Source organism: Sinorhizobium chiapasense, from assembly GCF_036488675.1.
Taxonomy (GTDB): domain Bacteria; phylum Pseudomonadota; class Alphaproteobacteria; order Rhizobiales; family Rhizobiaceae; genus Sinorhizobium; species Sinorhizobium chiapasense.
On sequence record NZ_CP133148.1, the window covers coordinates 3,605,343 to 3,661,415 of the forward strand.

At 63.0% G+C, this 56,073-nt stretch carries 55 protein-coding genes (1 of these 55 cut by a window edge); 15 read left to right on the forward strand and 40 right to left on the reverse strand.

Annotated features, from left to right (window positions below):
* Positions 1-1,098 carry the 5' portion of an aldehyde dehydrogenase gene (locus tag RB548_RS17230; protein WP_331372448.1) on the reverse strand. 402 nt of this gene lie to the left of the window's left edge, so 1,098 of the gene's 1,500 nt are visible here — the first part of the coding sequence; its start codon is at positions 1,096-1,098; its stop codon lies beyond the left edge, outside the window.
* A gap of 1 nt (position 1,099) precedes the next feature.
* A complete protein-coding gene (locus RB548_RS17235) occupies positions 1,100-2,242 on the reverse strand; it encodes an iron-containing alcohol dehydrogenase (protein WP_331372450.1) in 1,143 nt (380 codons plus the stop codon).
* Between the two features lie 102 nt (positions 2,243-2,344).
* On the opposite strand from RB548_RS17235, the gene RB548_RS17240 reads away from it, so the two are divergent.
* Both RB548_RS17240 and RB548_RS17245 read left to right on the forward strand, forming a co-directional pair.
* The gene (locus RB548_RS17240; RefSeq protein ID WP_331372451.1) at positions 2,345-3,256 is read left to right on the forward strand and encodes a LysR substrate-binding domain-containing protein; all 912 of its coding nucleotides are present in this window, start codon (positions 2,345-2,347) and stop codon (positions 3,254-3,256) included.
* 128 nt (positions 3,257-3,384) lie between these two features.
* Positions 3,385-4,266, forward strand: a complete 882-nt coding sequence (locus tag RB548_RS17245) for a DUF6030 family protein (protein ID WP_331372452.1) — start codon at positions 3,385-3,387, stop codon at positions 4,264-4,266.
* A 12-nt stretch (positions 4,267-4,278) separates the two neighbouring features.
* Here RB548_RS17245 and RB548_RS17250 read toward each other — a convergent pair whose 3' ends face one another.
* Positions 4,279-4,710 (reverse strand): Lrp/AsnC family transcriptional regulator, encoded by a 432-nt coding sequence (locus RB548_RS17250; RefSeq protein WP_331372453.1) that lies wholly within the window; start codon positions 4,708-4,710, stop codon positions 4,279-4,281.
* A 123-nt stretch (positions 4,711-4,833) separates the two neighbouring features.
* On the opposite strand from RB548_RS17250, the gene RB548_RS17255 reads away from it, so the two are divergent.
* A complete protein-coding gene (locus RB548_RS17255; RefSeq protein ID WP_331372454.1) occupies positions 4,834-5,937 on the forward strand; it encodes a saccharopine dehydrogenase family protein in 1,104 nt (367 codons plus the stop codon).
* 438 nt (positions 5,938-6,375) lie between these two features.
* Here RB548_RS17255 and RB548_RS17260 read toward each other — a convergent pair whose 3' ends face one another.
* The 7 genes from RB548_RS17260 to RB548_RS17290 all read right to left on the reverse strand — a co-directional run bounded on the left by RB548_RS17260 (position 6,376) and on the right by RB548_RS17290 (position 14,417).
* Positions 6,376-6,780, reverse strand: coding sequence for a F0F1 ATP synthase subunit epsilon (locus tag RB548_RS17260; protein ID WP_331372455.1), 405 nt, complete (start codon positions 6,778-6,780; stop codon positions 6,376-6,378).
* Positions 6,781-6,903: 123 nt separating this feature from the next.
* Positions 6,904-8,418: a F0F1 ATP synthase subunit beta gene (atpD, locus tag RB548_RS17265; protein WP_180939292.1), complete on the reverse strand. Its 1,515-nt coding sequence runs from the start codon at positions 8,416-8,418 to the stop codon at positions 6,904-6,906.
* A gap of 23 nt (positions 8,419-8,441) precedes the next feature.
* Positions 8,442-9,323, reverse strand: a complete 882-nt coding sequence (locus tag RB548_RS17270) for a F0F1 ATP synthase subunit gamma (RefSeq protein WP_331372456.1) — start codon at positions 9,321-9,323, stop codon at positions 8,442-8,444.
* A gap of 27 nt (positions 9,324-9,350) precedes the next feature.
* A complete protein-coding gene (gene atpA, locus RB548_RS17275; protein ID WP_331372457.1) occupies positions 9,351-10,880 on the reverse strand; it encodes a F0F1 ATP synthase subunit alpha in 1,530 nt (509 codons plus the stop codon).
* Entirely contained in the window at positions 10,880-11,446 is a 567-nt protein-coding gene (locus RB548_RS17280; protein WP_331372458.1) for a F0F1 ATP synthase subunit delta, read from the reverse strand. Before RB548_RS17280 ends, atpA begins: the two co-directional genes overlap by 1 nt.
* 249 nt (positions 11,447-11,695) lie before the next feature.
* Positions 11,696-12,082, reverse strand: a complete 387-nt coding sequence (locus RB548_RS17285) for an AGROH133_08824 family phage infection protein (protein ID WP_331372459.1) — start codon at positions 12,080-12,082, stop codon at positions 11,696-11,698.
* Between the two features lie 130 nt (positions 12,083-12,212).
* Entirely contained in the window at positions 12,213-14,417 is a 2,205-nt protein-coding gene (locus RB548_RS17290) for a primosomal protein N' (protein ID WP_331372460.1), read from the reverse strand.
* Between the two features lie 179 nt (positions 14,418-14,596).
* Here RB548_RS17290 and fsa point away from each other — a divergent pair, with 179 nt between their 5' ends.
* Positions 14,597-15,250, forward strand: a complete 654-nt coding sequence (fsa, locus tag RB548_RS17295; RefSeq protein ID WP_136508991.1) for a fructose-6-phosphate aldolase — start codon at positions 14,597-14,599, stop codon at positions 15,248-15,250.
* Between the two features lie 209 nt (positions 15,251-15,459).
* On the opposite strand, the gene RB548_RS17300 is transcribed toward fsa, so the two are convergent.
* Positions 15,460-16,374 carry a GNAT family N-acetyltransferase gene (locus RB548_RS17300; RefSeq protein WP_331372461.1) on the reverse strand — a complete coding sequence of 305 codons (915 nt, stop codon included), beginning with the start codon at positions 16,372-16,374 and terminating at the stop codon, positions 15,460-15,462.
* A 152-nt stretch (positions 16,375-16,526) separates the two neighbouring features.
* Between RB548_RS17300 and RB548_RS17305 the strand changes: the two genes are divergently transcribed.
* Positions 16,527-17,462 carry a tyrosine recombinase XerC gene (locus tag RB548_RS17305; RefSeq protein WP_331372462.1) on the forward strand — a complete coding sequence of 312 codons (936 nt, stop codon included), beginning with the start codon at positions 16,527-16,529 and terminating at the stop codon, positions 17,460-17,462.
* Positions 17,463-17,620: 158 nt separating this feature from the next.
* Positions 17,621-18,706 carry a TraB/GumN family protein gene (locus tag RB548_RS17310; RefSeq protein WP_331372463.1) on the forward strand — a complete coding sequence of 362 codons (1,086 nt, stop codon included), beginning with the start codon at positions 17,621-17,623 and terminating at the stop codon, positions 18,704-18,706.
* Between the two features lie 76 nt (positions 18,707-18,782).
* On the opposite strand, the gene RB548_RS17315 is transcribed toward RB548_RS17310, so the two are convergent.
* From RB548_RS17315 to sdhC, 19 genes are all read right to left on the reverse strand, one after another.
* Positions 18,783-19,256: a DUF2867 domain-containing protein gene (locus RB548_RS17315; RefSeq protein WP_331372464.1), complete on the reverse strand. Its 474-nt coding sequence runs from the start codon at positions 19,254-19,256 to the stop codon at positions 18,783-18,785.
* Positions 19,257-19,343: 87 nt separating this feature from the next.
* Positions 19,344-20,750, reverse strand: coding sequence for a dihydrolipoyl dehydrogenase (lpdA, locus tag RB548_RS17320; RefSeq protein ID WP_331372465.1), 1,407 nt, complete (start codon positions 20,748-20,750; stop codon positions 19,344-19,346).
* Positions 20,751-20,774: 24 nt separating this feature from the next.
* Complete coding sequence (locus RB548_RS17325; protein ID WP_331372466.1) at positions 20,775-21,527, reverse strand: SDR family oxidoreductase; 753 nt, start codon at positions 21,525-21,527, stop codon at positions 20,775-20,777.
* Complete coding sequence (locus RB548_RS17330; RefSeq protein WP_331372467.1) at positions 21,524-22,030, reverse strand: hypothetical protein; 507 nt, start codon at positions 22,028-22,030, stop codon at positions 21,524-21,526. Before RB548_RS17330 ends, RB548_RS17325 begins: the two co-directional genes overlap by 4 nt.
* Positions 22,030-22,668: a LysE family translocator gene (locus RB548_RS17335; protein WP_331372468.1), complete on the reverse strand. Its 639-nt coding sequence runs from the start codon at positions 22,666-22,668 to the stop codon at positions 22,030-22,032. The genes RB548_RS17330 and RB548_RS17335 overlap by 1 nt, the downstream gene beginning before the upstream one ends.
* On the reverse strand, positions 22,665-23,090 hold the full coding sequence (locus tag RB548_RS17340; RefSeq protein ID WP_331372469.1) for a VOC family protein: 426 nt from the start codon (positions 23,088-23,090) through the stop codon (positions 22,665-22,667). Before RB548_RS17340 ends, RB548_RS17335 begins: the two co-directional genes overlap by 4 nt.
* Positions 23,091-23,170: 80 nt before the next feature.
* Positions 23,171-23,575 carry an MAPEG family protein gene (locus tag RB548_RS17345; protein ID WP_331372470.1) on the reverse strand — a complete coding sequence of 135 codons (405 nt, stop codon included), beginning with the start codon at positions 23,573-23,575 and terminating at the stop codon, positions 23,171-23,173.
* Positions 23,576-23,621: 46 nt separating this feature from the next.
* Positions 23,622-24,860, reverse strand: coding sequence for a 2-oxoglutarate dehydrogenase complex dihydrolipoyllysine-residue succinyltransferase (odhB, locus tag RB548_RS17350; protein ID WP_331372471.1), 1,239 nt, complete (start codon positions 24,858-24,860; stop codon positions 23,622-23,624).
* Positions 24,861-24,982: 122 nt separating this feature from the next.
* Positions 24,983-27,979: a 2-oxoglutarate dehydrogenase E1 component gene (locus tag RB548_RS17355; protein WP_331372472.1), complete on the reverse strand. Its 2,997-nt coding sequence runs from the start codon at positions 27,977-27,979 to the stop codon at positions 24,983-24,985.
* 165 nt (positions 27,980-28,144) lie between these two features.
* Positions 28,145-29,047, reverse strand: a complete 903-nt coding sequence (sucD, locus tag RB548_RS17360) for a succinate--CoA ligase subunit alpha (RefSeq protein ID WP_331372473.1) — start codon at positions 29,045-29,047, stop codon at positions 28,145-28,147.
* 5 nt (positions 29,048-29,052) lie between these two features.
* Positions 29,053-30,249 (reverse strand): ADP-forming succinate--CoA ligase subunit beta, encoded by a 1,197-nt coding sequence (sucC, locus tag RB548_RS17365; protein WP_331372474.1) that lies wholly within the window; start codon positions 30,247-30,249, stop codon positions 29,053-29,055.
* 33 nt (positions 30,250-30,282) lie between these two features.
* Complete coding sequence (mdh, locus tag RB548_RS17370) at positions 30,283-31,245, reverse strand: malate dehydrogenase (protein WP_331372475.1); 963 nt, start codon at positions 31,243-31,245, stop codon at positions 30,283-30,285.
* Between the two features lie 186 nt (positions 31,246-31,431).
* Positions 31,432-32,583, reverse strand: coding sequence for a cell division protein ZapE (gene zapE, locus RB548_RS17375; protein ID WP_331372476.1), 1,152 nt, complete (start codon positions 32,581-32,583; stop codon positions 31,432-31,434).
* A gap of 114 nt (positions 32,584-32,697) precedes the next feature.
* Positions 32,698-33,237 carry a protease inhibitor Inh/omp19 family protein gene (locus RB548_RS17380; protein ID WP_331372477.1) on the reverse strand — a complete coding sequence of 180 codons (540 nt, stop codon included), beginning with the start codon at positions 33,235-33,237 and terminating at the stop codon, positions 32,698-32,700.
* A 197-nt stretch (positions 33,238-33,434) separates the two neighbouring features.
* On the reverse strand, positions 33,435-34,031 hold the full coding sequence (gene msrA, locus RB548_RS17385) for a peptide-methionine (S)-S-oxide reductase MsrA (protein ID WP_331372478.1): 597 nt from the start codon (positions 34,029-34,031) through the stop codon (positions 33,435-33,437).
* Between the two features lie 259 nt (positions 34,032-34,290).
* Positions 34,291-35,070: a succinate dehydrogenase iron-sulfur subunit gene (locus tag RB548_RS17390; protein ID WP_283962062.1), complete on the reverse strand. Its 780-nt coding sequence runs from the start codon at positions 35,068-35,070 to the stop codon at positions 34,291-34,293.
* An 18-nt stretch (positions 35,071-35,088) separates the two neighbouring features.
* Positions 35,089-36,930 (reverse strand): succinate dehydrogenase flavoprotein subunit, encoded by a 1,842-nt coding sequence (sdhA, locus tag RB548_RS17395; RefSeq protein ID WP_331372479.1) that lies wholly within the window; start codon positions 36,928-36,930, stop codon positions 35,089-35,091.
* A 7-nt stretch (positions 36,931-36,937) separates the two neighbouring features.
* Complete coding sequence (gene sdhD / locus RB548_RS17400) at positions 36,938-37,318, reverse strand: succinate dehydrogenase, hydrophobic membrane anchor protein (protein ID WP_331372480.1); 381 nt, start codon at positions 37,316-37,318, stop codon at positions 36,938-36,940.
* A gap of 11 nt (positions 37,319-37,329) precedes the next feature.
* Positions 37,330-37,725: a succinate dehydrogenase, cytochrome b556 subunit gene (gene sdhC / locus RB548_RS17405; protein WP_331372481.1), complete on the reverse strand. Its 396-nt coding sequence runs from the start codon at positions 37,723-37,725 to the stop codon at positions 37,330-37,332.
* Between the two features lie 306 nt (positions 37,726-38,031).
* Between sdhC and RB548_RS17410 the strand changes: the two genes are divergently transcribed.
* The gene (locus RB548_RS17410) at positions 38,032-38,685 is read left to right on the forward strand and encodes a hypothetical protein (RefSeq protein WP_331372482.1); all 654 of its coding nucleotides are present in this window, start codon (positions 38,032-38,034) and stop codon (positions 38,683-38,685) included.
* A gap of 59 nt (positions 38,686-38,744) precedes the next feature.
* Here RB548_RS17410 and RB548_RS17415 read toward each other — a convergent pair whose 3' ends face one another.
* From RB548_RS17415 to tsaD, 5 genes are all read right to left on the reverse strand, one after another.
* Positions 38,745-39,413 carry a class I SAM-dependent methyltransferase gene (locus RB548_RS17415; protein WP_331375002.1) on the reverse strand — a complete coding sequence of 223 codons (669 nt, stop codon included), beginning with the start codon at positions 39,411-39,413 and terminating at the stop codon, positions 38,745-38,747.
* A 66-nt stretch (positions 39,414-39,479) separates the two neighbouring features.
* Complete coding sequence (locus RB548_RS17420) at positions 39,480-39,911, reverse strand: EVE domain-containing protein (protein WP_331372483.1); 432 nt, start codon at positions 39,909-39,911, stop codon at positions 39,480-39,482.
* Between the two features lie 5 nt (positions 39,912-39,916).
* Positions 39,917-40,210: a YciI-like protein gene (locus tag RB548_RS17425; protein ID WP_331372484.1), complete on the reverse strand. Its 294-nt coding sequence runs from the start codon at positions 40,208-40,210 to the stop codon at positions 39,917-39,919.
* Positions 40,211-40,276: 66 nt separating this feature from the next.
* A complete protein-coding gene (locus RB548_RS17430; protein ID WP_331372485.1) occupies positions 40,277-41,266 on the reverse strand; it encodes an NAD(P)H-dependent glycerol-3-phosphate dehydrogenase in 990 nt (329 codons plus the stop codon).
* A gap of 8 nt (positions 41,267-41,274) precedes the next feature.
* Positions 41,275-42,369: a tRNA (adenosine(37)-N6)-threonylcarbamoyltransferase complex transferase subunit TsaD gene (gene tsaD, locus RB548_RS17435; protein WP_331372486.1), complete on the reverse strand. Its 1,095-nt coding sequence runs from the start codon at positions 42,367-42,369 to the stop codon at positions 41,275-41,277.
* 176 nt (positions 42,370-42,545) lie between these two features.
* On the opposite strand from tsaD, the gene hemC reads away from it, so the two are divergent.
* The 6 genes from hemC to RB548_RS17465 all read left to right on the forward strand — a co-directional run bounded on the left by hemC (position 42,546) and on the right by RB548_RS17465 (position 48,551).
* Positions 42,546-43,475, forward strand: coding sequence for a hydroxymethylbilane synthase (gene hemC / locus RB548_RS17440; protein WP_331372487.1), 930 nt, complete (start codon positions 42,546-42,548; stop codon positions 43,473-43,475).
* Positions 43,476-43,479: 4 nt separating this feature from the next.
* Positions 43,480-44,193, forward strand: a complete 714-nt coding sequence (locus tag RB548_RS17445; RefSeq protein ID WP_331372488.1) for a uroporphyrinogen-III synthase — start codon at positions 43,480-43,482, stop codon at positions 44,191-44,193.
* Between the two features lie 210 nt (positions 44,194-44,403).
* Positions 44,404-45,654: a COG4223 family protein gene (locus RB548_RS17450; protein ID WP_331372489.1), complete on the forward strand. Its 1,251-nt coding sequence runs from the start codon at positions 44,404-44,406 to the stop codon at positions 45,652-45,654.
* 19 nt (positions 45,655-45,673) lie between these two features.
* Positions 45,674-47,293, forward strand: a complete 1,620-nt coding sequence (locus RB548_RS17455; RefSeq protein WP_331372490.1) for a heme biosynthesis protein HemY — start codon at positions 45,674-45,676, stop codon at positions 47,291-47,293.
* A gap of 24 nt (positions 47,294-47,317) precedes the next feature.
* Positions 47,318-47,800: a tellurite resistance TerB family protein gene (locus tag RB548_RS17460; protein WP_331372491.1), complete on the forward strand. Its 483-nt coding sequence runs from the start codon at positions 47,318-47,320 to the stop codon at positions 47,798-47,800.
* Position 47,801: 1 nt separating this feature from the next.
* Positions 47,802-48,551 (forward strand): glutamine amidotransferase, encoded by a 750-nt coding sequence (locus RB548_RS17465; RefSeq protein WP_331372492.1) that lies wholly within the window; start codon positions 47,802-47,804, stop codon positions 48,549-48,551.
* A gap of 40 nt (positions 48,552-48,591) precedes the next feature.
* On the opposite strand, the gene RB548_RS17470 is transcribed toward RB548_RS17465, so the two are convergent.
* Positions 48,592-49,839 carry an MFS transporter gene (locus RB548_RS17470; protein ID WP_331372493.1) on the reverse strand — a complete coding sequence of 416 codons (1,248 nt, stop codon included), beginning with the start codon at positions 49,837-49,839 and terminating at the stop codon, positions 48,592-48,594.
* A gap of 228 nt (positions 49,840-50,067) precedes the next feature.
* Here RB548_RS17470 and RB548_RS17475 point away from each other — a divergent pair, with 228 nt between their 5' ends.
* Positions 50,068-50,364: a YggT family protein gene (locus tag RB548_RS17475; RefSeq protein ID WP_136505441.1), complete on the forward strand. Its 297-nt coding sequence runs from the start codon at positions 50,068-50,070 to the stop codon at positions 50,362-50,364.
* Entirely contained in the window at positions 50,365-50,700 is a 336-nt protein-coding gene (locus RB548_RS17480; protein WP_331372494.1) for a DUF167 domain-containing protein, read from the forward strand.
* A 46-nt stretch (positions 50,701-50,746) separates the two neighbouring features.
* Here the strand turns inward: RB548_RS17480 and ppa are convergent, their stop codons facing one another.
* The 4 genes from ppa to RB548_RS17500 form a co-directional block, all read right to left on the reverse strand.
* Complete coding sequence (gene ppa, locus RB548_RS17485; protein WP_331372495.1) at positions 50,747-51,280, reverse strand: inorganic diphosphatase; 534 nt, start codon at positions 51,278-51,280, stop codon at positions 50,747-50,749.
* A gap of 261 nt (positions 51,281-51,541) precedes the next feature.
* Positions 51,542-52,048, reverse strand: coding sequence for a GNAT family N-acetyltransferase (locus RB548_RS17490; RefSeq protein ID WP_331372496.1), 507 nt, complete (start codon positions 52,046-52,048; stop codon positions 51,542-51,544).
* Positions 52,049-52,394: 346 nt separating this feature from the next.
* The gene (gene typA / locus RB548_RS17495; RefSeq protein WP_331372497.1) at positions 52,395-54,221 is read right to left on the reverse strand and encodes a translational GTPase TypA; all 1,827 of its coding nucleotides are present in this window, start codon (positions 54,219-54,221) and stop codon (positions 52,395-52,397) included.
* A gap of 123 nt (positions 54,222-54,344) precedes the next feature.
* Positions 54,345-55,907, reverse strand: a complete 1,563-nt coding sequence (locus RB548_RS17500; protein ID WP_331372498.1) for an alkaline phosphatase D family protein — start codon at positions 55,905-55,907, stop codon at positions 54,345-54,347.
* Positions 55,908-56,073: the final 166 nt, after the last annotated feature.

The following is a 56,073-nucleotide window of genomic DNA, read 5'->3' on the forward strand; positions in this document are numbered from 1 at the left end:
ACCGCCCTCCTTCTCGCCGGTGCCGATCATCGAGAGCACCTTGTTCATATGGTCCTCCTCGATCAAGGCGCCGATCTGCGCCGAAGGATCGAGCGGATGGCCGAGCGTGATCTCGCGTCTGGTTACCGCCTCGATCTTTTCGATCAACGTCTCCTGTATCGAGCGCTGGACGATCAGCCGCGTCGATGCGTGGCAGGTTTCGCCGGAATTGTAGAAGCAGCCCCAGGCGACGGCGCTCGCTGCCGCATCGAGATCGCCATCTTCGAAGACCACGAGCGGCGACTTGCCGCCGAGTTCCAACGCCACCCGCTTGACGTTCGACTGCGCCGCATAGCCCATGATCAGCTTGCCGACCTCGGTCGAGCCGGTGAAGGCGATCATGTCGACATCCATATGCAGCGCCAGCGGCTTGCCGGCCTCCTCGCCGTATCCGGTGACGACGTTGAACACACCGGCCGGAAGCCCGGCCTCTAGTGCGAGTTCCGCGAGCCGGATGGCCGAGAGCGACGACTGTTCGGCCGGCTTCAGCACGACCGAATTGCCGGCGGCAAGCGCCGGTCCGAGCTTCCAGGCGTCGATGATCAGCGGATAGTTCCACGGCGTGATCGCACCGATGACGCCGAGCGGCACTTTCCGCACCAAGGCTCGCGCACTCGGCCCGGTCGGCGCGATCTCGTCATAGAGCTTGTCGATCATCTCGCCGTAGTACTGGATGCCATCGGCCGCGAGGCGGACATCGACGTTAAGAGACGCCATGATCGGCTTGCCGACATCGAGCGTTTCCAGCAAAGCGAGCTCCTCGCCATGCTGCCGGATGAGATCCGCCCATTTGAGCATGATCTTCTTTTTTTCCAGCGGCTCCTTTTTGCGCCAGACGCCGCTGTCGAAGGCGGAGCGGGCAGCCGCGACCGCGTTATCGACATCGGTGGCATCGCCGCGGGCGAGCTTGGCGCCCGGCTTTCCGTCCATCGGCCGGATGCGCGTGAACGTCGCGCCGGATGCGGCCGCCCTGTGTACGCCATCGATGAAATGCCGACCCTCAGGCGTCAGTTCGGCAAGCAGGCTTTCCCAATAGGCGCGCGTGTATTCCTTCGTCATCTTATTGTCCTTTCACGAGCGCCATCATCCTCGCCGCAAAATGATCGATATCGCCGTCCGTCACGTCGCGGATCGTCGACCGGCGCATAGGCAGATTCTCCGGAGCCTTCATCTCGCGGCCGAGATCGGCCGCCGAGAACGCGCCAAAAGTCTTCGGCAAAGCGCGCACGACACCGCAGCGGTCCATCAGATCGGAAACGAAGGCAGGAAGATCGCCGGCCCTGTCGACGCCGCATGCCCTTGCCGCACCGTCGAGATCGGCCGTGTCGGCCTCGACGAGCCAGCCGATCGTCGCCTCGAACCCAAGCGCGGTGGCAAGCCCGTGCTGCACCGGCGCAAGTCCGGCCAAAGCATGGCTGATGTTATGTGCGATCGCGGTACCGCAATTGTCGATGGCGACCCCGGCATAGCAGGAGCCGAGCAGCACCTTGCCCCGCGCTTCCAGATTGCCGGGCTCCTTCACCGCCGTCTCCAGCGCGCCGGTGATCAGCCGCAATGCCTCATGAGCGTAGAGCTGGGCGCCGCGATGCGTGTTGCGATTGGTCGCCGCTTCGAAAGCGTGGACGAACGCATCAAGCCCGCACCAGGCCGTGAGATTGGCGGGCAACGTCACGGTCAACGACGGATCGAGCAGCACCAGATCGGCCTTGGTCTCGGCGCCCCAGATCCAAAGCTTCTTGCCTTCGAGCCCCGAGAAGATGTTGGTGGCGGAGGTCTCCGATCCGGTGCCGGCCGTCGTCGGCACCAGGATCCTGTTCAAGGGGTTTTTCGGCAACGGATTGGCGGCAAGCGCGTAGTGCATCGGATCCCGGCCCGAGGCGGCGCAACAGGCGACGATCTTGGCGATATCGAGCGCCGAACCGCCGCCGATGCCGATCACGAGATCGCAGCCCATCGCCGTTTCGAGCGCTGCATGCAGGTGGGCAAGTTTCGGCTCCCCGGCGAAATCGGAGAAGATGCGGGCGCGGATACCCTCCCGTTCAAGATCCTTCACGATGCTTTCGGCGAGCCCCGACTGCGCGAGGAAGCCATCGATGACAATGGCCGCGCGCCGCGCTTCGAGCTCCTTTGCAGCCTTGCCGATCATCAAATGAATATTGTCTCCGAAGCGGATTTCCGGAATGAAGGACGTGGAGAACTGCAAGGGGTCGTGCTCCCGGCTGGCCTGTGTTGCAGCTTTACCCTGCAACACGATCTGATATTTTCAAATCCGGTGAATTTTCGGCCTTTTTGATAACCTGAAGTCATGGAAAACAGTCTGCTCGATCGCATTCCGCTGGAGGCCTTCCGCGTCTTCGACGCCGCGAGCCGGCACATGAACTTTTCCCGCGCCGGTCGCGAGCTCAACATCACCCAGGCGGCCGTCAGCCGCCGCATCAAGACGCTTGAGGATCACCTCGGGAGTCCGCTCTTCAGCCGTCGCGGCAAGAACCTGGAACTGACACCGCAAGGCGAGCGGCTTTTCCAGCGGATACGCGCCTCGCTCGACTATCTCGAGGAGAGCCTCGAACCTTTCCGCGGCGCCTCCGGCCAGACGATCTCGATCGCCGCGAGCGGCTCGGTCTCGCATCTCTGGCTCGGTACGCGGCTGCGCGAGTTCGGCAAGGAGAACCCGGGCATCTCGATCCGTCTCCTGACGACCGACAGCCCCTCCGAGCTTGCCTCGGAAAACAACGACATCGTCATTCTCTATTCGACCGGAGACCACCCGCGCTGGTCGCTCACCCTGTTGATGGCCGAGGAACTGGCGCCGGTCGCCTCGCCCGACTATCTCGCTGCCAGGGGTCTCGATGCCGCCGAACTGCCGCCCGAGGCCATCGCAAGGCTCGACCTCATCGACTACGACCGCTTCAATGCCCACTGGATTTCGTTCCAGAAATGGTTCGAGCGGATCGGGCCCTCCCGGACCGGCGTAAAGCCGCGCCCCAAATACACCTTTTCGACCTATGTGATGGCGATCGATGCGGCGGTGCGCGGCGACGGCGTGGCGCTCGGCAGCCTTGGACTGGTGCGGGAACATCTCAATGATGGCCGCCTGACGATGCTCGGCCAACGCAGCCTTGCCTCCGGCTACGGCTATTATCTCGGGCTGCCACGCAACCGGCCATCGACGGACGAGGTGCTTCGCCTCCATGCAGCGCTGAGCAGGCCGGCATGAACGGCGACCCGATCCAGGATAGCGGGCCTCTGTGGCGTTGCGTTTTGGCTGCGTACACCGCGATCTCCGTAGCGTGCGAGACACGTTGCGTCGCTCGGGCACCTTTCAAGGCGGGGCGTTGACGTCCGATGGAAAAGAAGCAGAAAGGCCGGCCCGGCATCGCCTTTTTCTTCCTTGCCGTGGGGCTCGTCTTCACCGCGATCCTGGCGACCGCTCTTCTTGCCAACGAGCAGCGCAACCTGAAAAAACTCCTCACGGCCGCCGGTGTGCCAACAACATTCCTGGAGCAGGCGAAGCCGGAGACGAAACAAGCCGAGCCGCTCCACGAAGTCAGCAAAAAACCGGAAGCGCCCCGGATCTTGCTGCCGGCGCGGATTTTCGAAGACCTGCGCACGCCGGAGCAACAGTTCCTGCGCGAGATCCGCAGCGACCCGCGCGCGCTTTGCGAAGGCTTGCGCGACGCGGGCTTTCGTGAACTTGAGTGGAAGTCCGCCGAAAGCGGCCGGTGGGAATGCTCGTCGCTCATTCCGCTTGCCCGGCCTGGCGAAGACAACCCCTCGTCCATCTTCATTTTCGTCAAAGGCAGCGGCGAAGACGAAATCACTTCGTTCCGCGTGAAGCTGAACATAGAACGGCCCGAGGACACGCAGGCCGTCACCAGCGCTGCCGCCAAAGCCGCCTCGGTATTCCTCACGCAGGTCCGCTGGGCGGATAGCGAAAGCATCGCCCTTCGGATCCACGCGCTTCGCGAATTCGATCTCAAGCGCTTCGGCAGCCGCATCCAGTTCAAGCAGGAATCGGGCGACGTTCCCCGCTATAATTTTCTCGCCAACCAGGCGGCACGAACACGGCCGAAAAGTATAGCCGAACTCTTTTTCGACCGCGGCAAGTGGCTCACCCCTGGCGACGGCTCGGCTGTATCCTTCGTGCGCGGTCCGGCGGCCTGGAACGCGCCAGACGCCGTGCCCGACAACGCCTCTCCATCAGCGAATGAGCAATTGGAGCGCTGAAACCACCACCGCTCAGCGGTCGATGCGAGTCGAGAGAATGATCGACGACAGCGTCTTTTCGACCCCGTCGATTTCGCCGATGCGATCGATCAGCAGGTCGAGTTCGCTGATCGAGGCCGCCGCCACGACCGCGATGAGATCGAAGCTGCCGCTGACGGAATGGAGCGTGCGGATCTCCCGGATTGCACCGAGCTCGGGTGTAACGCGGCTCAGCGCCCGCGGCGCAATGGTGACCAGCACATGCGCCTTCACCAACCCCTTCTCGTAGCTTTCCGAAAGCCGCACGCCATAGCCGGCAATGACGCCCTCTCGCTCCAGTCGTTCGATTCGCGCCTGCACAGTCGTGCGCGAAAGGCCGAGCCGGCGCGCGATCGTCGCCGTCGGCATGCGCGCATTCTCGCTCAGGATGGCGAGGAGCTCACGGTCCTTGTCGGTGACCTGCATATCGTCGATCCATTTTGGCGAATTGCCGAATATTGACCGGCGATTTAGCCGGATCGCCGCTTCAAATCAACAGGTCATCGCGACAGAATGGAATACGAAGCAGCTCATACCTTGGGGAAAAGAATGAAAGACATCGTTGTCATCGGCGCCGGCAAGATCGGCTCCACCATCGCACGCATGCTGGCGCATACCGGCGACTATCGCGTCTGTGTCGCCGACCGCAGCGCCGAGCAACTGCAGCAGGTCGAAAAGCACGACGCCATTTCGACCGCGACCATCGACATCGCCGACAAGAAAGCTCTCGTCGCCCTGCTGACCGGCAAGTTCGCCGTGTTGAGCGCCGCGCCGTTCCACCTGACGGTCGCCATTGCCGATGCCGCCGCCGAAGCCGAGATCCACTATCTCGACCTGACCGAGGACGTCGAGTCGACCCGCCAGGTCAAGGCGATCGCGGCACAAGCGAAGACCGCCTTCATTCCGCAGTGCGGCCTTGCACCGGGCTTCATCTCGATCGTCGCCAACGATCTGGCGAAGCGCTTCGACACGTTGGAGAGCGTGCGCATGCGCGTCGGCGCCCTGCCGCAATATCCGTCCAACGCCCTCAACTACAACCTGACCTGGAGCACGGACGGCGTCATCAACGAATATATAGAACCCTGCGAAGCGATCGTCGAAGGTTCGCTGATCGACGTTCCGGCGATGGAAGAGCGCGAGGAATTCTCGCTCGACGGCGTCACCTACGAAGCCTTCAACACCTCCGGCGGCCTCGGCACGCTCTGCGAGTCGCTGAAGGGCAAGGTCCGCACGCTGAACTACAAGACGATCCGCTATCCGGGTCACGCCGCGATCTTCAAGGCGCTCCTGAACGACCTCGGCCTGCGCCATCGCCGCGAGGTGCTGAAGGATATTCTGGAGAACGCGCTGCCCACCACCACGCAGGACGTCGTCGTCATCTTCGTCACCGTCTCCGGCTTCCGCGAAGGCCGCCTGGTTCAGGAAACCTACGCCAACAAGGTCTATAGCGGCGTCGTCGCCGGACGCATGCAAAGCGGCATCCAGATCACCACGGCGGGCAGCATTTGCGCCGTCCTCGACCTGCTCGCCGACGGGAAGATCGCGACGAAGGGCTTCGTTCGCCAGGAAGACATCGCGCTCGACACCTTCCTCGCCAACCGCTTCGGTCACTACTACGCACAGAAAAGCGACATTGAGCGCGCTGCGGGCTGAGACGCCAATCCTGAACGGCTTCCCCTCCGCACCAAAAAAGTGAAAACGCGCAAAATGCCCGGACGATGTCCGGGCATTTTGCGTTCAAGGCCGTCCGGAAACCGAGCATCGCCCCTCATCCGGCCTGCCGGCCGCCTTCTCCCAGCAAGCGGGGCGAAGGAGACTTGCAGCGTACGTCCAGATTCCCTTTCCCGGCCGGCGGGAGAACGAACTGCACCGTTCAACCCATTGCCCGGAGGAAGTATGAGCGGTCGACGAATTCCTTGTCCCCTCTCCCGCCCGCGGGGAGAGGGTCAGGGTGAGGGGCATTTCACTCACACCGCCTCCCCGGAGACGTTCGCCCGGCTCCCGAACATCAAACGTGCGGTATCAGCGGACATGAAAAACCCCGCTCGAGGCGGGGTTCGATAGGCATTATCCCTTATCGGGATGTCCCTTTCAGGCCGGGATGACGATCTCCCCGAGCTTCGTCAGTTCGGCGATGAATTGCTCGAGACGAGTCTTCTTCTCGTCGCCCGCACCTTCCAGTTCGGCGCGAACTGAGTCGATGCGGTTCTCCAGGACGGTGCGGTCGAGTTCGTCGACGTGGACGGCGGACTCGGCAAGCAGCGTGCAACCGGTCGGCAGGATATCGGCGAAACCGCCGAAGACCGCAAAACGCTCGGTCTTGCCGTCAGCCGTCTTCACGGTAACCACGCCCGGCTTGACGGTCGTCATCGTCGGCGCGTGATTGGCCATCACGGTCATCTCGCCCTCGGTTGCCGGAATGACGACTTCCGTCACCTTTTCCGAAAGCAGCAGGCGCTCGGGGGAAACAAGCTCAAAATTGAAACTGTCGGCCATGACCATTCACTTCTGGTGCGCGCGCCGCCCGTTGGCAGCGGCTGTGGCATGTTCTCTGCCGCTCGTCGCGGCAGAATGAAAACCGTGGCGCGAAATGGATCGCGCCACGGTTCACGATGCTGATTAAGCGGCTTCGGCAGCCAGCTTCTTGGCCTTCTCGATCGCTTCGTCGATCGAACCGACCATGTAGAAGGCAGCTTCCGGCAGGTGGTCGTATTCGCCGTTGACCAGGCCCTTGAAGCCCTTGATCGTGTCTTCAAGCGCAACCAGCTTGCCCGGCGAGCCGGTGAAGACTTCGGCGACGAAGAACGGCTGCGACAGGAAGCGCTCGATCTTGCGGGCGCGGGCAACCGCCAGCTTGTCCTCTTCGGAAAGTTCGTCCATGCCGAGGATGGCGATGATGTCCTGGAGCGCCTTGTAGCGCTGCAGCGTCGACTGCACCTTGCGCGACACTTCGTAGTGCTCTTCGCCGACGATCATCGGGTCGAGCATGCGCGAGGTCGAGTCAAGCGGGTCCACGGCCGGGTAGATGCCCTTTTCCGCGATCGAGCGCGACAGAACGGTCGTTGCGTCGAGGTGGGCGAACGAGGTCGCCGGCGCCGGGTCGGTCAAGTCGTCGGCCGGAACGTAGATGGCCTGAACCGAGGTGATCGAGCCCTTGGTCGTCGTGGTGATGCGCTCCTGCATCGCGCCCATGTCGGTGGCGAGCGTCGGCTGATAGCCCACGGCCGACGGAATACGGCCGAGCAGAGCCGACACTTCCGAACCCGCCTGGGTGAAGCGGAAGATGTTGTCGACGAAGAAGAGAACGTCCTGACCTTCGTCGCGGAACTGTTCAGCGACCGTCAGGCCGGTGAGCGCGACGCGAGCGCGGGCGCCCGGCGGTTCGTTCATCTGGCCGTAAACGAGAGCGGCTTTGGACCCTTCGCCGCCGCCGTGCTTGTTCACACCCGATTCGATCATTTCGTGATAGAGGTCGTTGCCTTCGCGGGTGCGTTCACCGACGCCTGCGAACACCGAGTAACCACCGTGCGCCTTGGCGACGTTGTTGATCAGTTCCATGATCAGAACGGTCTTGCCGACGCCTGCACCGCCGAAGAGACCGATCTTGCCACCCTTCGCATAAGGAGCGAGCAGGTCGACGACCTTGATGCCGGTGACGAGAATCTGCGCTTCAGTCGACTGCTCGACATAGGCGGGAGCGTCCTGGTGGATCGCACGGCGGGCCGAAGTCTTCAGCGGACCAGCTTCATCGACCGGCTCGCCGATGACGTTCATGATGCGGCCAAGCGTTTCCTTGCCGACCGGAACCGAGATCGGGCCGCCGGTGTCGGTGACCGATTGGCCGCGAACCACACCTTCGGTCGAGTCCATGGCGATCGTGCGGACGGAGTTTTCGCCGAGATGCTGCGCGACTTCGAGAACGAGGCGGTTGCCCTTGTTGTCGGTTTCCAGCGCGTTCAGGATCTGCGGGAGTTGACCTTCCTCGAAAGCGACGTCGACAACGGCGCCGATAACCTGCGTGACGCGACCGACAGCGCCGGTAGCCGTAACGACCGTCTTGGCGGAAGCTGCCTTACGCGGTGCAGCGGGCTTCTTCGCCGCTGCGGTTTCTTTCGGGGTAGCTGCCTTAGCCATAATTCTTACCCTCTTTCGTAACCTTAGAGCGCTTCCGCGCCAGAGATGATTTCAATGAGTTCCTTGGTGATCTGCGCCTGCCGCTGACGGTTGTAGTTGAGCGTCAGCTTGTTGATCATCTCACCGGCGTTGCGCGTCGCATTGTCCATGGCGCTCATCTTGGCACCCATTTCGCCAGCGACGTTCTCGAGCAGAGCCCGGAAGATCTGCACCGAGATGTTGCGCGGGATGAGATCGGTCAGGATGGCGGCTGCGTCCGGCTCGTATTCGTAGATCGCCGAAGCATCCGTGGTCTCCACGGAAACATCGCCGGCCGAGGCCGGGATGAGCTGCTGCGCGGTCGGAACCTGCGAAATGACGGACTTGAACTCGGAGTAGAACAGCGTGCAGACATCGAACTCGCCCTTCTCAAAGAGCGCGATGACCTTGTGTCCGATCTGATCGGCGTTTTCGAAACCGATCTTCTTGACTTCACGCAGGTCGACACGGTCGATGATCAGCGACGCGAATTCACGTCGCAGGATATCGAACCCCTTCTTCCCGACGCAGATGATCTTCACGGTCTTGCCGGCTGCGAGCAGCTTGCGCACATGATCGCGGGCGAAGCGCGCGATCTGCGAGTTGAAGCCACCGCAAAGGCCGCGTTCCGCCGTGCAGACGATCAGGAGATGCGTGTCGTCCCTGCCGGTTCCCGTCATCAGCTGCGGTACGCTTTCGTCCGCGCCGACCGCCTGGGCGATGTTGGCGAGAACGGCAGCCATGCGCTGCGAGTAAGGCCGGGCGGCCTCGGCCGCCTCCTGCGCGCGCCGAAGCTTCGCCGCGGCGACCATCTTCATCGCCTTGGTGATCTTCTGCGTCGCCTTGACGGAGGCGATCCGGTTTTTCAGATCCTTAAGTGAAGGCATCCGTTGTCCGTCCTAAATGAAACCCGCTCAGGCGAAAGACTTGGCGAAGGTGTCGATTGCAGCCTTCAGCTTGCCCTTGGTGTCGTCGGAAATCGCCTTTTCCGTGCGGATCACTTCCAGCACGTCCTTGCCTTCCGAACGCAGGTAGGAGAGCAGGCCCTGCTCGAACTTGCCGACCTGGTTGACCGGCAGCTTGTCGAGGTAGCCGTTGACGCCTGCGAAGATCACCGCCACCTGCTCTTCCGTCTTCAGCGGCGAGAACTGCGGCTGCTTCAGGAGCTCGGTCAGGCGGGCGCCGCGGTTCAAGAGGCGCTGCGTTGCGGCATCGAGGTCCGAGCCGAACTGTGCGAACGCCGCCATTTCGCGGTACTGCGCGAGTTCACCCTTGATCGAGCCTGCGACCTGCTTCATCGCCTTGATCTGCGCCGAGGAGCCGACGCGCGAAACCGACAGGCCGACGTTAACGGCCGGACGGATGCCCTGGTAGAACAGGTCTGTTTCAAGGAAGATCTGGCCGTCGGTGATCGAGATCACGTTGGTCGGAATGAACGCGGAAACGTCGTTGCCCTGCGTTTCGATGACCGGCAGAGCCGTCAGCGAGCCAGCACCCTTGTCGTCGTTGAGCTTTGCAGCACGCTCCAGGAGGCGGGAATGCAGGTAGAAGACGTCGCCCGGATAAGCTTCGCGGCCCGGCGGGCGGCGCAGCAGCAGCGACATCTGACGGTAAGCGACGGCCTGCTTGGAAAGGTCGTCATAGCCGATCAGCGCGTGCTTGCCGTTGTCGCGGAAGTATTCGCCCATCGCGCAGCCGGCGAACGGAGCGAGATACTGCATCGGAGCCGGATCGGAGGCGGTCGCAGCAACGATGATCGAGTACTGCAGCGCGCCGCGCTCTTCGAGAACCTTCACGAACTGAGCGACGGTCGAGCGCTTCTGGCCGATAGCGACGTAGACGCAGTAGAGCTTGTCCTGTTCCGGGCCGTTGTCGTGGATCGGCTTCTGGTTCAGGAAGGTGTCGAGAATGATCGCGGTCTTGCCGGTCTGGCGGTCGCCGATGACGAGCTCGCGCTGGCCGCGGCCGACCGGGATGAGCGCGTCGATCGCCTTGAGGCCGGTCGACATCGGCTCGTGAACCGACTTGCGCGGAATGATGCCGGGAGCCTTGACGTCAACGCGGGCGCGCTGCTTGGCGTTGATCGGGCCCTTGCCGTCGATCGGGTTGCCGAGCGCGTCGACGACGCGGCCGAGCAGTTCCGGACCAACCGGGACGTCCACGATGGCGCCGGTCCGCTTGACGGTGTCGCCTTCCTTGATGTCACGGTCGGAACCGAAGATAACCACACCGACGTTGTCGGCTTCGAGGTTCAGCGCCATGCCGCGAATTCCGCCGGGGAATTCGACCATCTCGCCTGCCTGTACGTTGTCCAGGCCGTAGACGCGGGCGATACCGTCACCGACGGAAAGCACCTGGCCGACTTCGGAGACTTCTGCTTCCTGGCCGAAATTTTTGATCTGATCTTTGAGAATTGCGGAAATTTCCGCGGCGCGGATATCCATCAGCCGACCTCTTTCAGTGCAAGCTTAAGGGTAGAGAGTTTGGTGCGAAGGGAGGTGTCAATCTGGCGGGACCCGACCTTGACGATCAGACCTCCAAGAATAGACGAGTCGACGGTGACGTTGATCGCCACGTCTTTGCCGGTGACGCCCTTGAGCGTCGCCTTCAATTCAGTTTCCTGCGCTTGAGTGAGCGCATGGGCCGACGTGACGTCGGCGGAAATTTCGCCGCGATGGCGCGCGGCAATCAGGCGAAACGCCTTGATGATGCCCGGCAGCGCAAAGAGACGGCGGTTACGAGCAACGACCTTGAGGAAGTTGCCGACCAGCCCGGAGATGCCAGCCTTTTCGGCGACCGCGGAAATGGCCTTGAACTGGTCGTCGGCAGAAAAGACGGGGCTTACGATCAGTCGCTTCAGATCATCGCTTCCGTCGATCAGCGCCTGGACGCGATTAAGATCGGCACCGACCGCCTCGAGCGAACCAGCATCGAGAGCGAGCTCGAAGAGCGAGGACGCATATCTTTCTGCAACACCGGAAATAAGCTGGGATGTGTCTGCCACGGGCACAAGCTTCTCTCTAAATCATCCAAGAACGTCAGCTGCGGCGAACCGCTGACTTAACATCTTGAATTTGCTGCAATAACTCGCAGGATATCGAGGCCGCTCGACCCACTTCCCCCGCAATTCGCGGTTCGTCTAGCATAGGATGTTTGGACTCGCAACACGCCAACGGCAGGAATGCGGCATAAGTCGACCCACATCGGTCGAATTTTGCCGTTAATCCGGAACGGAGCGTCGAAATCGTGTCGATCGTCGTCAGATCAGCCCGAAAACGTAAGCAAGCGGCAGGATCGCAAGCGCCGCCTGAACGGCAAGGGCGATCCAGTTGAAGAGCGTCGCGCCATTGTCGCTCATCATCGACAGGATGCGGCCGAAGGCGGCGAGTGCAAAGGCTGCACCGACGGCAAGATAGACCATCGGCTGGCCGAGCAGGATGGCGCCGAGCCCGAGACCGACATGCATGCCGCCCATGGTGGAGCGGACCTCCGCAAGCCCGCCGCGGCGCCCCTCGGCAACGCCGATGCCGGCGGCACGAAAGGCAAGGCGGGGTGCAAAGAGCATGACAAGGCCGATAAGTGTCGCGGCCGCCGCCGCGCAAAATGCCAGAAACTCCCCGGTTTCCGTCGGAATGTAGAACTCCATGCCGTCCCCGCTGATAGTATCATCCTCGTGGTGTCGCGCCCCGCGTGATTCCTCGCAGACGCGGCACCGCGAGAGGTCTAGCGCATGTCGGCGCCGATGTGAATCCGCTCCGTCGCGTTCACGCGATCGATCACAGAAAGCTCTGCGGATCGATGTCGAGCTGCACGCTGATCGATCCTTTCTCCTTGGGCCCGCCGGCAATCATCGCCTTGACGAAGGCCTGCATGTCGCTGTTGCGCCGTCCGTGGACAAGCAGGCGGAAACGGTGCCGTCCGCGGATGAGCGCGAGCGGCGCCTCGGCCGGACCGAGGATAGAGATGCCGTCGACGCGCGGGGCCGCCATGCGCAGGCCGCGCGCATGGCTTTCGGCGTCGTTGCGCGTATCGGCCGAAACGATGATCGAGGCGAGCCGGCCGAAGGGCGGCAGCGCGGCGCGTTCCCGTTCATTGATCTCGCGCTCATAGAAGGCGTCCGAATCGCCCGAGACGATCGCCTGCATCACCGGGTGCTGCGGCTGATAGGTCTGCAGCAGCCCAAGGCTCTTCAGGCCCGTCCGTCCGGCGCGACCCGTCACCTGCGAGAGCAGTTGGAACGTCCGCTCCGCCGCGCGCGGATCGCCGTTGGCGAGGCCGAGATCGGCGTCGACGATGCCGACCAACGTCATCAGCGGAAAATTGTGTCCCTTGGCGACGAGCTGGGTGCCGATGACGATGTCCGCCTCGCCACGCGCGATCGCTTCCAGTTCCAGCCTCAGTCGCTTGACACCCATCAGGTCGGAGGAGAGCACGATCGTGCGGGCCTCGGGAAAATGCCGGTCGACCTCCTCGGCAATGCGCTCGACCCCGGGTCCGCAGGCGACCAGGTGATCGAGCGTGCCGCATTCGGGGCAGGCTTCCGGTGTGCGCTCCGAATAGCCACAATGATGGCACTGGATCTGGCCGCGAAAGCGGTGTTCGACGAGCCAGCTTGAGCAGTCCGGGCACTGGAAGCGATGGCCGCAGACGCGGCAGAGCGTCAGCGGCGCATAGCCGCGCCGGTTCAAAAACAGCAGCGCCTGTTCGCCACGGCCGATCGCCTTGCCGATCTGGTTGAGGAGCACCGGCGAGAGAAAGCCGCCGCGTTCGGGCGGATGGCGGCGCATGTCGACGACGCCAAGATGCGGCAGCGCCGCATCTCCGAATCGCGTCGGCAGGTGGATCGGCCTGTAGCGGCCCACTTCCCCGTTGACCCGGCTTTCGACGGACGGCGTCGCCGACACCAAGACGACCGGAAAGCCGCTGATCCGCCCCCGCACGACCGCCATGTCGCGGGCGTTGTAGAAGACGCGATCCTCCTGCTTGTAGGCGGGGTCGTGCTCCTCGTCGACGATGATCAGGCCGAGATCCTCGAAGGGCAGGAACAGGGCGGAACGGGCGCCGGCGACGACGCGAACCGTCCCTGTCGTCACCTGTCGCCATACCTTCTCGCGCGTTCGCGGCGCGAGATCGGAATGCCATTCGGCGGGCTTCGAACCGAAGCGGTCCTGGAAACGTTCGAGGAAGCTCGCGGTCAGCGCGATTTCCGGCAAAAGGATCAGCACCTGCTTGCCGGCCCGCAACGTCGCGGCGATCGCCTCGAAATAGACCTCGGTCTTGCCGGAACCGGTAATGCCGTCGATCAGCGAAACGGAGAATCTTCCCTCTTCCACTGCCGCCAGCAGATCGGCTGCGGCATCCTTCTGCGCGCCCTCCAGTCGGGGAGCGGTGAAATCCGGATCGGGCGGAGCGACAACGGGCGGCGGCGGCATGAAAACGGCTTCGAATGCGCCCTGCGCGGTAAGGCCGTCGACGACGCTCGAAGAAACGCCCGCCGCGTGCGCAAGCCCGGACCGCGTCCAGGAAAAGCCGTCGCTTGCCGCCGCGATGACCCTTTCGCGCGCTGAAGTCATGCGCTCCGGCCGCTGGTCCGTCAGGCGCAGCGCTTCCACCATCGGCTCGGGATCGAAGGCCGTCGGCGCACGCAATGCCATGCGTGCGACGAGCCCGGGCGGCGTCACCGTATATGCCGCCACCCAATCGAGAAAGGCGCGCATCTCGCTCGTCAACGGCGGGCAGTCAAAAACCTTCTCGATCGGCTTCAGTTTCTTCGGATCGACCGTACCATCATCGGCGCCGTCCCAGACCACGCCCACGACCAGGCGCGGGCCCAGCGGCACCTGCACGATCGATCCCGGCTCGACCGCCATGCCATCCGGCACCACATAGGAATAGGCCCTCGGCGCCGGCATCGGCACCAGGACGGGCACAATGCGGCGGTCAGATACGGCCCCGAATAAATCGGTTGAATCAAGAGTCATTTTGCCGTGACCTTGCCACCGCTTTCAGTTAAAGAAAACTGCGCAGCGAACCGCTGCCTTGCAGAAAGCAGGGTTTGTCACGGTTCCACCAGAGTTTCAACGCGCGGTTTCTGCCCGCGGGTTTTCCGCCCGGCAGATATGCGCCCGAATGGCAATCATGCCCCAAGGGAGACACCTCCATGAAATTTTTCGTTGATACCGCCGACGTGAAGGAAATCCGGGAACTGAACGACCTCGGCCTGCTCGACGGCGTCACCACCAACCCCTCGCTCATCCTGAAGTCGGGCCGCGACATCGTCGAAGTCACGAAGGAAATCTGCTCGATCGTCGACGGACCGGTATCTGCGGAAGTGACAGCAACCGAGTACAGCGAGATGATGAAGGAGGCGGCCGCCCTTTCGAAGATCGCCGACAACATCTGCATCAAGGTGCCGCTGACGCTTGACGGCCTCAAGGCCTGCAAGGCGTTGACCTCGGACGGTCACCAGACGAACGTGACGCTTTGCTTCTCGGCCAACCAGGCGCTGCTGGCCGCCAAGGCCGGCGCGACCTTTGTCTCGCCCTTCATCGGCCGCCTCGACGACATCGCCTTCGACGGCATGGATCTCATCCGTGAAATCCGCCACATCTTCGACAACTATGGCTACGAGACGGAAATCCTTGCCGCCTCGGTGCGCACGGTCAACCACGTCAAGGAAGCCGCCCTCATCGGCGCCGACGTCGTCACCGCGCCGCCGGCAACGCTGAAGGCGCTCGTCAAGCACCCGCTGACGGACAAGGGCCTGGAAATGTTCCTGGCCGACTGGGCAAAGACCGGCCAGAAGATCGGCTGATCGTTTCGGGCTTTTCGCAGCAAATTCCGGGGCCTCGCAGCGATGCGGGCCTCGCCCCTCATCACCGTCACGTCGGGATGATGGCCCCCTCACCCTGGCCCTCTCCCCGCAGGCGGGGCGAGGGGACTGGGAAGGCGCCGCGAGCCCCCTTCGCCCCGCCGGCGGGGAGAAGGTGGCCGACAGGCCGGATGAGGGGCAACGGCAAAAGCTCACTCCGCCTTAGCGGACGACACGAACACGGCATCGCTGTCGGCCGCGAGTTCGAAAACCGTATGTCTTTCCAGCGCACGCGTGACGTCCGCCGGATCGCCGTCGAGCGCTTCGGGCGCGATCAGATTGCCGACGCGAAAATCGAAAAGGTCGCCCTTCTTGTTCAGAAGTTCATGGAACACCGTCATGTCGCGCAGTTCCGTCGACCATTTGGCGAACCAGTAGAAGAGACCGGAATTGCGTGCGCTCATGTGCACCGGCAGGATCGGCAGGCCGTATTTGCGCGCGAAGCCGACGGCAGAGCTCTTCCATGGACGTTCATTGAGCCGTCCATCGGCCCAGTAGGCGATGCGGCCCGAAGGGAAAAGCACAGTTGCCTTGCCCTCTTCGATGGCTCGATTGGTGACCTGCAGCGTTTCGCGAGCCTTGAGCTTGCTTTTGTATTCTTCGCGCCACTCGACCGGAATGACCATCTCGACGAATCGCGGATTGACCCTGATCGCGTCGCGATTGGCGAAAAACATCATGTCCGGTCGGCGGGACTTCAAAAGATCGAAAACCGCTATGCCATCGGCAATGCCGGTCGGATGATTGCTGACAAGGAGAAAGCCGCCCTTTGCCGGTATGCGCTCTGCCCTGTCGACGCGAATGTCGAGCGAAAGCAGGTGGCTCAGGTGCTCGAACGCCTGAAAACCCGGCACGTTAGCGACCGCATCGGCGAACTCGATCGCCTTGCGATAGTTGAGCAGGGTATAGAGAAAGGGCCGCATGGCCGGCCACAATGGGTGGCGAACGATCTTCTGGCCGCGTTCCGCGATCAGGGTATCGACGATATGGCCGGGCTGTCCCTGAGAAACCAGAGCAATGGCCTCAGCAAATTGCGCGAATCCGCCCCCCATGTCCCGTCTCGCCATAGTCCCATCCGCGTTTGCTGACCGACCATCGCAGTTCAATATGATCGAACAATGACAAATTCCAAGAGCGCCACAGCAAAAAGAAGTGCGTTAGCAAAAACATAAGACGCCCGGCCACATTGTGTACGGCACACGGAATCGCCGGAGCGACGATGAACGAGCTTCTTGTAATTGGTCACCCCGAAGTCATGGCGGAACGGCAGCGCTGGCTGGCGAGCCTCACCCAGGAACGGCGTCTGTCCGCAAAGACGGTCGAGGCCTATGAGCGCGATACGCGGCAATTCCTGACCTTCCTGACCGGCCATCTCGCGGGGCCGCCGCGCCTGGCGGATATCCGCACGCTGCGGCCGGCGGATCTGCGCGGTTTCCTGGCACAGCGGCGCAAACACGGCGCGGGCGCACGTACGCTCGGACGCGGGCTCGCGGGCCTCCGCTCCTTCCTGCGCTACCTGGAAAGAAATGGCCTTGCCAACGCCGCGGGTGCCCAGGCCGTGCGCTCGCCGAAACAGCCGAAGTCCCTGCCGAAATCGTTGACGGACCGCGAAGCGCTGAAGGTTGTCACGTCGGACGCACAGCTTGCGGAAGAGCCGTGGATCGCCGCCCGAAACGCCGCGGTGCTGACGCTTCTCTACGGCTGCGGCCTGCGCATATCGGAGGCGCTCGCGCTGACGCCCAACGATTTTGCCGGCGCCAGCTCGTCATTGCGCGTCAACGGCAAAGGCAGCAAGACACGATTGGTCCCGCTTATTGCCGCCGCGACCGATGCCGTGGCCACCTACATCCGGATTTGCCCCTACTCTCTCGCCGCCAGCGCACCGCTGTTTCGCGGCGCCCGCGGCGCGACGCTGCAGCCGGCCATCATCCAGCGCGAGATGCAGAAACTGCGCGCCGCCCTCGGCCTTCCCGATTCGGCAACACCGCACGCCTTACGTCACTCCTTCGCCACGCATCTTCTCGCCGGCGGTGGCGACCTGCGCACCATCCAGGAACTGCTCGGCCATGCCAGCCTTTCGACAACGCAGGTCTACACAGGCGTCGATTCGGCTCGTCTGCTGGAAATCTACGATCGCGCTCATCCCCGCGCCTGAAATTCGGCCCGCGCCTGAAATTCGGCCAAGTACCGGATTAACCAAACCCGTTAAGGAACCCGTGACCATCGCCGCGTAGGGTTCGAGAGAGCAATGTGCGGCGGTCTTCCGTCCGGAATTGCGTCATTTCAAGTAGAGTTGTGCAGAATCGGTGCCCGATGACGACGTTTCCGATTTCAAGACCCGTTCGCAATCTCGCCGACAGGCTTGCGGACAGCGCCCTGTGGCTGATCGCGTCCCTGCATCTTCTGGTGCTCGCGAGCCTCATAGCCATAGTTCTTTGCATTTCGGATGCTCGCGCTGCCGAAGAGTCCGCCTGCGGCGGCAGCAACATCCTGGCGGGACTGGAACAGTCGGACCCGACGCGCCTCGCCGCGCTGCGCCAGGAGGCCGACGCGGTACCGAACGGAAAGGGCCTCCTCTGGAAAATCGAAGCCCAAGGATCGGCTCCCTCCTGGCTGCTCGGCACCATGCACGTCACCGACCCGCGCGTCCTGGCGATGCCGGAAGGTGCGGTCGACGCCTTTGCCAAGGCGGCGATCGTCATCGTCGAATCGGACGAGATTGTCGACGACAAGAAGGCGGCGGCCGCGATCATGATGCGCCCGGACCTCACCATGTTCGCCGGCGACAAGACGATCAACGACTTTCTGAGGCCAGAGGATCGGGTGCGCCTGGAAAGCGGCCTCAAGGAACGGGGCATTCCCCTGCCGCTCGTCGCCAAGATGAAACCGTGGATGATTGCAAGTTTCGTCGCGCTTCCGGCCTGCGAGATGTCGCGCAAGGCTGCCGGCGCGTCCTTCCTCGACAAGAAGCTGGCGGAGGACGCCGTCAGGGAGGGGAAGACGCTGAAGGGCCTGGAGACCCTGGTCGAGCAGCTTTCGGCGATGGACTCGCTGCCCGTCGAGCTCCACCTGCAGGCGCTGATCGAGACGCTGGCGCTCGGCAAGACCATCGACGATGTCATGGCGACGACAACCGATCTCTACCTTTCCGGCGACACCGGAATGATCATGCCGATGATGAAATCCGTTTCCTCTGAGACTGCGGCAAAGGACTTCGGTTTTGCCGATTTCGAGCAGCGCATCATCATCGACCGCAACAAGATCATGGCGACGCGCGCCGAACCGATCCTGAAGGGCGGCAACGCCTTCATGGCCGTTGGCGCGCTGCACCTCTCCGGCGCGGAGGGTCTGGTCGAACTCCTGCGCCAACGCGGCTTCACCGTCACGCCGGCAAACTGACACTCGAGCAATTCCAGGAAAAGTGTGTAACGATTTTCCGTCCGGAATTGCGTAATTTCAAAGAGTTAGATCGCCCTCAATGCCGTTCGTTCAGCCCGGCCAACAATGCCGGGACGATCGTCTTGTGGAAAGGCGTGACAAGCGCGAGATAGATGCGGCCGAGAAAATTGCGGCGATGCACCAGGGTGGTGACGCCGACCACCTGGCTGTCGGCCGGACCCTCGCGGACGTCCACGACAATACGAAAATCCAGATGCCGGTCGTCGAAGCCGAGAACGGCCTTGTGCTGGTCATCGAGCAGAACCGGAAAGAACCCGATCAGACCGCGATCCGCAGCAGGTGCAGCAGTCCTCAGCCTGACGGGCGACACGATGCGGTTTCGAAGTGCCAGAAGGCCGCGGACCCAGGCCGGTAATGGATCAAGCATCCGCCGGGCCGCCTCGCCCGCCGTCAATCGCTCGTTCAGAACGAGAAGCTCGTAGCGGTCCGCCCAGTCGGCCTCGGGCAGTATCGCGTTCGGGAGGTGAGCGGCGACGCTTCGCGGTCTCATGAACGATCCTCATATCGGTCCGTTCATGTTCGCGCCACGTAGCGGCGCATGGCAGGGGGCCGCTTGTCGCAGCCCCCCGGCCAATTGTCACATGTGGGTCGGCTTGGAGAAGGTGGCGAGAGCCGCTTCCTTGACCGCTTCCGACATGGTCGGGTGGGCATGGCAGGTACGTCCGAGGTCTTCCGACGAACCGCCGAATTCCATCAGCACCGCGATCTCGTGGATCATCTCGCCGGCGCCGAAGCCGACGATATGGCCGCCGAGCACGCGGTCGGTTTCCTTGTCGGCCAGGATCTTGACGAAACCATCCGTCTGCAGCATCGCGCGGGCACGGCCATTGGCGGTGAAGGGGAACTTGCCGACCTTGTAAGCGACGCCCGCAGCCTTGAGTTCTTCTTCGGTCTTGCCGACCGAAGCCACCTCCGGCTGGGTGTAGACGACGCTCGGAATGACGTCGTAGTTCACGTGACCGGCCTGACCGGCGATGATCTCCGCCACCGCAATGCCTTCGTCCTCCGCCTTATGGGCCAGCATCGGACCGCGTACCACGTCGCCGATCGCGTAGACGCCGGTGATGCTCGTCTGGAAGTGACGATCGATCTCGACCCGGCCGCGCGAGTCGAGCACGACACCCGCCTTGGCAAGGCCCATATTCTCCGTGCACGGCTTGCGCCCGGTCGCGACCAGTACGACATCCGCGTCGAGCGTGGTCGACTCGCCGCCCTTGACCGGCTCGAAGGTGACCCTCGCGCCGCTGCCAGGCTTCGCAACGCCAGTCACCTTGGCGCCGAGCTTGATGTCGATGCCTTGCTTCGTCAGCATCCGGTGGAGCTGCTTGCCGATCTCACCGTCCATGCCGCCGAGAATCGTATCGAGGAATTCGACCACCGTCACCTTTGCGCCGAGGCGCGCCCAGACCGAGCCGAGCTCGAGGCCGATGATGCCGCCGCCGACGACGATCATGCTCGCCGGCACCTTTTCCAGTTCGAGCGCGCCGGTCGAGGAGAGGATGACCTTCTCGTCGAACTCGAACTCGACGCCCGGAATACCGGCGACCTCCGAGCCCGTGGCAATCACGATGTTCTTCGCTTCGAGGACCTGCTCCTCGCCCTTGTCGTTGGTGACGGAAACCTTGCCCTGGCCCAGCACCTTGCCCAGGCCCTGGAAGCCGTCGATCTTGTTCTTCTTGAAGAGAAAGGCAACGCCGTCGACGTTCGCCTTCACGGTCGCATCCTTGTGGGCCATCATCTTCTGAAGGTTGAGCTTCGGGCTCGCGACTTCCACTCCCAGCGCCTCCAGGCCGTGCTGCGCGTGATGGAACATCTCGGAAGCATGCAGCATCGCCTTGGAAGGAATGCAGCCGACGTTGAGGCAGGTGCCGCCGTAGGTGCTGCGCTTTTCGACCACGGCAACCTTCATGCCCAACTGCGCCGCCTTGATGGCGCAGACATAGCCGCCGGGGCCGCTTCCGATAACGATGAGATCATAAGCCATTTGATAATCCTTGTTTCAGGGCGGTTACCGACCGCCGCTGACGTTGAGAATTGCCCCCGTCACATAGGTCGCCTTATCCGACAGGAGATAGAGAATTGCATCGGCAACTTCGCCGGCTGTACCGGGGCGTTGCGCAGGGATCGAAGGCGCCATGTCGCGGGCGCGGTCCGGCAGTCCGCCGGAGGCGTGAATGTCCGTATCGATGATGCCGGGGCGCACCGCATTCACGCGAATGCCCTCCGCCGCCACTTCACGCGCCAGCCCGACGGTGAAAGTGTCGATCGCGCCCTTTGCGGCGGCATAGTCGACATATTGCCCGGGTGAACCCAGGATGGCCGCCACGGACGAGACGTTGACGATGGAACCGCCACGCCCACCGTGACGCGTCGACATCCTGAGCACCGCTTCGGCCGCGCAACGGATGGAACCGGTCACGTTGACACGGAACATGCGGTCCAGCCGTTCGGGAGAAATCTCGTCGATGCGCTGCGGTGGGCCGACGATGCCCGCATTGTTGACGAGCCCGTCGAGCCTGCCGAAGGCTGCGTCCACGGCGGAGAAGATCGCCTTCACGCCGGCTTCAGAACCGACGTCTCCCGCGACCGCGATCGCGGCGCCGCCCGCTGCCTCGACCGCACGCACCACCTCTTCCGCGGCCTGCCGATTCGAGGCGTAATTGACGGCGACCCGCCAGCCTTCACTCGCCGCTGCGATGCAGACGGCGGCACCGATGCCGCGGCTGCCGCCCGTGACGAGAACCACACGCCCGCCGCTCATGCGCCGCATCCCTTGAACTCAAAGACGTCGGAGCTGTCGGCCTTCGCCTTGCTTTCGCCCCAGGCGCTCGATGCGCGCAGCGACGGGCCGAAACCGGGGAGCAAGACCCGCTCGGCGGCCGGCGCGTCCTCCGCCTGAAGCAGGCCGACACGACCGGCCTTGTCGACGGTATAGATCACGCCCTGCCAGACGGTGCAGGCCTCAAGCTCCGCACCGGTGACGTCGCCTGTCGGGCAATCATGCATGACGATGCCGTTCGCGCGGAGCGGCTCGCCGGATTGCATCACGACGCCGTCGAGCGAGAGGCGGGTCTTGCCGATCGTGACCTTGAAGTGATTGCTGGTGACGGCCGCTTCCGAGCCGACCGGCTCGAATCGCAACTCGTAGACGCCGGCCGGATCGGCATAGATCGCATGCGCCTGCTTACACTCGTCCGCAAACGCCGGCGTAGCCGCGAACACGGCCGCAAATGCGGCGGGAAGGACGGTCCGGCCGCTTGGCATCAGGCGGCCTTTTCGGTCGCGAGTTTCAACCCGAGCCCGATGAAGACCACGCCGCTTGCCCGGTCGATCCACTTGCTTGCCCGCGTGAAGGCGGCCCGCATCCGCGGCGTCGTCATGAACAGGCTGACACCGACGAACCAGAGGATCAGGCAGCTTGCCATGACAAGGCCGTAGCCGAACTTGACCATCATCGGCGTGTGCGCGCTGACCACCGTCGAGAAGATCGACAGGAAGAAGAACACCGCTTTCGGGTTGAGCGCATTGGCGGCGAAACCGAGGCCGAAGGCCTTCAGCGCCGACTGCTCCCGCCCCGACCCGGCATCCTCTGCCTCGACCACGATCTCCGTCTGGCCAGCGCGGAGTGCCTTGATACCGATATAGATCAGGTAGGCGACGCCGCACCATTTGACGACATTGAAGAGGTAGATCGACTGGGAAATGATCAGCCCCAGGCCGAGAATGGTGTAGGTGACGTGAAACATCAGCGATGTGCCGATGCCGAACGACGTGATGATCGCCGGGCGCCGCCCGTGCACGAGCGACTGTCTGATCACCATGGCGAGGTCGGCGCCGGGAGAAACGATGGCGAACGAGAAGATCGCCATCAGCGATGCGAGTTCGATCAGGTAATTGCTCATGATTTTGCGACCGGTGCGTTGAAGGCCCAGATGTGGCCGAAGGGATCCAGGATGCGCGCATAGCGTGCTTGCCAGAAGGTATCCTGCGGTACCATCACTGTCGATGCCCCGGCGGTGATCGCGTTGGCATAAGCCTGATCGACATCTTCCGCCTTCGGAAGGTTGATATTGATCGCGACGCTGGCCCCGCCCGCCGTCTTGGGCGAGCTGATGCTCATGCCGAACTCCGGAAACTCGTCATGCAGCATGATCTCGCCGCCGAAGAGGGCCAGATTGGCGTGCATGACGCGCTTGCCATCCTCGGCCATCTGGTGAAACGTGTTTACCGCGCCGAACGCCTTTTCGTAGAAGGCGATGGCGGCAAGGCCGTCCTTGACGCAGATATGCGCCTGGATCGGGGGAACGTTCGGTTCGAATGCCATGCTTCGTCCTCCTTCTACAGCGCCGCAGAGGACGCTGTAGCACTTTGAGTTGCTGCATGTTTCCTTAAATCGGCTACGATTTAAGGAAACATGCAGTCGATCGCGATGCCTGCAAACATCAGGGCAAGCCCGATAGCGGACACACCCCACACTGCCGAGCGAACCAGGCCCAGCCCACCGACATAAATCGGCAGGTAGGCCGCCCTCGCCCAGAACCAGATCGCCGCTCCCCAGCCGGTCAGCGGTCCGCCGCGCCCGGTGAACTCCGTCACGACGACGAGTACGATGAAGATCGGATAGGTCTCGTGGAAATTGCGGAGCGCCCGCGTCGCGCGTGCCGTAAAGACATCCGGCGGCGGTTGAACGTCCCGGTTGGGATCCGCCTCGACGAGCCCGTTCTGCAGGCGATAAGCGCCCGCCTGCGCCATCATGTAGACGAAGGCGAGCACGGCGCTCCACAGGAGGTAGCTCAGTTCCAACGACATCCGCGCATCCCACGAGAAGAAGCGGGGGCTCTCGCCCCCGCCTGTCTTAGAGATCGAGCACAAGCCGCTCCGGATCTTCAAGGCTCTCCTTGACGCGCACCAGGAAGGTAACCGCTTCCTTGCCGTCGACGATGCGGTGATCGTAGGAGAGAGCAAGATACATCATCGGACGGATGACGACCTGACCGCCGATCGCGACCGGCCGGTCCTGGATCTTGTGCATGCCGAGAATGCCGGACTGCGGCGCGTTGAGGATCGGTGAAGACATCAGCGAACCGTAGACGCCGCCATTGGAGATCGTGAAGGTGCCGCCCTGCATGTCGGCCATCGACAGCGCGCCGTCGCGGGCGGCCTTGCCGAGGCGACCGATTTCTTTCTCGATCTCGGCGATCGACATCTGGTCGGCATCGCGCACGACCGGCACCACGAGGCCCTTTTCTGTCCCGACGGCGACGCCGACATGGCAGAAGTTCTTGTAGATGATGTCGGTACCGTCGATCTCGGCGTTGACCGCCGGCAGTTCCTTCAGCGCATGCGTGACAGCCTTGGTGAAGAAACCCATGAAGCCGAGCTTGACGCCGTGCTTCTTCTCGAAGATGTCCTTGTACTTGTTGCGGAGACTCATCACCGCGCTCATGTCCACTTCGTTGTAGGTGGTGAGCATCGCGGCGGTGTTCTGCGCGTCCTTGAGGCGCTTGGCGATCGTCTGGCGCAGCCGTGTCATCTTGACCCGTTCTTCGCGCACGGCATCCTCGGCCGGCGCCGGCGCGCGCGCCTGGACCCTTGCCGGTTCGGCGGCGGGAGCGGAAACTCCCTTGGCGAGAGCAGCGATCACGTCACCCTTCAGCACCTGGCCACGCTTGCCGGACCCATCGATCTGCTCGGCCGAGATGTTGTTTTCCGCGATGAGCTTGGCGGCAGCCGGAGCCGGGGGCATCGACGTCGCCTGCTGCGCCGGCGCGGGAGCGGCCGGCTGCGGGGCCGGAGCGGCAGCAGCAGGTTCGGGCTTCTTCTCTGCCGGAGCCGGAGCAGCAGCGGCAGCGGCAGCGCCTTCGGCGATCTGGCCGAGCAGTGCTCCGAGGCCGACGGTCTCGCCCGCCTGCGCCACGATTTCGGAGAGCGTGCCGGCGGCCGGTGCCGGAACTTCGATCGTCACCTTGTCGGTCTCAAGTTCGAGGATCGGCTCGTCGGCCTTGATCGCATCGCCGACCTTCTTGAACCAGGTGCCGACGGTCGCTTCGCTGACGGATTCGCCAAGAGTGGGAACGCGGATTTCTGTTGCCATGATTGTTGTTCCGTTGATCAGATATCTGTTTCTAGCTCTTTGAGTTACGCACTTCCGGACGGAAAACCGCTAGGCACTTTTCCTGGAAGTGCTCCAGCGATTGGCAGACCGTGGGGGACCGATCAGCCCCCCAGCGCGTCCTCGAGGAAGGCGGCAAGCTGCGCCAGATGCTTCGACATCAGGCCGGTTGCCGGCGAAGCGGCGGCCGGACGACCGGTGTAGCGCACCCGCTGATACTTGGCATCGATATGGGCGAGCACCCATTCGAGATAGGGATCGATGAACGACCAGGCGCCCATGTTCTTCGGCTCTTCCTGGCACCACACCATCTCCGCATTGCGGAAGCGGCTGAGCTCGTTGATCAGAGCCTTGGCCGGGAACGGATAGAGCTGCTCGACGCGCAGCAGGTAGATGTCGTCGATGCCGCGTTTCTCGCGCTCCTCGAGCAGGTCGTAATAGACCTTGCCGGTGCAGAGCACGACGCGGCGGATCTTCGAGTCCTTCTGCAGCTTGATCGGGCCGTCCTTGATGACTTCCGCATCGTCCCAAAGCAGGCGGTGGAAGGAGCTCTCGCCCGCCATTTCGGAAAGGCTGGAGACCGCGCGCTTGTGCCGCAGCAGCGACTTTGGCGTCATCAGGATCAGCGGCTTGCGGAAGTCGCGCTTCACCTGGCGGCGCAAGATGTGGAAGTAGTTCGCCGGCGTGGTGACGTTGGCGACCTGCATGTTGTCTTCCGCGCAGAGCTGCAGGAAGCGTTCGAGGCGTGCGGAGGAGTGCTCCGGCCCCTGGCCTTCATAGCCGTGCGGCAGCAGGCAGACGAGGCCGGACATGCGCAGCCACTTGCGTTCGCCCGATGAGACGAACTGGTCGAAGACCACCTGAGCGCCGTTGGCGAAGTCGCCGAACTGGGCTTCCCACAGCGTCAGCGCATTTGGGCGGGCAAGCGAATAGCCGTATTCGAAACCGAGCACCGCCTCCTCCGAGAGCATCGAGTTGATGACCTCGTAGCGCGCCTGGGTCGGCGACAGGTTGGCGAGCGGAATGTAGCGCTCTTCCGTCTGCTGGTCATAGAGTACTGAGTGGCGCTGCGAGAACGTGCCGCGCTCGCAATCCTGGCCGGAGAGGCGGATCTTGGTGCCTTCGGTCACGAGCGTGCCGAAGGCGAGCGCTTCCGCCATTGCCCAGTCGATGCCCTCGCCGGTCTGCACCATGCTGGCGCGGTTTTCCATGAAACGCTGGATCGTGCGGTGGGCGTTGAAGCCCGCCGGGATCTCCGAGATCTTGCGGCCTACTTCCTTCAGCTGTTTCATCGGCACCGAGGTCTTGCCACGGCGCTGCTCATCCTGGTTATCGGCCGTGCGCAGACCCGACCAGGCGCCGTCGAGCCAGTCGGCCTTGTTCGGCTTGTAGGACTGGCCGGCCTCGAACTCCTGCTCGAGATGGGCGCGCCAGTCCGCCTTCATCTTCTCGACGTCGCCCTCGCTCATGAGACCTTCGGCGATCAGCCGTTCCGAATAGAGCTGGACGACCGTCTTGTGGGCCCGGATGGCCTTGTACATCTTCGGCTGCGTGAACGCCGGCTCGTCGCCCTCGTTGTGGCCGAAGCGGCGGTAGCAGAACATGTCGACGACGACCGGCTTGTGGAACTTCATCCGGAACTCGGTCGCGACCTTGGCCGCGTAGACGACGGCTTCCGGGTCATCTCCGTTCACGTGGAAGATCGGCGCTTCGATCATCTTCGCCACGTCCGACGGATAGGGCGAGGAGCGTGAGAAGGCCGGGTTCGTGGTGAAGCCGATCTGGTTGTTGATGATGAAATGCACGGTACCGGCAACGCGGTGGCCGCGCAGACCCGAGAGACCGAGGATTTCCGCGATGACGCCCTGGCCGGCGAAGGCCGCGTCGCCATGGAGCAGAAGCGGCATGACCTTGACCCGTTCGCGCAGCGGAATGATGTCGCCCTCGAATACGGTCGCCATCTGGTCCTGCTTGGCGCGCGCCTTGCCCATGACGACCGGGTTGACGATCTCGAGATGCGACGGGTTCGCCGTCAGCGACAGGTGCACCTTGTTGCCGTCGAATTCGCGGTCGGACGACGCGCCGAGGTGATATTTGACGTCGCCGGAACCTTCCACGTCATCCGGCGCATAGGAGCCGCCCTTGAACTCGTGGAAGATGGCGCGATGCGGCTTGGCCATGACCTGCGAGAGAACGTTGAGGCGACCGCGATGGGCCATGCCGAGCACGATTTCCTTGAGGCCTTCCTGGCCACCGCGCTTGATGATCTGTTCCAGAGCCGGGATCAGCGACTCGCCGCCGTCGAGGCCGAAGCGCTTGGTGCCCTTGTACTTGACGTCGATGAACTGCTCGAAGCCTTCGGACTCGACGAGCTTCTGCAGGATGGCGCGCTTGCCCTCCGGCGTGAATTCGACGCCCTTGTCCGGACCTTCGATACGGGCCTGGATCCAGGCCTTCTCCTCGGGGTTGGACATGTGCATGAATTCGACGCCCATCGTCGAGCAGTAGGTCCGCTCGAGGATCTCAACCATTTCGCGCACAGTCGCGTATTCGAGGCCGAGCACGTTGTCGATGAAGATCTTGCGGTCGTAGTCCTTTTCCTCGAAGCCGTAGGACTTCGGCGAAAGCTCGTCATAGTCCTCGACCGGGTCGGCAAGGCCGAGCGGGTCGAGCTTGGCATGCAGGTGACCACGCATGCGGTAGGCGCGGATCATCATGATGGCGCGAACGGAATCGCGCGTCGACTGATGAACCTCCGCTTCGCTGACCGGTACGCCCGTGACGGCGGCAGCTTCCTCGACCTTGGCCTTGACCTTCTTTTCGATGACCTTCTCAACGGCGCCCCAGTCGCCGTCGAGCGCGGACACGAGCTCGCCATTGGCGGCGATCGGCCAGTTGCTCTTTTTCCAGGAGGCTCCCTTGGCGGCCTTCACAACGTCCTCTGGCCGGTCGGCGAGCGCCTTGAAGAAGGATTGCCATTCGGACGAAACGGAGGACGGATCCGCTTCGTAACGTGCATAGAGCTGCTCGATGTAAGCAGCGTTGGCGCCATCCAGAAACGATGTGAGCTGGAATTGCTCGTTGGCCTCTTGCCTTGTCATGGTCTTTCGCGAACCCTCGGTTCGCCTCCTGACTGAAGTTGGGATGCCGGGTTTTCCCGGTCGTTCATGTTTATTCGGCGCTTTTACTGCACCAAGCTTGCGTCATTAATTGGTCGGGCTTGGGGCCGGCAGGTGACGCCGGCCCCAAGCCTCGCCGTTGAAATCTCAGCCCTTCAGGACTTCGACCAGCGTCTTGCCGAGGCGAGCCGGCGACGGCGAAACGCGGATACCGGCCGATTCCATCGCTGCGATCTTGTCTTCCGCGCCGCCCTTGCCACCGGAGATGACCGCGCCGGCGTGGCCCATGGTGCGACCGGGAGGGGCCGTACGGCCGGCGATGAAGCCGACCATCGGCTTCTTGCGGCCGCGCTTGGCTTCGTCCTTCAGGAACTGCGCCGCGTCCTCTTCGGCCGAACCGCCGATTTCGCCGATCATGATGATCGACTTGGTCTCGTCGTCGGCGAGGAACATTTCGAGCACGTCGATGAACTCGGTACCCTTGACCGGATCGCCGCCGATGCCGACGGCGGTGGTCTGGCCGAGACCTTCGTTGCTGGTCTGGAAGACGGCCTCGTAGGTGAGCGTACCGGAGCGCGACAGCACGCCGACCGAGCCCTTGCGGAAGATGTTGCCCGGCATGATGCCGATCTTGCATTCGTTCGGGGTGAGCACGCCCGGGCAGTTGGGGCCGATGAGACGCGAGGAGGACTTCTCCAGGCGCGCCTTGACCTTGACCATGTCGGCGACCGGTATGCCTTCGGTGATGCAGACGATCAGCGGAATTTCCGCATCGATCGCCTCGATGATCGCAGCGGCAGCACCTGCCGGCGGAACATAGATGACCGATGCATTGGCGCCGGTCGCGTCGCGGCCTTCGGCAACAGACGCGAAGATCGGGAGCTGCTCGCCCTTGGCGCCGGTCCAGGTCTCGCCACCCTTCTTCGGATGGATGCCGCCGACCATCTTCGTGCCGTGATAGGCGAGCGCCTGTTCGGTATGGAAGGTGCCGGTCTTGCCGGTCAGGCCCTGAACGAGGACCTTGGTGTCTTTGTTGATCAGGATGGACATCGGCCTCAGGCTCCCTTCACGGCTGCAACGATCTTCTGGGCGGCATCGTCCAGATCATCGGCGGAGATGACGTTGAGGCCCGATTCATTGATGATCTTCTTGCCAAGCTCGACATTCGTGCCTTCGAGGCGAACGACGAGCGGCACCTTGAGACCCACTTCCTTGACGGCGGCGAGCACGCCTTCGGCGATGACGTCGCACTTCATGATGCCGCCGAAGATGTTGACGAGAATGCCCTTCACCGCCGGATCGGCAGTGATGATCTTGAAGGCATGCGTCACCTTCTCCTTCGAAGCGCCGCCACCGACGTCGAGGAAGTTGGCGGGTTCGGCGCCATAGAGCTTGATGATGTCCATGGTCGCCATGGCAAGGCCGGCGCCGTTGACCATGCAGCCGATGTTGCCGTCGAGCGCGACATAGGCGAGGTCGTGCTTGGAGGCCTCGATTTCCTTCTCGTCCTCTTCCGTGGTGTCGCGCAGCGCGACGACGTCCTCGTGGCGGAAGAGCGCGTTGCCGTCGAAGGAGACCTTGGCGTCGAGCACGCGCATGCGGCCGTTCTTCATGACGATCAGCGGATTCACCTCGAGCAGGCTCATGTCCTTCTCGACGAAGGCCTTGTAGAGGATCGGGAAAAGCTTTTCAGCATCGGCACGCGCCTCGCCTTCGAGCTTAAGCGCGTCGGCGAGCGTCTTCAGGTTTTCCGCGGTGACGCCCTTGCCCGGGTCGATCGCAACGGTAACGATCTTCTCCGGCGTATGCTCGGCAACCGCCTCGATGTCCATGCCGCCCTCGGTCGAAACGACGAAGGCAACCTGGCCGACGGAGCGATCGACGAGGATCGAGAGATAGAGCTCGCGGTCGATGTCGGCGCCGTCCTCGATATAGAGGCGGTTGACCTGCTTGCCGGCCGGACCGGTCTGCTTCGTCACCAGCGTGTTGCCAAGCATCTCCTTGGCGTTGGCGACGACCTCGTCGACGGACTTTGCAAGGCGCACGCCGCCCTTGGCGTCGGGGCCGAGCTCCTTGAACTTGCCCTTGCCGCGACCGCCGGCGTGGATCTGGCTCTTCACCACGTAGAGCGGTCCCGGCAGCTTCTTCGCGGCAGCTTCCGCTTCGTTGGCGGAGAAGATCGCGACGCCTTCGGCGACCGGCGCGCCATAGCTCTTCAGGAGAGCCTTGGCCTGATATTCATGAATGTTCATGGGGTTGTTCCTGTCTGTTTGGCCGGATGGCGGTTACTTCAGGCTGGGTGCGATGTTGATGCAGGCTTCGCAAAGGCCGGCGACCGCTGCCACCGACTTGTCGAAGGCATCCTTCTCGCCCTTGTTGAGGTCGATCTCGATGATGCGCTCGACGCCGCCGGCGCCGATGATCGTCGGCACGCCGACATACATGTCCTTGACGCCGTACTGGCCGGAAAGGTGGGCCGCGCAGGGAAGCACACGCTTCTTGTCCTTGAGATAGGCTTCCGCCATCTCGATCGCGGAAGCAGCCGGCGCATAGTAGGCCGAGCCGGTCTTCAAGAGGCCGACGATTTCGGCGCCGCCGTCACGGGTCCGCTGGATGATTTGCTCGAGGCGGTCCTTTGTGACCCAGCCCATCTGAACGAGATCGGTGAGCGGGATGCCGGCGACGGTCGAATAGCGGGCGAGCGGCACCATCGTGTCGCCGTGGCCGCCGAGCACGAAGGCCGTGACGTCCTGGACGGATACGTTGAATTCCTGGCTGAGGAAGAGGCGGAAGCGGGCCGAATCGAGAACGCCGGCCATGCCGACGACCTTGTTCTTCGGCAGGCCGGAGAACTTCTGCAGCGCCCAGACCATGGCGTCGAGCGGGTTGGTGATGCAGATGACGAATGCGTTCGGGGCATATTTCTTAATGCCTGCGCCGACCTGCTCCATCACTTTCAGGTTGATGCCGAGCAGATCATCGCGGCTCATGCCCGGCTTGCGGGGCACACCGGCGGTCACGATGCAGACGTCGGCGCCTTCGATGGCAGAATAGTCGCTCGCGCCCGTCAGCGAGGCGTCGAAACCTTCGACCGGGGACGACTGTGCGATATCGAGACCCTTGCCCTGAGGAATGCCGTCGGCAATGTCGAACAGGACAATGTCGCCCAGTTCCTTCAGGCCGGCGAGATGCGCCAGCGTGCCACCAATCATCCCTGAGCCGATAAGTGCAATCTTGTTGCGCGCCATGAAAGTGCTTCCTTTGTGATCCCAATATGATCGAGGCCTGAAACGCGGCAAACGCCAAACCTTCGCGAAAAGCCCTTAAACGGCAAATGGTAAAATATCAATGCATACTTTTCGACAGAGCAAATTCAATCGGTTAGATGATAAAATTCTTACGTAAACGTAAGATCTTATGTCACCGTTGCGTCATCAGACGACCGCTCTTGCCGGATGTTGCGCGGCATATTCCTCGCTCTGCATCTCGATCAGGCGCGACACGGTGCGGTCGAACTCGAAACCTTCGGTTCCCTTCTTCTCGGCCAGCAGGTGCTGCGGCGCGGCCGCGGCGGAGGCGAAAAGGCGCGCGCCCTGGTCGTAGAGCGCATCGACGAGGATAATGAACCGCTTGGTCTCGTTGCGCAGGTGGGGCCCCAAATGCGGGACATGATCGAGAAAGATGGTGCTGTATTGCGTCAGGATGGCGAGATAGTCGGCGGCGCCGAGCGGCTGCGCGCAAAGGTCGGCGAAGGTGAAGCGGGCGCTATTGCCCGAAGCCTCCGGCACGCGGATCTTGCGGCCCTTGCGCGCAACTTCCGCCGCGGCGACCGGCGCCCCTGCCGTCACACAGTACCAGGCGCGATCCATGGCCGCTTCCGCGTCCGGTCCGAGCGGCGACAGCCAGACCGGATTTCCGTCGGTTTTCTGGAGGCGATAGTCCGTCTCGGTATCAAGCGAAATGATCTCCGCGTTCGCCTTCAGCAGGTCGATGAAGGGGAGAAAGAGGCCGCGATTGAGGCCATCGCGATAGAGATCGTTCGGCTCGACGTTCGAGGTCGCGACGAGAACGCATCCCTTGGCGAAGAGTTCACCGAAGAGGCGCGCCAGGATCATCGCATCGGCGATGTCGGTGACCGAGAATTCATCGAAGCACAGGAGCCGCGCCTCGCCGAAAAGCTCGGAGGCCACCGGCGGGATCGGGTCGGCCTGCTTCGTCTCGCCATTCTTGAGTTTCTGGCGATGCTTGTAGATGCGCTCGTGCACATCCGCCATGAACTCGTGGAAATGCGCCCGTCGCTTGCGCTGGATCGGCACGGCGTCGAAAAACATGTCCATCAGCATCGTCTTGCCGCGGCCGACACCGCCGTGGATATAGAGACCCCTGACCGGAGCATGGTCCTTCTTGCGCGAGGCAAAGAGCCAGCCGAGCGCATTGGACTTGCGCGACGGCCTGCTGGCAAGCAGCTCGGCCGTCAGGTGATCGAGCCGCCGCGCGATCGCAATTTGCGCCGGGTCGCGCTGGCGTTCTCCGGCGGTAACGAGCGCTTCAAGCTTGTGAAGAATGCTGTCGTCTGGGTTGAGCACGCGGCACCCGAGGTGAGCAAGGAGCGATTTCGGTAGGAGGCGCGGGACGGGCAAGGCTGCTCACACGTCCTCATCCCGCGTCGCATCCGGCGCAGCGCCGGGTGTTGGTGGCCATCAGCGGCTGAGGCTGACCGGCTGTCCGCTGTTGGTCGAACCGTCGAAGCGCGCGTCTGCGGTCTTGTATAGGCGGGCGATCGGATTGCCGCCGCGGTCCTTGAGCACCACCTGCTTGCCGGCGACTTCCCAGGAGCCCATCGTCGTCAGCTCGCCGGCGCAGCCGCGCGTACCGCCGCGCGATCCGCTGCCGAGGTTCGTAAGCGTCAGGAACATGTCGCAGGAGCTGCCGGCACTCGATACGCGCCAATTGCCGACCATCGATTCCTTCGTCACGTCGAGTGCGTTCGGGGCGGCCGCAACTTGCGTGCCGGCCGGCGCACCGCCGGCTGCCGCCGTGCCGGCCGTGGGTGCCGCCGGGAACTGCGAGGTGTTCGTCGTCGGGTCGGGGAGTTGGCTCGACGAAACCGTCGGAACGGGCTGGGCCTGCAGCGGAGCAGGTGAAACATCCCGAGAACCGAAACCACCAAAGGATGTCCGCTGGCATCCGGTCAGCGCAAGCACAACCGCCAGCCCCGCCGCCGCATGAAAAACCCGCATGTCTCTTACCCCCGATATCTTCATCGAACCATGATGCAACGCGATAATAATGGCCGAACTACAGCAAATCCACCTGTCAAATCAAGGGAAGGCATTTCAGCAGTACCTGTTGCACGATTGAAACGCCGGGGCGCATGGGTGCACTCTAGGTTCCCTCGACGCCGAAAATGCCGCAAGGCCGGGCGGCGCAAATACAATCAGTGATTGACGCCGGCATAGGCGCGGTCGCCCCAGAGCGCCTCGACCGTCCGGTTCCTGCCGCAGCCGTTCCTGTAGTACCAGTAGCGGATCGGGTTTCGGGCGCCGAAGTCCTGATGATAGTCCTCGGCCGGCCAGAACTTTGCGGCACCCTCGACCGGCGTGACGATCGGCTTTCCGAGTTCGGCCTCGGCCTTGATCTTTCCCGCCTTCGCGTCCATCGCCTGCCGCTCGTCAAGCGCGTAGATCGCGGTCGAGTAGGCAAAGCCGCGATCGCAGAACTGGCCGCCGCCGTCCGTCGGATCGGTCGTGTGGAACAGCACCGAGACAAGTGTCGAATAGGCAACCCTGTCCGGATCGAACTTGATGCGGACGACCTCGCGATGGCCGCCGCTCACGTAATCTTCATAGGTCGGATTGGCGCTCGTGCCACCGGCATAGCCCGAGATCGTCTCGAGAACGCCCGGCACTCCGTCGAAATCGGTCTCGACGCACCAGAAACAGCCGCCGGCAAACAGCGCAAACTGCGGCTCGGCCGCCCGCGCCGGCAAGGTCAGCAAGCACCCGGCGGCAAGTGCAAACAACAAATGATTCATCGCAATCTCCGATCCCCACCTAAAGCTATGAGGACCGCCGAAAGTTTCAAAATCAAATGCCGACACGGGGCCGTGAAGTTCGTGAAATACGCCAGAGCGGGATGAGGAAAAGTGTGCGCGGTTTTCCGCCCGCATCCCGCTCTAACTTTATTAGTGCCGATCACGCTTATGATTTTGGGTCGATTCGACCCAACCATCGAGATCTGACGGCGGGCCGGAAAGCCCCGCCGTCGAAGCCGTGACCGGCAAAAAGTCGGAACTAGACCCTGCGCTCGACCAGCATCTTCTTGATTTCGCCGATCGCCTTGGCCGGGTTGAGACCCTTCGGACAGGCCTGGGCGCAGTTCATGATCGTGTGGCAGCGGTAGAGCCGGAACGGATCCTCGAGATTGTCGAGCCGCTCGCCGGTCGCCTCGTCGCGGCTATCGATCAGCCAGCGATAGGCCTGCAAGAGAACGGCCGGGCCGAGATAGCGGTCGCCGTTCCACCAGTAGCTCGGACAGGAGGTCGAGCAGCAGGCGCAAAGGATGCACTCGTAGAGGCCGTCGAGCTTCAGGCGGTCCTCGTGGCTCTGCTTCCATTCCTTGGCCGGCGTCGGCGAAACGGTCTTCAGCCAGGGCTCGATCGAGCGGTGCTGGGCATAGAAATTGGTGAGATCCGGCACCAGATCCTTGACCACCGGCATATGCGGCAGCGGGTAGATCTTCACCGTTCCCTTGATCTCGTCCATGCCCTTGGTGCAGGCGAGCGTGTTGGTGCCGTCGATGTTCATCGCGCAGGAGCCGCAGATGCCCTCGCGACAGGAGCGACGCAGCGTCAGCGTCGGGTCGATCTTGTTCTTGATGTAGAGCAGGCCGTCGAGCACCATCGGACCGCAGTCGTCGATGTCGATATAGTAGGTGTCGACGCGCGGGTTCTTGCCGTCGTCCGGATTCCAGCGATAGACGCGGTATTCGCGCAGGTTCGTCGCGCCGACCGGCTTCGGCCAGACCTTGCCTTCGTTGACCTGCGAGTTCTTGGGAAGTGCGAGTTCAACCATGTGCCTTAGTCCTCGAGATCAGTACACGCGCGCCTTCGGGGCGATCTTCATCGGATCGATGCCCTCGGCGATCAGGTCGGTGTGAACCGGGCGGTAGTCGAGCCGGACATCGCCGGCCTCGTTGATCCAGGCAAGCGTATGCTTGCGCCAGTTGACGTCGTCGCGCCCCCCGAACGGGCCTTCGGTGTAATCCTCGCGCGCATGCGACCCACGGCTCTCCTTGCGTGCCTCGGCGCCGTAGATGGTCGTGATGGCATTGGCCATCAGGTTTTCCAGCTCCAGCGTTTCGACAAGGTCGGAGTTCCAGATCATCGAGCGGTCGGTGACCTTGACGTCGGAAAGTTCCTTCCAGATTTCCGAGAGCCGGCGGCAGCCGGATTCGAGCGATTCCTGCGTGCGGAAGACGGCGGCGTCCTCCTGCATGGCGCGCTGCATCTTCTCGCGCAGCACTGCCGTCGGGGTCCTGCCATTGGCGTGACGCAGGCGGTCGAAGCGCTCGACGATGCGGTCGCAGGCAGCGGTGTTGAGCGCCGGCATCGATTCGTTGCGGTCGATGATCTGGCCGGCGCGGATCGCCGCGGCGCGACCGAAGACGACGAGGTCGATCAGCGAGTTGGAACCGAGGCGGTTTGCGCCGTGAACCGAGGCGCAGCCCGCTTCGCCGACTGCCATCAGGCCGGGCGCGATGCGCTCGGGGTTCTGGCCGTCGGCGTTCAGGACCTCGCCCCAATAGTTGGTCGGAATCCCGCCCATGTTGTAGTGGACGGTCGGCAGCACCGGGATCGGCTCGCGGGTGACGTCGACGCCGGCAAAGATCTTCGCGCTCTCGGAAATGCCCGGCAGGCGCTCATGCAGCACGGCCGGATCGAGATGGTCGAGGTGCAGGAAGATGTGGTCCTTGTTCTTGCCGACGCCGCGGCCTTCGCGGATTTCCAGCGTCATGCAGCGCGAGACGACGTCGCGCGAGGCGAGATCCTTGGCGGACGGGGCATAACGCTCCATGAAACGCTCGCCTTCCGAATTGACGAGATAACCGCCTTCGCCGCGCGCGCCTTCGGTGATCAGGCATCCGGAGCCGTAGATGCCGGTCGGATGGAACTGCACGAACTCCATGTCCTGGAGTGGCAGGCCGGCGCGGGCGATCATGCCGCCGCCGTCGCCGGTGCAGGTATGCGCCGACGTCGCCGAGAAATAGGCGCGGCCATAGCCGCCGGTCGCCAGCACCACCATCTTCGCCGAGAAGCGGTGGATCGTGCCGTCGTCGAGGTTCCAGGCGACGACGCCGGTGCAGCGCCCGTCGTCCGACATGATCAGGTCGATGGCGAAATATTCGATGAAGAATTCGGCGTTGTTCCGAAGCGACTGGCCGTAGAGCGTGTGCAGAATTGCGTGGCCGGTGCGGTCGGCAACCGCGCAGGTGCGCTGCACAGGCGGGCCTTCGCCGTAATTCTGCATGTGGCCGCCGAAGGGCCGCTGATAGATCTTGCCTTCCTCGTTGCGCGAAAACGGCACGCCGTAGTGTTCGAGTTCATAGACCGCCTTCGGCGCTTCCATGGTGAGATACTGCATGGCGTCGACGTCGCCAAGCCAGTCGGACCCCTTGACCGTGTCGTAGAGATGCCATTGCCAGCTGTCGGGCGTCATGTTCTGCAGCGACGCCGCGATCCCGCCCTGGGCCGCGACGGTGTGCGAACGCGTCGGGAAAACCTTGGTGATGCAGGCGGTCTTGAGCCCCTGTTCGGCCATGCCGAGGGTCGCGCGGAGCCCCGCGCCGCCAGCGCCGACGACGACGACGTCGAAGGCGTGATCGACATATTGGTAAGCCCTGCCGTTTGCAGCGGGTGAACTGTTCGATGCCATGACGAAATTACCCTGCAAAAGCGATCTTCAGGATGGCGAAAAGACAGAGTCCGCCGATCGCGATCGCGAAAAATGTGTTGAGCATGAGAAGAGCGATCTTGATGCCTTCCGCATGCACGTAATCTTCGATGATCACCTGCATGCCGAGCCTCATATGGGTGAGACCGGAAAGGAGAACGAGACCCATGATCACCGCGACGAACGGATTGGAGAGCGCCGCGACGACCTCCGCATGGGGAGCGCCGGCATAGCGGGCCACGAAGAAGGCGAAGAAGATCAGCAGCGGAACGTTCGCGACCGCCGTCAGGCGCTGGCGCCAGAAATGATCGGTCCCCTCCTTGGCGGAGCCGAGGCCGCGAACCTTGGCGAGAGGTGTGCGCATGTCCATGTCGTGTTCCCTCAGTACCGAACCAGATAGCCGATCACCCAGATCAGCAGCGTCAAGCAAACCGATCCGATGATCGTCGCCTTGGCCATCTTTGTCGCGAAATGCTTCTCGTAGCCGTAGCCGAGATCCCAGATGAAGTGGCGGATGCCGCCGAGCATGTGATGAACGAGAGCCCAGGTGTAGCCGAAGAGGACGAGCTTGCCGATCCAGGTGCCGAACAGCCAGCTGACCCAATCGTAATAGGCCGCACCCGAGGCTGCGGCGATCAGCCACCAGGCCACGAGGATCGTGCCGAAATAGAGGGCGCCGCCGGTAATGCGATGCACAATCGACATCACCATGGTTGGGATAGGTTTGTAGATTTGAAGATGCGGCGAGAGCGGCCGGCTTCTTGTGACATTCGTCATCGGAACCTCACGGTGTGACCGGAATGCCGCGCCCAAAACTAGACCGCTTTAGTCCGGTATCGCACACGATTGTGCGCAATTCAGTCATTCGGACCTTTAATCACCCTAAGGCTTAACGACAAGTATGCTTACGGAGCAAAATGAATAAAATCGATTAGACGAAAAACGGCATTTTTCAGCCCCGCTGAGACATGGAGCGAATTAACGATAAGCCGAGAAAACATAAGCAAATCCGTGACATTTGCCCGCAACTGGCCCAGGATGGAATTAACGATTTGTTAAGGATGGCTCGGAGGGCACGGCAGAATGAATCTGTTGCGAGTGGTCGGTGCGACCAAAGTTCTAGTGCTGGCTTGCGCCCTGGCAATGCCTGTCGGCGCGCCGGCGGCAGCGGCGAACGGCGCGAGCTTTGGCGACGTCCAGACCCGCACGCGCCATGTCAGGCTCAAACACGGCTTCGGCCATCATGGCTTTCGCAAATTGCACCGCGGCCATCGGTTTTTCGCCGGCCATCGCCGGCACCGCTCCGTCATGTCCGGCATCGATGATTTCCCGGCCTTCACTTCGCAGGGCCTGCCCGACGTTCAGACCCGCACCCGGCACGTGCGGCTGAAGCATCACTTTAGGCGCTTCGCGGGGCGTGATTGGCGCCGGGACCATGGTGTAGTCGTGATCGGCGGCGGATACGGCTTCGGGCCATACAACGGCATAGGGTCCTATGGCGGCGACGACTTTCCTTCGGTGACGCCCGGTATCGGAACCTATGCCGGCGGCATTTCCGCCTTCCGGCAGGAGGGCAACGGCATCTATTTCAGCCAGTACGGCGACTACAACTATTTTACAGAGGGTGCGGTCGACCCCGCCCCGCCGCTGAAGCGTGCGAAGATCATCGTCGTATCGCCCCAACCGAACGACCGCGTCTGCTCGTGGGAGCACGGCGTCTGCGTCATCCGGCCATAGGCCTGTACGAGCAACAACGGAAAAGCGTTTGACGGCCTTCCGTCCGGAACTGCGCAGTTTCAAGGAGCGACATCGGCTTCGGCCGGCTCGAAGCGCCAGACGGTCGTGCGCTTCACCTCGCTGTCCTCGAGCGCTCGCGTGACCGGCACTTCATAGGTTGCGAGCGCCGTCATCATCTGCCGCGGGCAATAGGCGCGCCCCGGGTCGCCGACGAGTACCATCGCGCCAGCCCTCGCCAGCCCGGCAAGCCAGGGTCGAAGCAGATCGGCAAAGCCCTTGTCATAGAAGACGTCGCCGGCGAGATAGACATCGGCGAGCTTCGGCTCGCCGATGATGTTCCGATCGCTGAATGCGATTTCGACGCCGTTCAATTCCGCATTCAACCGTACCGCCGTCTCTGCCCAGGGATCGATATCGACGGCAAGGACGGAAGAGGCGCCCGCCTTCATCGCCGCGATCGCGACGAGGCCGGAGCCGGAGGCGAAATCGACGACGCGGCGGCCGCGCACGGTTTCCGAGTGATCGAGAACGTAGCGCGCAAGCCCCTGCCCGCCTGCCCAGGCGAAGGCCCAGAAGGGCGGCGGCAGCCCGATCTCTTCCAACTCCTCTTCCGTCTTCAGCCAGAGGTCATGCGCTTCGCTCGCAAGACGCAGGCGGATTTCCGGCACATGCGGCGGGGTAAGTACACCGGTATTGGCGCGGATGAAGCTTTCGGGATCGGTCTTCAATGCAAGGGCTCTCAGAGCGTGATCCGAAAAGTTGGTGCCGGTTTTCGGATAAATCACGCGAAAAAACTACCTCGGCGGATTGTCGAGCCCGCCCATGCGGCAGACCTCGATCCACTCGTCATCGGTGACCGGCTGCACCGAAAGCCGCATCGAGGTCACGAGCGCCATCTTGGCGAGCTTGGGGTTTTCCTTGACCTCCTTGAGGGAGACCGGACGCGGGATGTCCATGACGGCGCGGATATCGACGCAGTCCCAGCGGGCGTCGCCTCCAGCGGTCGAATCCGGATGCGAGAGCGCGCAGACCTCGGTGATGCCGACGATCTCCAGGCCCTCGTTGGAGTGATAGAAGAAGCCCTTGTCTCCGATCTGCATCGCCCGCATGTTGTTGCGGGCGAGGTAGTTGCGCACACCGGTCCACTCGGTGCCCTTTTCACCGGCGTCCTTCTGCATCTGCCAGGACCATTTGGCCGGTTCGGATTTGTAAAGCCAGAAAGCCATCGCGCTTATGCCTCCGGATTGTTGAAGACCCAGTTGTAGGCCTTGATCTCGACATTCGAGAACAGGCCCGCCTTGGCATAGGGATCGGCCTCGGCGATTGCCTTCGCCTCTTCGAGCGTCTCGGCCCTGACGATCACCAGGCTTCCCGTCGGCTTGCCGTCCCCGCCGAGAAAGGGGCCGGCGATCTTGAGAACGCCCTTGGCGTTGAGCTCGTTGAGATAGGCGAGGTGATCGGGACGCGTATCCAGCCTGAGCTGCAGCCCGCCGGGCTTGTCCGTGCATAGAAGTGCGAAGAGCATGGTTCCTCCTGACGTTATCAACCGGAGCGGGATGCCGGCGGAAGACCGCTTCATCCCGCTGCCGGATCATTCCTGGGTGATTGGCCGCGACATCAGCTGCTCCAGGGCGGTGCGGACGTCGAGCCTTCCGTCGATGATGGCGGCGACCGCCTCTGTAATCGGCATGTCGACGCCCAATTCGTGCGCGACGCGGGCGGCGACCGACGCGGCAAAGGCGCCCTCGACCAGTTCCCCTCCCTGTCCGCTTGCTGGCCCGTCCTTGCCGAGCGCGATGCCGAAGCGCAGGTTGCGCGACTGATGGCTCGTCGCCGTCAGCACGAGGTCGCCGAGCCCGGAGAGCCCGCGCACGGTATCGGGTTCACCGCCTTGGGCAACGACGAAACGCGACATTTCCGCAAGGCCGCGGGAGATCAGCGCTGCGCGAGCCGAATCGCCAAGACCCGCGCCTTCGACGATGCCGCAGGCAATCGCCAGCACGTTTTTAAGCGCCCCGCCAAGCTGTACGCCGACACGGTCCGCCGAGGGGTAAAGCCGGAATGTCCGGCCGGAGAGCGTTTCCGCGAGTTCCGTCGCCGTCTCGCTGTCGCGCGCGGCAATGACCATTGCGGTCGGCAGGCCCTTGGCGATATCGGCGGCAAAGCCGGGACCGGACAGCACACCGATCCTGTGACCCGGCAATTCCTCGTCGAGCACATCGGTCAGCAGCCGGCCGGTCGATTGCTCCATGCCCTTGGCACAGGTGACGATTGTCGCATCGGTGCCGATCCAAGCACCGTAGCTGCGGGCAGCCGCCCGATGCTCCTGCGAGGGCATGGCGAAGAGGACGATATCGGAATCCCTGAGCGTCGCGGTATCGGAGGAAAAGGCAAGCCCCGCCGGAAGCGGAATGCCGGGCAGAAATGCCTCGTTCCGGCGCGTGCGGTAGCATTCCTCGACCGTCTCCTGTCGGCGGGCCAGCAATGTCACCTTGGCATTGCCGGTCGCTGCCGCGACGGCAGCGAGCGCGGTCCCGAAGGCTCCGGCTCCAACGACGACGATCTTCGGTTTTTCGCTCATCTTGTCCATCATGCCTTGGCGCCGCGCTTGCCGGAGCCGATCAATGCCTGCGCCTGGCTGTCAAGCGGCCAACGCGAGCGCGGCGCAACGTCGAGGCCATCCGCCGCCAGTCCCGCCGCCAGCCGCTCGGCGCCGGCCCAGGCGATCATCGCGGCGTTGTCGGTGCAAAGCTGAAGCGGCGGCGCCACGAAGCGGAAGCCGCTCTGGTCGCAAAGATCCTGAAGCGTCGCCCGCAGCTCCTGATTGGCGGCAACGCCGCCGGCGACGACCAGAGCAGGTTCCTCAACAGTGGCGAACTCCACCTTGAACCGCTTCAGTCCCCGTCCGACACGATCCTTGAGCGTGCGCGAGATGGCGCGCTGGAACGACGCGCAGATGTCGGAGATATCCTGTTCCGTCACGGGTTCCAGCGATTGCGCCGCCTGGCGCACCGCCGTCTTCAGGCCGGAGAAGGAAAAGTCGAGCCGCGCGTCGCCGACGAGCGGGCGCGGAAAGTCGAAGCGCTTGGGATCGCCCGTTCGGGCCGCGCGCTCGACCGCGGGGCCGCCCGGATAGGGGAGACCGAGCAGCTTGGCGGTCTTGTCGAAGGCCTCGCCGAGCGCGTCGTCGATCGTCGTGCCCCAGCGTTCGTAGTCGCCGACCCCCTTCACCAGGATCAATTGCGTGTGGCCGCCCGAGACAAGCAGCATCAGATAGGGAAAGGTGAGGCCATCGGTGAGCCGCGCCGTCAGCGCGTGGCCTTCGAGGTGGTTGACGGCATAAAGCGGTTTGCCGGTCGCCCGCGCGATCGCCTTGCCGGTCATCAGCCCGACGATCAGTCCGCCGATCAGGCCGGGACCACTTGTCGCAGCGATCGCGTCGATGTCCTGAAGCTTGACGCCGGCACGCAGCAGCGCCTCCTCGATCAGCGTATCGAGCGCCTCGACATGAGCGCGCGCAGCAATCTCCGGAACGACGCCGCCGTAGGCGCTATGCTCTTCCAGCTGGCTGAGCACGACATCGCCGAGGATCCGGCCGCTGCCGTCCGCATCGCGCAGCACGACGGACGCCGCGGTTTCGTCGCAGCTTGTTTCGATGCCGAGGATACGCAGGGGCGCGGACATATGTGGTCTACTCAAAGATTGCGGTCGCACGGAAAGGTGGGTACACGGAACTTGTGTCAGCGCCGTGCGTCTTTCAGACGCACAAAGGACGCTGTAACGCTTTGAACTGCTGCATGGTTTTATCCTTAAATCGATCCCGATTTAAGGAACCATGCAGTAACAATGGATGACCAAGGATGCAAACGAAACCTTTCCGCATCGGCACGCGCGGCAGTCCGCTGGCGCTCGCCCAGACGCATGAAACGCGCGATCGACTGGTCGCCGCTCATGGTCTGCCGCCGGAAATGTTCGAGATCGTGATCCTGTCCACCAAGGGGGACCGGATCACCGACCGATCGCTTTCGGAAATCGGCGGCAAGGGCCTGTTCACCGAGGAACTCGAGCAACAGCTTTTGTCGGGCGACCTCGATTTCGCCGTGCATTCGTCGAAGGACATGCCGACGAAGCTGCCCGACGGGCTCTTCCTCTCCGCCTTCCTGCCGCGCGAGGACATTCGCGACGCCTTTGTCGGACGGACGGCGCCGAAGCTCCTCAACCTGCCGCACGGCGCCACGGTCGGCTCGTCGTCGCTGCGTCGTCAGGCGCTCATACGGCGCCTCCGGCCCGACATCAACGTAATCACCTATCGCGGCCAGGTCGAAACGCGGCTGCGTAAGCTCGCCGAAGGCCAGGTCGACGGCACGCTGCTCGCCTATGCCGGCTTGAAGCGGCTCGGCATGACCGACGTGCCGACCGAATTGCTCGATCCGGAGGAGTTCCCACCGGCGCCGGCGCAAGGGGCGATCTGTATCGAGAGCCGCGTCGGCGACACGCGCGTTAACACGCTTCTTGCCGCCGTCGACGATCCGCGCACCCATGAGGCCGTCTCCTGCGAGCGCGGTTTTCTCGCGACGCTCGACGGCTCCTGCCGCACGCCGATCGCCGGCCATGCCCAGTCGGACGGCACGCACATCCGCTTTTCCGGCATGATCCTGACACCGGATGGCGCAACCTGCCATCGCATTGCCGTCGAGGGCAAGGCGGCGGAGGCGACCGAGCTCGGACGGAAGGCGGGCGAAGACATCCGCGCCAAGGCGGGGCCGGGATTCTTTTCGAGCTGGACGTGAGCCGATGCGCGTGCTCGTCACTCGGCCGCGCCCGGCCGCTGCCGCGACGGCGCTGAAGCTCGAGGCGATGGGCCACGAGGCGATCATGCTGCCGCTGATGCAGGCAGAACATCTTGTTGCCGCTGTCGAGACCGCGTTGAAACAAGGCCATGGCGCCATCGCACTGACGAGCGCGGAAGCAACCCGAGTGCTGACCGCGCTGGGTGGCGCGCTTGAGCCGCACCTGGAAACACCACTCTTCTGCGTCGGCGAGGCGACCGGCCGTGCCGCCTCGGACCTCGGGTTCACCGACATTCATGTCGGACCGGGGACAGGCGAAGGTCTCGCCGAAACGATCGCGGCCTCGTTCGGCGCGGTGCCTCGCGAACCGCTGCTCTATCTTGCCGGTTCGCCACGCTCCGATGGCCTCGAACGGGCGCTGCGGCAGCGCGGCATCGATCACCGCACCGTCGAATGCTACCGGATGACGCCAGTCGACCATCGTCCGGAGGAACTCTCCGGTCTTCTGCGCGCGGGACGGATCGAAGCCGTACTGCTCTACTCACGTGAAACGACGCGGCAGTTTGCCGCTCTGCTCTCGCAGAGTGGACTTCACGCTGCGGCGGTTTCCCCGCGCTATCTCTGCTTGAGTGCATCGATAGCGGACGCCTTGCCATCTGGCGCAGCGACGGAAGTCGCGGCAATGCCCGACGAGGAGCACCTTCTAAAGCTCCTTTGATCCTGCCCACGACGCCTTATCTGGGCGCCAACCATGTTCGAGGCGTGAACAGCAAAGCCGGCAGCGGTTTTCCGCGCACGCGGCGCCGTTCGATCGGGTCATCTGGCGGCATTTCCGGCAAAAACCGGAGTTGGGGGCTTTCCCTCGGGAGTTCGCCTGACTAGGTTTGTGTTGATAGGCCGACTGGCAATGCAACGGTAAGAGGTCACCATGGTATCGGAAAACCCGCCGCGCCGCTCGAAATCCGAGAAGGAACCGCTGACGATCGACCTCCAGGCGGAAAAGACGGCGACCGACGAAGCCGAATCTGTCGCAAGCCAGGAATCGGTCACCGACGAGCCCGCGGAGATTTCGGCGAACCAGGCAGAAAGCGAAAACGCGGCGGACTCCGCCGACGCGAAGGAACAGACGGAGGAGGAGCGCGCCGATGCCGCCGCGGCCGCCTTCGACGAAGAGCCGCCGCACCTGAGCAACGGGACGATGGGAGGGCCGGCACAGCAGCGACGGGCGACGAGCGCGGGTGCACTCGCGGCCGGTATTCTCGGCGGTCTGGTGACGCTGCTCGGCGCCGGCGTGCTGCAATATGCCGGCTACATTCCGGCGCTCGGTCCCGATCGCGGCAATGCCGCCCTCGACCAGGGCCTCGCGAGCGAAATCGAGGCAATCAAGACCCAGATCGCATCGCAATCGGCGCCGGCCGTGAACGTCGCCCCGCTGGAGAACCGTCTTGCGGCGCTGGAAGAGGCAGCCAAGCAGCCGGGCGCAGATAGTGCGAGCGCGCCGCAGATCACCGCGCTTCAAGCGGAAGTCGCCAATCTGACCAAGGAGGTCGCCGGGCTGAAAGCCAGCCTCGCCGATGCCGAGCAATCGGCAGCCGCCGCCAAGGCCGAGCTGGCAGGACGCATCGACCAGGCGGAACAAAAGCTCAACGAACCGGTCAACGACATAGAGATGGCGAAGGCCGTCGCCGTCACCGCGCTGGAGACAGCGATCGATCGCGGCGGGCCCTTCCTGGCCGAGCTTGACGCGCTGCGCAGCATTGCGCCCGACGACGCGACGGTGAAGGATCTGGCTGAGGACGCCGCAACCGGGGTCGCGACGCGGACCGACCTTCGCGCCGCTTTCCCGCAAACGGCAGACGCGATGCTCGATCAGCTCAACCAGCCCGACCCGAACGAGGGCATTTTCGCTCGCCTCGTCTCAAGCGCCATGTCTGGCATCCGCATCCGGCCGGTCGGCAGCGTCGAAGGCGACACGCCGGAAGCCGTCATCGCGCGGATCGAGGACAAGCTCAACAATGGCGACCTCAAGGGCGCATCGTTGGAGTGGGGCGGCCTTCCCGAACCGGCGAAATCGGCCGGGGCGGATTTCAAGGCGGAACTCGACCAGCGCCTGCGCGTCGAGGCCGCCATCGATGCTGCCGTGGCGCAGACCATGACGCGTACCGGCACCGCCGGCTAGCAGGAGGGAAGAGGAATAGATGATCCGTATATTGTTCTTCATCCTTTTCGTGCTGTGTCTCGGTCTCGGCTTTGCGTGGCTTGCCGATCGACCGGGGGAACTGTCGCTGATCTGGCAGGGACAGCGCATCGAAATGACCCTGATGCGCGCCGCGTCCATTCTTATCTCGCTCTTCGCTGCCGTCCTGATTGCGGTCTGGATGCTCCGCACGATCTGGATGTCGCCCTATACCGTCACGCGCTATTTCCGCGCCCGCAAGCGTGATCGCGGCTACCAGGCGCTCTCGACGGGGCTGATCGCCGCCGGTGCCGGTGATGCCAATCTTGCCCGCAAAATGTCGGCGCGAAGCCGGGGCCTGATCAGCGCCGACCAGGAGCCGCTCATCCACCTGCTCGAGGCCCAGACCGCGCTGATCGAAGGCAAGTACGACGACGCGCGCAAGAAATTCGAGCTGATGGCCGACGATCCCGAAACGCGGGAGCTCGGCCTGCGCGGCCTGTTCCTCGAAGCCAAGCGGCTCGGCGCCAACGAGGCTGCCCGGCAATATGCGGAGCGCGCCGCGGAGAAGGCGCCGCACCTGCCATGGGCAACGCTGGCGACGCTGGATCACCGCAGCCAGGCAGGACAATGGGACGAGGCGATCCGCCTTCTCGACCAGAGCCGCACCGCCAATATCCTCGACCGCAAGCAGGCGGACCGGAAGAAGGCCGTGCTTCTCACTGCCCGCGCGATGGCGAAGCTCGATGCTGACCCGAAAGCGGCGCGCGACGACGGCCTTGCCGCGCTGAAACTCGACGACAGCCTGGTGCCGGCGGCGCTGGTAACGGCCAAGGCCCTGTTCCGCGAAGACAATCTGCGCAAGGGCACGGGGATTCTCGAAAGGATGTGGAAGCAGCAACCGCATCCGGACGTGGCAGGGCTCTACGTCAGAGCGCGCGGAGGCGATTCCGCCCTCGACCGTTTGAAGCGTGCGAAGAAGCTCGAATCGATCCGCAGCAACAATGCGGTCGCGCTGTCAGCAGTCGCGGAGGCCGCGCTCGAAGCACGCGAACTGCCGCTTGCCCGTACCAAGGCGGAGGCTGCCGCGCGACTCGAGCCGACGGAAAGCATCTTCCTGCTGCTCGCCGATATCGAGGAGGCGGACACCGGCGACGAGGGCCGTATCCGCCATTGGATGGCGCAGGCGCTGCGCAGTCCGCGCGATCCGGCCTGGACCGCCGATGGCGTCACCTCGCCGTCGTGGCTGCCGGTATCGCCGGTCAGCGGCAGGCTCGACGCCTTCGAATGGAAGGCGCCCGCCTTGCAGCTCTCCGACAAGCTCGAAGATGCTCACCCGAGCGCCGACGAAGCGATCCGCAGCCTTCCGCCAGTCGCGACCGCCCAGCACGTGGCAGCGCGCGCGACGCCCGAACCGGCACCGGCGGCTGCAACTGCTGCAGTTGTTCTGGAAGCCGAGCGTGAGACAATGATCAAGGTTCCGGAGAGGAAGGAAGCTGCCCCCTCTCCTGCAAAGAAGAAGGAAGAGACCGCCGAGGAAGAACCGGCTCCCTTCTTTGGCCGGCCGCCGGACGATCCCGGCGTTCGCGAGGCGACGGCCGGCGAAAAGGCGTCGGACAAGGCAGGCTTCCGACTTTTTTGAACTTCGAAGGCTGTGGACAAAGACATGTTAGAGCGGTTCCGAGCGTTTCTCGAAAGTTTGGCGGGCTCCACGGAGCCGATCGAAACAGGCGACCCGCGCATCGCCGTGATCGCGCTTTGCCTCCAGGTCATGGAGGCCGACGGCGCCGTGCTGGCTGTCGAGCGTCGCAAGATGCGCGAGATCATCGAGGAACAATATAAACTCGACGATCAGGGTCTCGATGCGCTCATCCAGGCGGGTGAGACCGCCGAAAGCGAGGCGATCGACTTCTTCAAGTTCACCTCCGAAATCAAACGCCATCTATCCGGAGAGCAGCGGATCGAGCTTGTCGGCATGCTGTGGGAGATCGTCTATGCCGATGGCATCCGAAACGAAATGGAAGATCACGTGATCTGGCGGATCGCCGACCTCCTCGGCGTATCCGGACGCGATCGCATCTTGAAGCGGCAGGAGGTTGCCGCCAGGATCGACGCGAAGGAGGAGAACGACACGCAGCAGGAAGACTGAAATGCCTGCAGGGGCCGACGACGTCAAAAGACCAATTCTCATAATCCTGCATCAGGAGCGATCGAGCGCCGGCCGCGTGGGGCAGATTCTCCAGCAGAAGGGCTTTTCGCTCGACATCCGCCGCCCCGCCCTCGGTGACGAGCTGCCGCCGACGCTGGAGGCCCACTCCGGAACCATTGTCTTCGGCGGCCCGATGAGCGCCAACGACGAGGAAGAGTTCGTCCGCCGCGAGATCGACTGGCTGTCGGTCCCGCTCCTCGAGAACAAGCCTTATCTCGGCATCTGCCTTGGCGCGCAGATGCTGGCCCGCAACCTCGGCGGCAAGGTCGCGCCGCATCACGAGGGCATGACGGAAATCGGCTGGTATCCGCTAAAGGCAACCGCGGCCGGTAAGGCGCTGATGGACTGGCCGGCCATGGTCTATCACTTTCACCGGGAAGGGTTCGACCTGCCTGCCGGCGCCGAGTTGCTGGCGACCGGCGAGACCTATCCGAACCAGGCGTTCCGCTACGGCGAGAACGCCTGGGGAATTCAGTTTCACGGCGAACTGACGCGCGCGATGATGCACCGCTGGGTCGTCCACGGCGCGCACCGCTTCGAGCTGCCTGGTGCCCAGATCGGCAAGGCGCATCTCGAGGGGCGAATGATTCACGATCACCCTTTGCGGACCTGGATGGAAAATTTCCTCGAACTGATTTTTTTGCGCGGCGGAGAGGCAGCCGGCGCGCCCAAAGGGCAAGACCGAGGGTAACGAAATCGGCCCTGCGGCTCTTCCTGCGATATGCGTGCGATCAGACCGCTCGATGCTTTTCCGGAACGTCTAGCGTATCGATCTTGCGCAATTGCGGGAACCCGACCGCCCAAAGCAGCGACACGAGAAGCGTGCCGATGCCGCCGAAGGCAACTGCGAAGACGGCACCGAAACCCGAGGCCATCATGCCTGCGCGGAATTCGCCAAGCTCGTTCGACGCGCCGACGAACACCATGTTGACCGCGTTCACGCGGCCGCGCAGTTCGTCCGGAGTCCAGAGCGCGATCAGGATTTCACGGACATAGACCGAGATCATGTCCGCCGCGCCCAGGACGACAAGTGCTGCGATCGAGATCCAGGGTGTCGCCGACAGGCCGAAGACGACCGTCGCGAGACCGAAAAGCGCAACACCGATAAACATATGGAACCCCGCCCGGTTGCGGATCGGGTGGGCGGCAAGCCAGACAGCCATGCCGACGGCGCCGACGCCTGGCGCAGCGCGCAGAAGGCCGAGCCCCCACGGGCCGAGCGCCAGGATATCTCGGGCAAAGACCGGCATGAGCGCCACCGCGCCGCCGAGCAGTACCGCAAAGAGATCGAGCGAGATCGCCCCCAGCACCACCTTCTCCGCCCTGATATAGCGGAAGCCCGCCGTGATCGTCTGCCAGCTCTGTCCCGCGGCGGGCGTACGCATCGTGGGCTTGGGCACGGCAAAGACCATCAGCGCAGCCGCTGCAAAGAAGCAGAGACTGACTGCATACGGCACAACCGGACCGAAACCATAGATCAGGCCGCCAGCGACCGGCCCGACGATCGTCGCCGTCTGCCAGGAGGTCGAATTCCAGGCAATCGCATTGGGCAGGTGCTCGGTTGGCACCAGATTAGGTGCGAGTGACTGCGCGGCCGGCGCCAGAAACGCGCGCTCGATCCCGAAAACGACGAGGATCGCATAGACCGGCCAGGGCGAGAACAGCCCCATCACCGTCAACAGGAGCAGCGCTGCCGCGCAGAGCGTGCTCACCGTCATGCAGATGCCCATGATGACGCGGCGATTGTAGCGGTCGGCGACCGTCCCCGTCACCAGAATCAGGACCAGCGATGGCAGGAACTGGAAAAGGCCGATGAGGCCGAGATCGAACGGATCGCGCGTCAGGTCGTAGATCTGCCAGCCGACCGCGACGGACAAGATCTGGATGGCGAAATAGGCGAGGAAACGGGAAAAGAAATACCGTCGATAGCCGACATGCCTGAAGGCGGCGAAACGATGCGCGGCGTGATCGACGGACATGTGGGGGAGGCTCCTAATGCATGATCCCTTAAATCGGAATCGATTTAAGGACAAAATCATACAGAAACTTAAAGCTCTACAGCGGCCTCTGGTTAGACGCGCGGCGCTGTACGGGCGGCAAAGGATTGGCGCGATGCCATTAAACATGATCGCGCACGACGAAGCGTCGTACTTGCCCGTTTAGTTTCCAATGTCTACATGTCTGTCAACAACGAATTGGAGACTGGCATGATTGCTGTCATCGCAACCTTGAACTTCATTATCAACATAGCCTGGTTCCTGATCATAGCGTCGGCCATCTTCTCCTGGCTCTACGCCTTCAACGTGATCAACGTGAACAACCATGCGATCAACATGATCGGCCGTTCGCTCTATCAGCTGACCGAGCCGCTCTATCGGCCCATCCGCCGCTTCCTGCCGGACATGGGCGGCGTCGATCTCTCGCCGCTGGTCGTTCTGGTGATCCTCTATTTCATCTGGTACTTCCTCAACACGACGGTCGCTTCGGCGGTGATCGGCATATAAGTGCACGCCGCGCTGACGAGCCTTGACGACCATGTCCGCCTGACCGTTCGGCTGACGCCGAGCGGCGGCCGCGATGCGATCGACTGCTTCGAAAGTGCTGCCGACGGCGAGGAATATCTCAAGGTTCGCGTCCGTGCCGTGCCGGAAAAGGGCAAAGCGAACCAGGCGCTGATCGCGCTGCTGGCAAAACAGTTCGGCATCGCAAAGAACAGGATCGCGCTCCTTTCCGGCGACACGCAGCGCAAAAAAATCCTCCGGATCGACGCCGATCCGGAGGAGATCATCAAGCGGCTCGCCGAAATCGTCGGCGAAAGCAATTCCAGGAAAAGTGTGTAACGGTTTTTCCGTCCGGAATTGCGTCGTTTCAAAGAGTGAGATTAGACTATTTCTTTGCCTTGGCGCGCTCGACCGCTTCCTTGATCAGCTGCTTGGCGACGCTGGCGTCCTTCCAGCCGAAGATCTTCACCCACTTGCCGGGCTCCAGATCCTTGTAGTGCTCGAAGAAGTGCTCGATCTGCTTGAGCGTGATTTCCGGCAGGTCGGTGTAGTCGTGGACCTTGTCGTAGCGCTTGGTGAGATGGCTCGACGGCACGGCGATGATCTTCTCGTCCTGGCCGGAATTGTCTTCCATCATCATCACGCCGATCGGGCGGACATTGATGACGCAGCCCGGCACCAGCGGACGGGTGTTGCAGATCAACACGTCGATCGGATCGCCGTCGTCGGACAGCGTGTGCGGGACAAAACCGTAATTGCCCGGATAGGTCATCGGCGTATAGAGGAAGCGGTCAACGACCAGCGTGCCGGCTTCCTTGTCCATTTCGTACTTGATCGGATGCCCGCCGACCGGAACCTCCACGATCACATTGACATCTTCCGGTGGATTTTTTCCGATGGAAATCGCGTCGATCCGCATGAGTGCCTCCAAGGGTCGGTTGAAATTCGCCCCGTCGGATAAAGGGAAACATGCCGCAATGCAACATAACTTTCGTCCGGATGAGCTGAATGGCTCTACAGCGCCGTGCGTCTTCAGACGCACAAAGGTCGCTGTAGCACTTTGAATTACTGCATGTTTTTATCCTTAAATCGGAACCGATTTAAGGATAAATGCAGTAGGCGGACGGCACGGCCAAAAATACGCAGGCGGATGTCTTTTTGGTGAATGGCGACCGAGCCTTCAGTTCCAGACGAAGCCGACCTTCTTCAGGAATTTGTCGCCGAAATCTTCCATGCCCTCGGCAATGTCGCTGCCACCGGCCGTCTGGAAGAAGCTGTAGGCGTGCTCGCTGTCTTCGAGGCACCAGACGACGAGGCCCCGGCAGCCGAGCGACCGCAAGAGGCTTTTCGCCTCGCGGAAGAGAATGCGTCCGAGGCCAATGCCCTGATATTCGGGACGCAGGTAGATTTCGTAGATCTCACCCTCCTGCGGCAGGGCGCGCGCGCGGCTCAGGCCCAGCGTGGCATAGCCGGCAATCGTTCCGGCGACATCGACGACGAGCAAGGTAGCCGGCCCGCGCGTGGCCTTGCGCCACCAGGTTTCGTCGCGACGGTTGACCATCTGGATCAGCGGTCGATGAGGAATGATGCCGCCATAGGCCTGCAACCAGGAAATGCGATGCACCTCGGCAATCGCCGCCGCCTCATGTGGCTCCCCGGGCCTGACCTCGATCGAAACAGTCTTCATGACCTGACTCTAAACACACGACACGGCGAACCGGAATCCCGCCGGACTGCCGAGCGACGTTAACCCACAGGCAACTTTAACGGCATCCGAGTAAAGGTTAACGCCTTTTTAACTTTATCCGCAAGCCGCCCGCGATCGGCACGCACAGCAAAAAACCCCGGATCGCTCCGGGGTCGTGCTCAGGTCATCAACCATCACAGCCTTGCATCGATCCGCCCCTCACCTAGCCCTCTCCCCGCAAGCGGGGCGAGGGGACTTAGGCGGCGCCACAGGTCCCTTCGCCCCGTCAAAACGGGGAGAAGGTGGCCGGCAGGCGGATGAGGGGCATTCGCCCTTCCCGAATTGCTTACGCCGCGCCGGCGGTGCGGGCCTTCTCGAAGCGCTTGCGCTCGTGCGGGTCGAGGTGGAGCTTTCTCAGCCGGATCGACTTCGGCGTCACTTCAACCAGCTCGTCGTCCTGAATCCAGGAAAGCGCCCGTTCGAGCGTCATCTTGATCGGCGGCGTCAGGCGAACGGCTTCGTCCTTGCCGGCGGCGCGCATGTTGGTGAGCTTCTTGCCCTTCAGGACGTTGACTTCGAGGTCGTTGTCGCGGGTGTGGATGCCGATGATCATGCCCTCATAGACCTTCTCGCCCGGCTCGATCACCATCGGGCCGCGGTCTTCGAGGTTGAAAAGCGCATAGGCTACCGCTTCGCCGGCCTCGTTGGCGAGCAGCACGCCGTTGATGCGGCCGCCGATCTCGCCCTTGTAGGGCTGATAGTCGTGGAACAGGCGGTTCATGATCGCCGTACCGCGCGTATCGGTCAGAAGTTCCGACTGGTAGCCGATAAGGCCGCGGGTCGGGGCGAAGAAAACGAGGCGGACGCGGTTGCCGCCCGAAGGACGAAGCTCGACCATCTCGGCCTTGCGCTCCGACATCTTCTGCACGACGACGCCGGAATGCTCCTCGTCGACGTCGATGACCACTTCCTCGATCGGTTCGAGAAGCTGGCCGCTTTCGTCCTTGTGCATCACGACGCGCGGACGGGATACGGCAAGCTCGAAGCCTTCGCGGCGCATCGTCTCGATCAGCACTGCAAGCTGCAATTCGCCGCGGCCGGAAACAAAGAAGGAGTCCTTCTCGGACGATTCTTCGATCCGAAGCGCGACGTTGCCTTCGGCTTCCTTGAACAGGCGGTCGCGGATGACGCGCGAGGTCACCTTGTCGCCCTCGGTGCCGGCAAGCGGCGAATCGTTGACGATGAAGGACATGGTGACAGTCGGCGGATCGATCGGCTGCGCCTTGAGCGGCTCGGTGACCGAGGGATCACAGAAGGTGTCCGCGACGGTGCCCTTGGTGAGGCCCGCGATCGCGACGATGTCGCCCGCCTGGCCTTCCTCGATCGGCTGACGCTCGATGCCGCGGAAAGCGAGTATCTTCGAGATACGGCCGGATTCAAGCACGGTGCCGTCCTGTGCCAGGACCTTGACCGACTGGTTCGGCTTGACCGAGCCGGAATGAATGCGGCCGGTGATGATACGGCCGAGGAACGGGTTGGCTTCGAGGATGGTGCCGATCATCCGGAACGGGCCTTCGGCGACCGTCGGCTCCGGCACGTGCTTCAACACGAGGTCGAAGAGCGGCGCCATGCCCTGATCCTTCGGGCCTTCCGGATTGACGTTCATCCAGCCGTCGCGGCCGGAACCGTAAAGGATCGGGAAATCGAGCTGTTCGTCGGTGGCGTCGAGATTGGCGAAGAGATCGAAGACCTCGTTGATGACTTCCTCGTGGCGGCCGTCCGGGCGGTCGATCTTGTTGATCGCGACGATCGGCTTCAGGCCGACCTTCAGCGCCTTGCCGACGACGAACTTCGTCTGCGGCATCGGGCCTTCGGAAGCGTCAACGAGCACGATGGCGCCGTCCACCATGTTGAGGATACGCTCGACCTCACCGCCGAAATCGGCGTGGCCGGGCGTGTCGACGATGTTGATGCGCGCGTCCTTCCAGACGACCGAGGTCGCCTTGGCGAGAATGGTGATGCCGCGCTCCTTTTCCAGGTCGTTGGAATCCATGACGCGTTCGGCGACGCGCTGGTTGTCGCGGAAGGCGCCGGACTGCTTCAAGAGCTCATCGACGAGCGTCGTTTTTCCATGGTCGACGTGCGCGATGATCGCGATGTTACGAATGCTCATTTTTTCTCTCGGAAAGTTCTGGGCACGCGCGACAGGGCGGGTACCGCTTTTCAGTTGCCGCGCTCATACAAGTTTTTTTGCATAAGCGAAAGGGGGCCTGCGCGCAGACCAGCTCTGCAAGCCTCACGCGACGGCCGCGGGATCGAGCGTTACGCGCCAGAGCTCCTTGTCCTGCCGATCCATCAGCCGCACGGTCATCTGCCGCGTCTGGCCGCTGATGTCGACGATGCCGAAGAATTGCAGGCCGGCCGACGGCGGCAGGTTGCTGTCGATGCCGCCGCCGGACGCCTTGATGAAACGGACCTCGGGGCCGAAGGTCATGTCGAGTTCCTTCGGACCGTAGGTGCCGGAATGCAGCGGACCGGAAACGAACTCCCAGAAGGGCAGGAATTCCTTGAAGGCGGCGCGTGACGGATCGTAGTGATGCGCGGCCGCATAATGGACGTCCGCGGTCAGCCAGACGATGTTCTCGACTGCGTTGTCGCGGATGAACCGCAGCAGGTCGGCAAATTCCATCTCCCTTCCGGTCGGCGCACCATTGTCGCCGTTGGCGATCGCATCCGACCCGCGCCTCTGAGAATAATCATCCCAGACGACAAGGCCGATCGGCATGTCGCAGGCGATCACCTTCCAGGTGGCACGTGAGGCGGCCAACTCCCGTTTCAGCCAATCCGCCTGCCGCCAGCCGAAGAGGCCGGCGTCCCCCTCCCCCTGGTTGGGGCCACGATAGGAGCGCAGATCGACGAAGAAGACGTCGAGCAACGGGCCGTAAGCAACCTTGCGGAAGATGCGTCCGGGCTGCGTCGGCAGGGTGCGGATCGGCGTCATCTCGTGGAACGCACGAGCGGCGCGCGACGCGTATACGGCCACGTCCTTTTCCGGATAGCGTGGATCATCGCGAAGATCGGTCGAGGCTGACCAGTTGTTCAAGACCTCGTGGTCGTCCCATTGATAGAAGGTGGGGCAGACGGCATTCAGTCCGCGCACGTGCTCGTCGAGCAGATTGTATTTCCACTGGCCGCGATATTCTTCCAGCGTGCGGGCGACGTCGCGCTTCTCGGGCGTCACGATCCGGTTCTTCCACATCCCCCCGTCCCGAAGCTTGATCTCCTCCGGTATGGGATTGTCGGCATAGATCGTGTCGCCGGAATGGATGAAAAAATCCGGCTCGTGAAGCTGCATGGTCGAATAGGTCTTCATCCCGACCTCGTCGATGCCCCAACCCTGGCCGGCAGTGTCACCGGACCAGACGAAGCGCACCGACCGCCGGCGCAAGGGTGCCGTGCGAAAACGCCCGACGATCGGCGCGGAGACGCGATTGCCGTCATAAAGATCAGTTGCGGTGAAACGGTAGAAGATATCCTGGTCCGGCAGCAGGTTGTCGAGCCGGCACTTGATCGCGCAGTCGGTCTGCGGCGTCGCATCGATGTCGGGAAGCCGGAGGGCGTTCGAGAAGCTTTCGGTGGTCGAATATTCGACTGCCACCCGCGCCGGCCGATCGACCCGCGTCCAGATCATTCCCGACTGCGTGTCGACGTCGCCGGACTGCAGGCCGTGCAGGAAATCCGGGCGCCCGTAACCGCGGGCGTAGAAGGGTGTCGCGAGACCGGAGGAAGCGACGAGACCGGCGGCGCCGGTGGAGAAGAGGAAAGAGCGCCTGGTCAGCGTGCTTCGAATGTCAGCCAAATTCTGCCTCCGGTACCGCCAGCGCATGTCGCCCAAAAGTGTGCAGCGGCTTTGGCGGACGACATGCGCAAAAAAGTTCGCGAATCATCGATTTCGCGAGCGGACCTTTGGCGAGCCGCATGTCAGCGGCTTTACAGCGGGATGAAACTATTTGAACGGTTTGGCG

Bases quoted from the DNA above. Each gene is read 5' to 3' on its own strand.
- RB548_RS17240 (WP_331372451.1), top strand. From the start codon at position 2,345: ATGGAAAACAGTCTGCTCGATCGCATTCCGCTGGAGGCCTTCCGCGTC.
- RB548_RS17245 (WP_331372452.1), top strand. From the start codon at position 3,385: ATGGAAAAGAAGCAGAAAGGCCGGCCCGGCATCGCCTTTTTCTTCCTT.
- RB548_RS17250 (WP_331372453.1), bottom strand. From the start codon at position 4,710: ATGCAGGTCACCGACAAGGACCGTGAGCTCCTCGCCATCCTGAGCGAG.
- RB548_RS17255 (WP_331372454.1), top strand. From the start codon at position 4,834: ATGAAAGACATCGTTGTCATCGGCGCCGGCAAGATCGGCTCCACCATC.
- RB548_RS17260 (WP_331372455.1), bottom strand. From the start codon at position 6,780: ATGGCCGACAGTTTCAATTTTGAGCTTGTTTCCCCCGAGCGCCTGCTG.
- atpD (WP_180939292.1), bottom strand. From the start codon at position 8,418: ATGGCTAAGGCAGCTACCCCGAAAGAAACCGCAGCGGCGAAGAAGCCC.
- RB548_RS17270 (WP_331372456.1), bottom strand. From the start codon at position 9,323: ATGCCTTCACTTAAGGATCTGAAAAACCGGATCGCCTCCGTCAAGGCG.
- atpA (WP_331372457.1), bottom strand. From the start codon at position 10,880: ATGGATATCCGCGCCGCGGAAATTTCCGCAATTCTCAAAGATCAGATC.
- RB548_RS17285 (WP_331372459.1), bottom strand. From the start codon at position 12,082: ATGGAGTTCTACATTCCGACGGAAACCGGGGAGTTTCTGGCATTTTGC.
- RB548_RS17290 (WP_331372460.1), bottom strand. From the start codon at position 14,417: ATGACTCTTGATTCAACCGATTTATTCGGGGCCGTATCTGACCGCCGC.
- fsa (WP_136508991.1), top strand. From the start codon at position 14,597: ATGAAATTTTTCGTTGATACCGCCGACGTGAAGGAAATCCGGGAACTG.
- RB548_RS17300 (WP_331372461.1), bottom strand. From the start codon at position 16,374: ATGGCGAGACGGGACATGGGGGGCGGATTCGCGCAATTTGCTGAGGCC.
- RB548_RS17305 (WP_331372462.1), top strand. From the start codon at position 16,527: ATGAACGAGCTTCTTGTAATTGGTCACCCCGAAGTCATGGCGGAACGG.
- RB548_RS17310 (WP_331372463.1), top strand. From the start codon at position 17,621: ATGACGACGTTTCCGATTTCAAGACCCGTTCGCAATCTCGCCGACAGG.
- RB548_RS17315 (WP_331372464.1), bottom strand. From the start codon at position 19,256: ATGAGACCGCGAAGCGTCGCCGCTCACCTCCCGAACGCGATACTGCCC.
- lpdA (WP_331372465.1), bottom strand. From the start codon at position 20,750: ATGGCTTATGATCTCATCGTTATCGGAAGCGGCCCCGGCGGCTATGTC.
- RB548_RS17325 (WP_331372466.1), bottom strand. From the start codon at position 21,527: ATGAGCGGCGGGCGTGTGGTTCTCGTCACGGGCGGCAGCCGCGGCATC.
- RB548_RS17330 (WP_331372467.1), bottom strand. From the start codon at position 22,030: ATGCCAAGCGGCCGGACCGTCCTTCCCGCCGCATTTGCGGCCGTGTTC.
- RB548_RS17335 (WP_331372468.1), bottom strand. From the start codon at position 22,668: ATGAGCAATTACCTGATCGAACTCGCATCGCTGATGGCGATCTTCTCG.
- RB548_RS17340 (WP_331372469.1), bottom strand. From the start codon at position 23,090: ATGGCATTCGAACCGAACGTTCCCCCGATCCAGGCGCATATCTGCGTC.
- RB548_RS17345 (WP_331372470.1), bottom strand. From the start codon at position 23,575: ATGTCGTTGGAACTGAGCTACCTCCTGTGGAGCGCCGTGCTCGCCTTC.
- odhB (WP_331372471.1), bottom strand. From the start codon at position 24,860: ATGGCAACAGAAATCCGCGTTCCCACTCTTGGCGAATCCGTCAGCGAA.
- RB548_RS17355 (WP_331372472.1), bottom strand. From the start codon at position 27,979: ATGACAAGGCAAGAGGCCAACGAGCAATTCCAGCTCACATCGTTTCTG.
- sucD (WP_331372473.1), bottom strand. From the start codon at position 29,047: ATGTCCATCCTGATCAACAAAGACACCAAGGTCCTCGTTCAGGGCCTG.
- sucC (WP_331372474.1), bottom strand. From the start codon at position 30,249: ATGAACATTCATGAATATCAGGCCAAGGCTCTCCTGAAGAGCTATGGC.
- mdh (WP_331372475.1), bottom strand. From the start codon at position 31,245: ATGGCGCGCAACAAGATTGCACTTATCGGCTCAGGGATGATTGGTGGC.
- RB548_RS17380 (WP_331372477.1), bottom strand. From the start codon at position 33,237: ATGCGGGTTTTTCATGCGGCGGCGGGGCTGGCGGTTGTGCTTGCGCTG.
- msrA (WP_331372478.1), bottom strand. From the start codon at position 34,031: ATGAATCATTTGTTGTTTGCACTTGCCGCCGGGTGCTTGCTGACCTTG.
- RB548_RS17390 (WP_283962062.1), bottom strand. From the start codon at position 35,070: ATGGTTGAACTCGCACTTCCCAAGAACTCGCAGGTCAACGAAGGCAAG.
- sdhA (WP_331372479.1), bottom strand. From the start codon at position 36,930: ATGGCATCGAACAGTTCACCCGCTGCAAACGGCAGGGCTTACCAATAT.
- sdhD (WP_331372480.1), bottom strand. From the start codon at position 37,318: ATGGACATGCGCACACCTCTCGCCAAGGTTCGCGGCCTCGGCTCCGCC.
- sdhC (WP_331372481.1), bottom strand. From the start codon at position 37,725: ATGACGAATGTCACAAGAAGCCGGCCGCTCTCGCCGCATCTTCAAATC.
- RB548_RS17410 (WP_331372482.1), top strand. From the start codon at position 38,032: ATGAATCTGTTGCGAGTGGTCGGTGCGACCAAAGTTCTAGTGCTGGCT.
- RB548_RS17420 (WP_331372483.1), bottom strand. From the start codon at position 39,911: ATGGCTTTCTGGCTTTACAAATCCGAACCGGCCAAATGGTCCTGGCAG.
- RB548_RS17425 (WP_331372484.1), bottom strand. From the start codon at position 40,210: ATGCTCTTCGCACTTCTATGCACGGACAAGCCCGGCGGGCTGCAGCTC.
- RB548_RS17430 (WP_331372485.1), bottom strand. From the start codon at position 41,266: ATGAGCGAAAAACCGAAGATCGTCGTCGTTGGAGCCGGAGCCTTCGGG.
- tsaD (WP_331372486.1), bottom strand. From the start codon at position 42,369: ATGTCCGCGCCCCTGCGTATCCTCGGCATCGAAACAAGCTGCGACGAA.
- hemC (WP_331372487.1), top strand. From the start codon at position 42,546: ATGCAAACGAAACCTTTCCGCATCGGCACGCGCGGCAGTCCGCTGGCG.
- RB548_RS17445 (WP_331372488.1), top strand. From the start codon at position 43,480: ATGCGCGTGCTCGTCACTCGGCCGCGCCCGGCCGCTGCCGCGACGGCG.
- RB548_RS17450 (WP_331372489.1), top strand. From the start codon at position 44,404: ATGGTATCGGAAAACCCGCCGCGCCGCTCGAAATCCGAGAAGGAACCG.
- RB548_RS17455 (WP_331372490.1), top strand. From the start codon at position 45,674: ATGATCCGTATATTGTTCTTCATCCTTTTCGTGCTGTGTCTCGGTCTC.
- RB548_RS17460 (WP_331372491.1), top strand. From the start codon at position 47,318: ATGTTAGAGCGGTTCCGAGCGTTTCTCGAAAGTTTGGCGGGCTCCACG.
- RB548_RS17465 (WP_331372492.1), top strand. From the start codon at position 47,802: ATGCCTGCAGGGGCCGACGACGTCAAAAGACCAATTCTCATAATCCTG.
- RB548_RS17470 (WP_331372493.1), bottom strand. From the start codon at position 49,839: ATGTCCGTCGATCACGCCGCGCATCGTTTCGCCGCCTTCAGGCATGTC.
- RB548_RS17475 (WP_136505441.1), top strand. From the start codon at position 50,068: ATGATTGCTGTCATCGCAACCTTGAACTTCATTATCAACATAGCCTGG.
- ppa (WP_331372495.1), bottom strand. From the start codon at position 51,280: ATGCGGATCGACGCGATTTCCATCGGAAAAAATCCACCGGAAGATGTC.
- RB548_RS17490 (WP_331372496.1), bottom strand. From the start codon at position 52,048: ATGAAGACTGTTTCGATCGAGGTCAGGCCCGGGGAGCCACATGAGGCG.
- typA (WP_331372497.1), bottom strand. From the start codon at position 54,221: ATGAGCATTCGTAACATCGCGATCATCGCGCACGTCGACCATGGAAAA.